Origin of the sequence: Streptomyces sp. NPDC086549 (genome assembly GCF_044746205.1) — a bacterium.
In the GTDB taxonomy this organism is placed as follows: Bacteria; Actinomycetota; Actinomycetes; order Streptomycetales; family Streptomycetaceae; genus Streptomyces.
On the sequence record NZ_JBIVBS010000002.1, the window covers coordinates 719,591 to 776,544 of the forward strand.

The window sequence follows — 56,954 nt, forward strand, 5'->3', positions numbered from 1 at the left end:
GCCGTAGCGGATCGCCTCCTCCGGCGTGCCGGCCGTGCCCTGCACCAGCAGCGTCGAGTCGCCGCTCACCGCGGCGGCCAGGTGCTCGGACACCCAGGTCTTGGCCGTACCGGGCACGCCGAGCAGGAGCAGCGCGCGGTCGGTGGCGAGCGTGGTGACCGCGACCTCGACGATGCGGCGCGGGCCCACGTACTTCGGCGTGATCACCGTGCCGTCCGGCAGCGTGCCGCCGAGCAGGTACGTCGCCACCGCCCACGGCGACAGTTTCCAGCGCTCCGGGCGCGGGCGGTCGTCCTGGGCGGCCAGCGCGGCGAGTTCGGCGGCGAAGGCGTCCTCGGCGTGCGGCCGCAAGGCCTCGGCCGGCTCCGGCTCCTTTCCGAGTGCTTCGGCTGCTTCGACTGCCTGTACGGACGTCGGTTCCACGGACACAGACATGGCTGAGGCCCCCTCCAGCTCGGCCGGTTCGGTCTGCCACCAACCGTGCACCACGCCACTGACAATGCGTCCTGACCTGCACAAACGTCGCCGGGAGGCCGATTGTCAGTGGTGGGATCTACCTTCGATGGCATGACTCAGCAGGGGGTGCGCTGGACCGCGGACCAGGTGCTGGCACTGGCGCCTGACGCAGCGTCACGCAAAGCGGGAAGCAAACTCGGAGCGGCCGGGCCGTGGTCCGAGGCGGGGAGTTCCGACGAGGGGACGGTGTGGGGGCTGTGCAAGGGCAGTGGCAGCAAGCCGTATCAGACGGTCGTCGACATCGCGGACGTGGCCGGTCCGGCGTACAAGTGCACGTGTCCGAGCCGTAAGTTCCCGTGCAAGCACGCGCTCGGACTGCTGCTGCTGTGGGCGGGCGGGGACGGAGCGGTGCCGACGGCCGAGGCGCCGGACTGGGCCGAGCAGTGGATCGAGGGCCGGAAGAAGCGTGCGGGGGAGAAACAGGCGGCGGGCGCCGGGGGCTCCGCGTCCGGGCCCGCCGATCCCGACGCGGCGCGGCGCCGGGCGGAGCGCCGTGCCGAGCGGGTCACCGCGGGGGCGACGGAGCTGGAACAGCGCCTGGCGGACCTGCTGCGCGGCGGCCTGGCCTCGGCGGAGCAGGCGGGGTACGGGCTGTGGGAGGAGACGGCGGCCCGTATGGTCGACGCGCAGGCGTCGGGACTGGCCGCGCGTGTACGGGAGTTGGGGGCGATCCCGGGGTCGGGGCCGGGCTGGCCGGTGCGGCTGCTGGAGGAGTGCGCGCTGCTGCACCTCCTCGACCAGGGCTGGCTGCGCCGCGACCGGCTCCCGGACGGTCTCGCGGCGACAGTGCGTTCCCGTATCGGCCTGCCCGCGTCGGCGGACGGCCCGTCGACGCGCGACCGCTGGCTGGTCCTCGCCCAGTACGACACGGCGGACGCGAAACTGACGACACGCCGGATCTGGCTGTACGGCGCCGAGTCGGACCGCACCTGCCTTCTCCTCTCTTACGGCGCGGCCGGCCGGGCTCCTGAGCTGGCGCTGCCGGTCGGGCTGGCCCTGGAGGCGGAGGTGTCCGCCCATCCCGGCGCCGGCCGGCTGCGGGTGTCCCTGGGCGAGCAGTTCGCCCCGCCCGCGCCGGCCGCGATACGGCCCCCCGGGATGACGACGGCCCGGGCGGCCGCCCGGTACGGCGAGGCGTTGCGGGACGACCCGTGGCTGGACGCGGTCCCGGTGACGCTGGACCGCGTCATACCGACCCCGGACGGCGACTCCTGGCAGCTGGCGGACGCCGACGAGGACTCGGCCCTGCCGCTCAGCCCGGCCGCCCGCTCCCGCCCCGGTCTGTGGCGGCTCGTCGCCCTCTCCGGCGGCGCCCCCGTCAAGGTCTTCGGCGAGTGCGGCCATCGCGGCTTCACCCCGCTGACGGCGTGGCCGGAGCGGCCGGGAGGGGCGGTGACGCTGTGCTGACCGGGCCCGACACCGCAGGACAACCGAGGAAAAGGGGCTTTGCATGAACGGGAACTCCGCTCCTGCGCGTACCGCGGACGCCCCGGAGGCCTCCGCCGGTGCCACAGGATCCGCAAGCGCCGCGCGTTCGGCGGACTCCTGGGAGGATCTCGTCACCACGGCGCTGCTCGGCACCGACCGGCGGCCGCCCGCGGACGGCGGGGCCGGGCGGGAGGCACCGGTCGCGGTGCTGGACGCGGCAGCCGTGGAGACCGTACGACGGCGGGCGGGGCTGCGTCCGGCGCGTGCGGCGGGGCGGCCGGAGCCGGCCGCCGAGGACCCGCGGCCCGCCCTGCCCGCCGCGGCGACGCGCAGGCTCACGATGCTGCTGGCCGACCGTCCGGGCACGGGCGGCGGCCGCCGGGGCACCTCGCCCGACCTGATGGAACTGCTCCCCCAGTGGCTCGCGGCGGCGAACGCGCGCGGGTTCGCCGCGCCCCCGGAGACACTGCCCGCGCTGCTGGACGCGGCCCGGGGACGCACGGACCTGCGGCCGGCGGTGCTGGCCTTCGCGGGGCCGCGGGCGCTGTGGCTGGCCCGGCTGAACCCGGACTGGCGGTTCGCCCTGCGCGCGGCCCCGGGCGGCGGCACGACGCTGCCGGATCCGGACGACGCCTCCGCCGCGGACGAGATGCAACGGCGCTGGCAGGAGGGGCTGTTCGCCGAGCGGGTCGCCCTCCTCGCCGCGATCCGGGCGCGCAGGCCCGCGGCCGCGCGCGAGCTGCTCACCTCGACATGGGCGACGGAGCGGGCGGAGGACCGGCTGATGTTCCTCGACTCGCTGCGCACGGGGCTGTCCGCCGACGACGAGCCCTTCCTGGAACAGTCGTTGGACGACCGCAGCCGCAACGTGCGGGCGACGGCCGCGGAGTTGCTGTCCGCGCTGCCGGACTCGGCGCTGGCCGCGCGGATGGCGGTGCGGGCCGGAGCCTGCGTGGCGATCGACCACACCCGGGACAGCCCGACGATCGCGGTGGAGGCGCCGCTTGAGTGCGACACGAGGATGGAGAGAGACGGTGTCGTGGCCAAACCTCCTTCGGGCAGAGGGGAACGATCGTGGTGGTTGGGCCAGTTGGTGGAGGCGGCGCCGCTCGGAACATGGTCGAAGCGGCTCGGCGGTCGTACACCCCAGGAGATCGTGGCGCTGCCGGTGGCGGACGACTGGCAGAGCGAACTGCATGCCGCGTGGTGCCGCGCCGCGGTGCGGCAGCGGAACCCCGAGTGGGCGCGGGCCCTGCTCGGTGCGCCTTCGGCACCCGAGGCCGGCGGGCCGGGAGCGGTGTCCCTGGCCGAGCGGGCGAAGCTGCTGGGCGAGCTGGACTCCCGGGAGCGGGCCCAGTGGGTTGCCGGTTTCATCGCGACGCACGGCTTGTCCGAGGCGTTCCAGCTGCTCGGGGTGTGTGCGGTCCCGTGGGCCGCGCCGCTTGGGCGAGCGGTGGTGGATGCCCTCGACATCGCCCGGGACGCGGGGAGTTACCCGTGGAGTTTCAGTGGAGTGATGGGGCTGGCCGAGCGGTGCCTGGATCCCGCGGAGGCCTCGCGGCTGGACGGACTGCTGGCGGTGCCGGACGAGAAGGAGGACGCGTCGCCGGGGGCCGGAGGGTACTGGGCGGAGGCGTTTCAGCGGCTCGTGACCACCTTGCGGCTGCGCGCCGCGATGGCCGACGAGCTGGGGGTGCCGCCGGAGGCGGGTTCACCGCGGGTGCGCTGATCCGCACCCGCGGGGTGAACCGTGACGACCGGGCTTCGGAGGCGCTACGCCCCGGCGGGCTGGCGTACGTTCTCCCGCACCCAGTCCACGATCGACGCCGTGGTCGCCCCGGGCGTGAAGATCGCCGCGACGCCCTTCTCCTTCAGCGGCGGGATGTCCGCCTCGGGGATGATGCCGCCGCCGAAGACCAGGATGTCCTCGGCGTCGCGCTCCTTGAGGAGGTCGATGACCGCCGCGAACAGGGTGTTGTGGGCGCCGGAGAGGATGGAGAGGCCGATCGCGTCGGCGTCCTCCTGGATCGCCGTGTCGACGATCTGCTCCGGAGTCTGGTGGAGTCCGGTGTAGATGACCTCCATACCGGCGTCGCGCAGCGCACGCGCGATGACCTTGGCCCCGCGATCGTGGCCGTCGAGCCCCGGCTTGGCGACGACCACGCGGATCGGACCGGCTGCCACACCCATCACTGCCTCCATGAAGCGACTACATCCATCCGTACCGAGAAGTACCGCACATTCCTCGCGTTCCGCCACCCGTCGCGAAGTGAACGAACGTTATCTCCAGCATCCCCCAACCGGCAGTTTCACGGTGCTGACCGAGGGGGAAATCACACGGTGGGACACGTTCGGGAGCCGCAGCGTGGACCGCGCGGGCACGAAGGGCACGTAGGGCAGGTCAGGCACGACAGCGGGGAGCCTCGTCGCCGCACCGGCAGGGAGCCTCGTCACGTCATGGGCGCCGCGCGCGCCGCACGCCTCACTCGTCCCGCGCGCGCCACTCTCGCACCGGCGGCCGTCCCCACCGCGGCTTTCCATGAGGGCACACGGGGGATCGAGCCGTCCTCCCGCGTGCTGACAGGAGGACGGCCGTGAAGGTCACCAGAGCACTCGACCCCCTCGTTCCGCTCTGCCGACGCCTCCTGCCGGGCAAGCTCACGGAACTCTCCATCGCTCTCCTCAAGGCGACCGCCTTGGAGATCGCGATCCTCGCCGGGCATCTCGTCCTCTATCCGACCGGCATCACGCAGGAGCGCCGCTCCCCCGCCCCCACACCGGCCCTGCCGGACGGTGCCGCGCAGTTGCCGACCACTCCCGGACCCCCGGTCGTCCTGCTGCACGGCTTCATCGACAACCGCTCCGTCTTCGTTCTGCTGCGGCGCAACCTCGCCCAGCACGGCAGGCAGTGCGTCGAGTCGCTCAACTACTCGCCGCTGACCCGTGACATCCGCGCGGCGGCCGAGCTGCTCGGCCGGCACATAGAGGAGATGTGCGAGCGCACCGGCAGCCGGCAGGTGGACATCGTGGGGCACAGCCTCGGCGGGCTGATCGCGCGCTACTACGTGCAGCGGCTCGGCGGCGACCTCCGGGTCCGCACGCTGGTGACGCTCGGCACCCCGCACTCCGGCACCCACGTGGTCCCGCTGGCGAACGCGCACCCGATCGTGCGCCAGCTGCGCCCCGGCTCGGAGGTGATCGAGGAGCTGGCCCTGCCCGCGCCCGGCTGTCGCACACGGTTCTTCTGCTTCTGGAGCGAGATGGATGCTCTGATGGACCCGCCGGAAACGGCACGTATCGAGCATCCCGACCTTTTGGTGCAGAACATAGAAGTAATGGGAATCGGGCATCTCGCACTGCCCGTTCATCCGGCCGTCGCTACCGGGATACGGCAGGCCCTCGACTCCGAGCACCCGGAGGTGGCGGCCACCAGGCCGGCCGGCGGTCTGACCGTGGCGTGAGAACAGGGCCGTAACTGGGTCATACCCGGGCGAGTCCGGGCGGCGCAACAGCCGCCCGGACTCGCCGACTTAGTGGGACCGGAAGGCAACCGGGCGTCGAACAATCTTCGAACACAAAGCCAAACCCGCGTCCATCGTCCCCCGAAACACGGCCGAATGCCCTTTTCCTTCGTGCACGAAACCTTCCGAAGATTGTCGCGCCCGCATACCGCCGGGTACAGTCGCCGCACTGCTCTGCCAGCCCCTGTTGTCGAGGCGAAAGAGAAGTTGGTGAACGACCGTCACCCGTCGGGGACCATGACCACCCCGACCCCGGCCTCCGATGCCGCCGCGGCGCCTTACGCGTCGTACGGCGGGCAGGAAGCCCAGTACGGCGATTTCACCACGTACGGCGGTTACGACAGCGGCGGTTTCCCGACCGGCACACACACCACCGCCCCGGCCTTCGACTCCGACCCGCTCTTCGGCAGCCTCCCGGGCGAGGGCCACACCACGGGCGCGTACGACGCCGCACAGTGGCAGACCGGCGACCACCACACGCTGAACTACGACCCGTACGCGGCCCAGCACCACGCCGCCTACGACAGCGGCGTCTACGACAACACCGCCTGGACGGTCCCCCGGCAGGCCACGGCTCCCGACATGAGCGGCCAGTGGGACGCGAGCGCCTGGCTCCAGCCCGAGCAGGCCGGCGCCGCCGATCCGACCCAGCAGTGGCAATGGGGTACGCAGACCTTCGAGACGGGTGCGTACGACGCCACGCAGTGGAACTCCGACGGCACCGCGGTGGCCGCCGAGCCCGAGCAGCAGGCCGAGCCCTTGGACCAGCCGGCGACCACCACCTTCGAGCAGCTCCCGTACGAGGAGCCCGCCTACGAGGAAGCCTCGTACGAGGAATCCACGTACACGGATTCCACGTACACGGAATCCGGCTACGAGGAATCCGCCTACGAGGATGCCTCTTTCGAGGGACCCGTCCCGGGCGAGGACGAGTTGACGGCCACCGGTGAGCTGCCAGCAGTAACGCCACTGCTGGAGGACCAGGAAGAGGTCACCCCGGCCCCTGCCACACGTGCGGGATCCCGCGGCGCGCGTTCCCGCCGTCGTACGCCCCCCAAGCGCTCCGCCCTGATGACCATCGCCGTGCCCTCGGCCTGTGTGATGGGGGTCGCCGGGATCGCCGCCGCCTCCGTGGGCCACCTGAACCTGACCGGCGGCGGCAAGGAGACCAGCGCCGCCGAGGCGGAGACGAAGTCGGTGAAACCGTCCGCCGCCAACAACAAGCTGGACGCCCAGCTGGAGAACCTCTCCGCCGGCGCGGACGACTTCGCCGACCGGGCCAGCCGCACTCAGGAGCGGATCGACCTCAAGGCTCAGCAGCTGGCCCAGCAGAAGCAGGCGGCGGCCGAGGCGGCCCGCAAGGAGCGGCTGCGTCCGAAGTACGTGCTTCCGGTCCTGCAGAAAGGGCTCAGCGCCTATTTCGGCCAGGCAGGCGTGAACTGGATGTCCGTGCACACGGGCATCGACTTCCCCGTCTCCTACGGCACGACGGTGATGGCCGCGACCGACGGCACTGTCACGACGAAGTGGAACAGCGCCTACGGCAACATGATGATCGTGACCGCGAAGGACGGCACGGAGACCTGGTACTGCCACCTCTCCAGCTACCGGGTCGCCTCCGGTACGACCGTCAAGGCCGGCGACCCGATCGCCTACTCGGGCAACTCCGGCAACTCGACCGGCCCGCACCTGCACTTCGAGGTCCGGCCCGCCGGTGGCGCGGCGATAGACCCGCTGCCGTGGCTCCGCAGCCACGGGCTGGATCCGACGTAGGACCCGAAAGCCGGGCACCGAACACCAAGCACCGAGCACCGAGCACCGACCGAGCCCCCGCCGAACCGGCGGGGGCTCCGCTCATGCCGCTACAGCTTCTCCACCGGCGCGTACCGCAGCACCAGCCGCTTCGGCTTCGCGTCACCGAAGTCGATCGTCGCCTGGGCGTTGTCCCCCTCGCCCGTCACCGCGAGGACCGTGCCGAGTCCGAACTGGTCGTGGGTGACCCGGTCCCCGACGGCCAGGGACACCACCGGCTTCGACGAGACCCGCCTCGTGGCGAACCCGGACGCACCCGCCGCCGACGAGCGCGAGCGGGACGAGGACAGCGAGGCCGCCACGCCGGACGCCGGTCCGGAGGACACCGGCGCCACCGCTCCCGTCCGCTTCCACTCCATATGGGCGGGCGGGATCTCCTCCAGGAAGCGGGACGGCGGGTTGTACGACGGCTGTCCCCAGGCACTGCGCATCGACGAGCGGGTCAGATAGAGCCGCTCACGCGCACGCGTGATGCCCACGTACGCCAGGCGCCGCTCCTCCTCCAGCTCCTTGGTCTGGCCGAGGGCGCGCATGTGCGGGAAGACGCCGTCCTCCATGCCGGTCAGGAAGACGACCGGGAACTCCAGACCCTTGGCGGTGTGGAGGGTCATCAGGGTGATGACGCCGGAGCCGTCCTCGTCGCCGTCGGGGATCTGGTCGGAGTCGGCGACCAGGGCCACCTTCTCCAGGAACTCGGCCAGCGTGCCCCCCGGGGCGGCAGCCCCCGGTGTCGCCGCGCCTTCCTCACGCTCCTGCTCGAACTCCAGGGCCACGGCGGCGAGTTCCTGGAGGTTCTCGATACGGGTCTCGTCCTGCGGGTCGGTGGAGGCCTGCAACTCGGCGAGGTAGCCGGTGCGTTCCAGTATCGCCTCCAGGACCGTGGCCGGTCCGGCGCCGGACTCCGCGATCGTACGGAGGTCCTCCATCAGCACGTTGAACCGCTTGACGGCGTTCGTCGACCGCGCCGCCATGCCGTACGCCTCGTCGACGCGGCGCAGCGCCTGCGGGAAGCTGATCTTCTCGCGCTGGGCGAGGGCGTCGATCATCGCCTCGGCGCGCTCGCCGATACCCCGCTTGGGGACGTTGAGGATCCGGCGCAGCGGGACCGAGTCCTCCGGGTTGGCCAGGACGCGCAGGTAGGCCAGGACGTCCCGGACCTCCTTGCGCTCGTAGAAGCGCACGCCGCCGACGACCTTGTAGGGGAGGCCGACGCGGATGAAGACCTCTTCGAAGACACGGGACTGGGCGTTGGTGCGGTAGAAGACGGCGACGTCGCCCGCCTTCGCCTCGCCCGCGTCCGTGAGGCGGTCTATCTCGTCGGAAACGAACTGTGCCTCGTCGTGCTCGGTGTCGGCGACATACCCGGTGATCTGCGCGCCCGCGCCCGCGTTGGTCCACAGGTTCTTGGGGCGGCGGGACTCGTTGCGCTCGATGACCGCGTTGGCAGCGGAGAGGATCGTCTGCGTGGAGCGGTAGTTCTGCTCCAGGAGGATCGTCGTCGCGTTCGGGTAGTCCTCCTCGAACTGGAGGATGTTGCGGATCGTCGCGCCCCGGAAGGCGTAGATCGACTGGTCGGCGTCACCCACGACGCACAGTTCGGCGGGCTGGAGGTCGTACTCGCCGGACGGTACGTCCACCGGGTGCTCGGCGGTGCCGACGAGCTCGCGCACGAGGGCGTACTGGGCGTGGTTGGTGTCCTGGTACTCGTCGACGAGGACGTGCCGGAAGCGGCGGCGGTAGTGCTCGGCGACGTCCGGGAAGGCGCGCAGCAGGTTGACCGTCGTCATGATCAGGTCGTCGAAGTCGAGGGCGTTCGCCTCGCGCAGCCGCGACTGGTACATGGCGTAGGCCTGGGCGAGGGTCTTCTCGAATCCGTCCGCGGCCCGGGCGGCGAAGTCCTCCTCGTCGATCAGCTCGTTCTTCAGGTTGCTGATCTTGGCGCTGAAGGACTTCGGCGGGAAGCGCTTGGGGTCGAGGTCCAGGTCGCGGCAGACCAGCGCCATCAGACGCTTGCTGTCGGCGGCGTCGTAGATCGAGAACGACGACGTGAAGCCGAGCCTCTTGCTCTCGCGGCGCAGGATGCGCACACACGCGCTGTGGAAGGTCATCACCCACATCGCGTTGGCGCGCGGACCGACGAGCTGCTCGACGCGCTCCTTCATCTCGCCCGCGGCCTTGTTGGTGAAGGTGATCGCGAGGATCTGGCCCGGGTGCACGTTCCGCTCGGCCAGCAGGTGGGCGATGCGGTGGGTGAGCACACGGGTCTTGCCGGAGCCGGCGCCGGCCACGATGAGCAGCGGGGAGCCGGCGTGGACGACGGCGGCGCGCTGGTTCTCGTTCAGCCCGTCCAGGAGCGCGGCGGCGTCGAGCACCGGGCGCGGGGCGCCGTCGCGGTAGTACTGGTCCCGGTCCGGCGGCGCGTCGAACTTCCCCCCGAACAGATCGTCCGGAACCGGTTCCGGAGCGTAATCGTCCTCGGGCGGCGGCGGAGGTTCCTCCTCGTGGCCGCGGGGGGCCTGGAGGCTCGCCAGGAAGCTGTCGTCAAAGAGGCTGCTCATCGCTCTCCGAGTCTAGGGCGCCCCACCGACAAACGACCGCCGCCCCGGGAACAAGGCCGGCCCCGCACGCAAGGGATCTTCCCGGCCTGTGAGCCGGACAACAGCCTCACGCTCCGGAAACGTGCCGTCACGCGGACGGAATCCCACCCTCAGGTCACAAAAATGTATCGGGCATATCGCCCATCAACCTTCACACGGGCCACACCAGTTGGCTACCGTCTCGGGCGGGCCGTACGACACCCACCGGCGAACGTCGCCGGGCCGCGCGGCCTCCGCCGAGTCCGGCGCGCCTCCTCGCGGCAGCCGGAGCCGGGGACCCACCGACCTTGGGGTGAATCGGTCCAACTCTCCTTCGGGAAAAGGACCGTAGGGCAACCCTTCCGAACCACCCGCCCGAACCCGACAGCTAACTCGGTAGGCGGAACACGGAAGGAGTCGCCTCTCTTGGCGTCGCACCGCAAGTCGCGCCCCGCAGGTACCCGCGTAGCAGGCATACGCACCCCCGCCCTCGCCACCGCCGCCCTCACCTCGGTCGCCCTGCTGTCCCAGACGGCCGAAGCCACCCCCTCCGCCGACGGCAACAAGCCGAGCGTCGAGGAGGTCGAGAAGAAGGTCGACGACCTCTACCGCCAGGCGGAGTCGGCCACCGAGAAGTACAACGCGGCCAAGGAGCAGGCCGGCAAGCAGCGCAAGCACGTCGATTCCCTGCTGGACGACGTGGCCCGGCGCACGGACAAGCTGAACAAGGCGCGTGAGGAGCTGGGCTCGTTCGCCGCGGCCCAGTACCGGACCGGCGCCGCCGCGCCCGACACCGCCACCTTCCTGCTCGCGGACGACCCGCAGGACTACTTCGACCAGACCCAGCTGATGGGCCGGCTGACCTCACGCCAGAAGGACGCGGTCGACGACTACGTCACCCAGCAGTCCGCGACCATGAAGAAGCGGCGGGAGGCCACTCAGAGCCTCGAAACGCTGACCGAGTCGCAGGACGAACTGAAGACCGCCAAGGCCACCGTCCAGACGAAGCTCGCCACGGCGCGCGAGCTGCTGTCCAAGCTGACGGTGGCGGAGAAGGCGCGGCTCGCGGCGATCGAGAAGCAGAAGCAGGAGGAGGCCGCGCGGAAGGCCGCGGAGCTCGCGAAGCAGCAGGCGGCGGCCGAGAAGGCGGCGGCGGAGAAGGCGGCACAGCAGACGGCCGGCTCCACGGGCTCGACGACCTCCACGGGTTCGACGGGTTCGTCCGGTTCGTCGACCTCCACCGGCTCGACCGGCTCGACCTCCGACTCCACCTACACCACCAAGGCGGAGAAGGCGATCGCCTTCGCCCGCGCGCAGATCGGCAAGCCGTACGTCTGGGGCGCCACCGGCCCCGGGTCCTACGACTGCTCGGGTCTCACCCAGGCCTCCTGGAAGGCCGCCGGAGTCAACCTCCCCCGCACCACCTGGGACCAGGTCGACGCGGGCACCACGGTCTCCCTCGCCGACGCAAAACCCGGCGACCTGATCTTCTTCTACGACGACATCAGCCACGTCGGCCTCTACATCGGCAACGGCATGATGATCCACGCCCCGAAGCCCGGCGCCTACGTCCGCGAGGAGTCGATCTACTACGGCGGCGAGTCGATCATCCACAGCGTGGTGCGACCGGCCTGAGTCTTTCGGGGCACGCGCCCGCGTGCCCCGCCCGAAAGACGCACACGGCTCCCTAGCATCGGGCCATGCCCGCCTCCTCCCTGCGCGTCTGGTGGAAGCGGCGGCCGCCGACGGCCGGGGCCGCCGTGATGGCGACCGGCATCGTGTCGACGGGGCTGCGTCTGGCGGGCTACGAGGCCGTGTCCCTGGTCGCCCTCGCGATGACCTGTGTCGCGTGGCTGGCGCTGGCGGTGGACTTCGGCGTGGGGCTGCTGTGGGAACGGGAGCGGTGGGCGGCCGAGGCCCGGACGCCGGGCGCGCTCACCGCCGTCGCCGCGACCTCGGTGCTGGGAACCTGCTTCTCGGCGCTGGGGTGGCAGGCTCTGGCCGCGGCGCTGCTCGCCCTTGCCGCGGTGCTCTGGCCGGTGCTGCTCAGCCTCGTCGTGCACCACTGGCACCGGCACATGCCCGGCTCCGTGTTCCTGTGCTGCGTGGCCACCCAGGGGCTCGCCGTACTGGGCGCCACGCTGGCCGGGGCCGAGGCGACGGCCTGGCTCGCGCACGCGACGCTCGTGCTGTTCTGGCTGGGGCTCGTGCTGTACGGGCTCGCCCTGGCCCGCTTCGACAGGCGACAGGTGGTCGAGGGCGCCGGGGACCACTGGATCGCGGGCGGCGCACTCGCCATCTCCGCCCTGGCCGGGGCGAAGCTGATCTCCGCCGACAGCCCGCGCCTGTACCTGTGGAACGAGGACGACCTCGGCGTCCTGCGCGAGATGACCGTCGGGCTTCTCGTCCTCGATCTGACCTGCTACGTCGTGCTCCTGGCCGCCGAGGTGGCACGCCCGCGACCGCGCTACGACGTGCGCCGGTGGGCGACGGTGTTCCCGCTGGGCATGTCGGCCGCGTCGACGCTCTCCGTCGCGGCCGCCGTCGGAGTCCCCTGGCTGAAGGGGCCCGGACAAGTGCTGCTGTGGGTCGCGGTGGCGGCCTGGCTCGTGGTCGCCGCCGGAGCGTTGCGGTCCGCCCGCGCCGGGCTCAGGGCCGCGCGCTGAGCCCGGTCACGTCCACAGCACGGCGATGAAGATGTTCGCCGTGGTCAGCAGGCCCACCAGTCCGAAGAGGCGCTTGTCCACCGTCTCCTCGTCCCGCTTCACATAGACGAGCCCGAGGATCACGATCAGCAGGGCCAGCTTCACGCCGATCTTGACGGGGTTGACGTGGTGGCCGTCGGCCTGGTTGAGGCCGACCAGGATCACACCGGTGACCAGCATGGTCAGCGCGCCGTGCAGCATCGCGGGGACGAAGCGGGCGGCGCCCCGGCCCATCGCCTTCATCTGGGTGAGGAAGCCGCCGAGGAGCGCGGCGATGCCGATGATGTGCAGGCCGACGAAGAGATGGATGAGTACGTGCATGAGGCCGGAGCCTAATCCCCGGCATATATGCACCCCATAGCACCCCGCCGCCCGCACGCACCCGGAAACCGCCGCTTCGGTCACCGCACTGCGTGAAGTCGGCGGCTCCGGATCCGGATCACGGTCATATGCGGTCGCCGCACAGTCCGATGCGGGCACTTCCATACATGACGTTACCGGGCCGACACAGTCAGGTTTAGCGTCCTCCACCAGGTGACCGACTCCCCACCGCCGCCCGGGCCAGGGGCGGCAGTCGGCCACCACCGCCGAGAAAGGTCCGGCGGCGGCCAGCTCCCCCTGTGCGGGCCGCCGCCGGACTCGCGAACCGCTCGGTCGCACGAACCGTACGAAAGGACGTGACGGTCCAGGTGGCAGTGCACCGCAAGCCCCGGCAGCGCTCGCTGGGCGGCAACACCGCCCGCGCGGCCGCGACCATCGCCCTGGCGGGCGCGGCCACCGCGACGGGCTTCGACGGCATCGGGCACGCCGAGCCGCAGCTGACGCCGGCCCAGGTCAAGGCGAAGGTGGACAAGCTGTACCAGGAGGCGGAGGCCGCCACCGAGAAGTACGACGGGGCGAAGGAGAAGGCGGACGCGGCGCAGCGGCGACTGAAGGAGCTGCGGGACGAGGCGGCCCGCAAGGAGGACAAGCTCAACTCGGCACGGGACGCGCTGGGTTCCGTCGCGGCGGCGCAGTACCGCAGCGGCGGGCTCGACCCCGCGGTGCAGCTGATGCTCTCCGACAACCCGGACCGGTATCTGGACGGCGCCGCGTTCGCCGAGCGGGCGGGCGACCGGCAGTCCGAGGCCGTGGCGCGGGTACGCAAGCAGCTCCGGGAGATCGAGCAGCTGCGCGGCGCCGCCCACGTCGAACTGACGTCGCTCAAGTCGCGGCAGGCGGAGCTGGAGCGGCAGAAGAAGACGGTCACCGGGAAGCTGGGCGAGGCCAGGCAGCTGCTGTCCCGGCTGACGCCCCAGGAGCGGGCGCGGGTCACGGCGGACGGCGGGACGGGCGCCGGAGCGGCCGGGGCGGGGCGCAGCTCACGGTCGGCCTCGGACGCGCGGGACCCCCTGACGGACGCCCCCGGTTCCGTCGCGGCCCCCAACTCCCGTGCCGCGGCCGCCGTCGCATACGCCTACCAGAAGCTCGGCAGCCCCTATGTGTGGGGCGCGACGGGCCCGGACGCCTTCGACTGCTCCGGCCTCGCCCAGGCCGCCTACCGCTCGGCCGGCATCTCCCTCCCCCGCACCACCTACGCACAGATCAACGCGGGCCGGCGCGTCTCCCGCTCCGAACTCCTCCCCGGCGACCTGGTGTTCTTCTACTCGGGCATCACCCACGTCGGCATCTACATCGGCAACGGCCAGATGATCCACGCCCCGAACCCCTCGGCACCGGTCCGGGTGGCCCCGATCGACGAGATGCCGTTCGCGGGGGCTACGCGGGTGGTGTGAGGGCGCTCAAGCGCCGGTACGGGCGTAGGCGACGAACGCGGTCCAGGCGGTACCGGCGACGGCGAAGCGGGGGCTCTGGGAGCCGAGCTTCGAGTCCCGGACGTGGATGGTGTGGGGGCAGGAGGCGACTTCGACGCAGTTGCCGGTGTAGTCGCTGCTGTGGCTTGACTTGCGCCAGTCGAGGGCGACTTCGAGGCAGTTGCCGCCTTGGTCATCGCTATAGCTGGACTTGAACCACACCAAGCTGTCGCTCATGGCTCCTCCGCCACCCTTCTGATGAACTCGGCTGACTCCTCAATACTGAGGGCATGCATGCGGATCATGGCATGCCTTTGGTTCAGTGCACTCACCTTGTCTGGACTGGCGTGCAGCACACTCACCTCCGGGCCCTCAACGTAGGCAAAGGCGTCATGCTCGGGTGATTCCAGCAGAACGATCGGTCCAGCGAGGGCAACGCCGTTGCACCGGCCGACAGGCAGCACTTGAACCGACACGTTGCGCATCTCACCCACTTTCACCAGATGCATGAGCTGTGCCCTCATGACATCTCGGCCACCAACGTCTGTCCGTAACGCGGCCTCATAGATCAGGAAGCTGTACAGCACGCTGATACGTCGAGCCAGAGCTTCCTGACGGCGCAGCCTCGCAGCTACGCGTTCGGCAACCGTCTCGTCATCCAAAGGTGGACAGCTTCCACCGATCAGAGCGCACGCATACTCCTCCGTCTGCAACAAGCCCGGAATGAGCAGCGGCTCGTAGCAGGTGAAGCTGATGGCCTCAGCCTCGATGGCCATGAACTCCTGCGACCGCGCCGGGAACGGCTCCGGCTTCAGGTACTCCTGAGCCGCGACGAGCTTCCCGCCCGCCCCGCACACCTGGTCCGCGATCTGCAACAACCTCAGCGTGGGCCGACGGCGGCCGTTCTCCATCGACTTGACGTACTCGTAGTCGTACCCGGCCTCCTTGGCCAGCGCCTCGCGGCCGATGCCGGCTTCCGTGCGCCACATCTTGATCTGGCTGCCGCAGTACCGCCAGGCGATCGGCGGCTGGGAGTTCACCTCGGTCGACACGCGCACCTCCGCCGGATCCACGACGGGTACAACCACCCGCTGTACCCGCGCCGTTACTCGTGAGGCTACGCGCGACCCGGGACCGTGATCTGGCCAAACGTCAGAACTTCGACGCAAGGGATGAACAGCGCATGCAAACCCCGTGGCCCCCGCTGCCCACGACCGCCGCCCCGATGGACATCGAGTGGCGCCTGCCGCGTCACGCGCGGAGCGTGGGCAGGGCACGCGCGCTGTTCCGCGAACAGGCGGCGTCCTGGGGGCTGTCACAGGAGGTGACTGACACGGCGGAACTGCTCCTGAGCGAGCTGATGACGAACGCGTACCGCCACGCGAAGGTCCCGGCCGGCCGCGAGATCTGGGCCCGCTGCGTGGTCACGGAGAACCGCGTCCGCGTGACGGTGACCGACGCGAACGACACACTCCCGACGCCGGGCACGGCATCCCTGGACGACGAGTCGGGCCGGGGCCTCACGCTGGTGGCGGCGCTGGCGGACGACTGGGGCGTCGAATCTCGCACCTGCGGCACCGGCAAGACCGTCTGGTTCGAACTGGTCCGAGAGCCGGTCGCCTACCAGACGGTCACACCAGCCGTCGAGCCGTGGCCCACCGGGTCAGTTCATGTCGGTTCGACAGCTGGAGCTTCCTCAGTACCGCCGAGACGTGGGACTCGACCGTCTTGACGGAGATGAAGAGCTGCTTGGCGATCTCCTTGTACGCGTAGCCCCGGGCGATCAGGCGCAGGACCTCGCGTTCGCGCTGGGTGAGGCGGTCGAGGTCCTCGTCGACCGGTGGGGCGTCGGTGGAGGCGAAGGCGTCCAGGACGAAGCCGGCCAGGCGCGGGGAGAAGACGGCGTCGCCCTCCTGGACGCGGAAGATGGAGTTGACGAGATCCGTGCCGGTGATCGTCTTGGTGACATAGCCCCGGGCTCCGCCGCGGATCACACCGATCACGTCCTCCGCCGCGTCCGAGACGGACAGCGCGAGGAAGCGGACCGGCTGCTCGGGGTCGGCCATCAACGGGGCGCAGCGGCGCAGCACTTCGACGCCGCCGCCGCCCGGGAGGTGGACGTCGAGGAGGACCACCTCGGGCCGGGTCGCGGTGATCACCGTGACGGCCTGGTCGACGTCCGCGGCCTCGCCGACGACCTCGACACCGGTCTCCTCGGTCTGGCCGATCTCGGCCTGGACGCCCGTACGGAACATGCGGTGGTCGTCGACGAGAACCACGCGGACTCGGCGCCCGGCCGCTCCGCCGCCCGCCTCCGCCGCCCCCGCCGTGCCGTTCGCCTCGGTCGCGTCGCTCATGACGTCTTCTCCGCCCTCTCCATCTCCAGCTCGACCTCCGTGCCGCCGTCCGGCACCGCCCGCAGCCGTGCCGTACCGCCGTTGCGTTCCATGCGGCCGATGATCGATTCTCTGACGCCCATGCGGTCGGCGGGTATCGAGTCGAGGTCGAAGCCGGGACCGCGGTCCCGGACGGACACGAAGACCGTCCTGCCCTCGACTTCGGCGTAGACCTGTACGGCGCCGCCGTCGCCACCGTACTTGGCCGCGTTCACCATCGCCTCGCGCGCGGCCTGCATCTGTGCGGCGATCCGTTCGTCGAGCGGACAGTCGCCGACCACGACGACCTCGATGGGGACGCCGTGCTTGTCCTCCACCTCGGCGGCGTTGCGCCGTACCGCGTCGGCGAGGTTGTCCGGTTCGTCGGCCTCGTCCTTGCCGGTGCCCTCGGGTTTGTAGAGCCAGGTGCGCAGGTCGCGTTCCTGGGCGCGGGCGAGGCGGCGCACCTCGTTCGCGTTCTCCGCGTTGCGCTGGATCAGGGTGAGGGTGTGCAGCACGGAGTCGTGGACATGGGCGGCGACCTCGGCGCGCTCCTGGGCGCGGATGCGCATCAGGCGCTCCTCGGAGAGGTCCTGGGTCATCCGGACGAGATAGGGACCGGCGAGGAGCGTGATGCCGACGAGGACCGCGAGGGCGGCCTGGAGGACGGACCCGAGGTGGGCGGAACCCTGCAGGACGAAGATGCCGGAGACGCCCGCGGCGACGAGCAGGACGCCCCCGACCGTGCGCAGGAGGTTGAGGGTGCGGCGGCGGCTGCCGACCTCGACCCAGCGCGCCCGGCGGGCGTTGTCCGCCTGCCGCCAGACCAGGGCGACGCCCGCGCCGACGAGGACGGCGGGCAGGAGGTAGGCCTTGGCTCCGCTGCCGAGATTGACCTCGCTCACGAAGACCATGGCCACCACGACCATGAGGAGCAGCGCGACGATCTGGCCCCTGTCCGGCTTGCGGGCGACGAGTCTGCGCCGTCCGTCCGCGGAGGTCTCGGTGCCGACCAGGGACGGCGGCCTCTGGTCGCCGACGCCGCCGACGCCGAGGGGGACGAAGAACCAGAACGCGGCGTACAGGAGCGCGCCGAGGCCGTGGTCCATCAACAGGCCGACGAACACGAGCCGTACCCAGACCACGGGCAGCCCGAGGTGCCCGGCGAGGCCCCGCGCGACGCCCCCGAGCCAGCGGCCGTCGCTGCTGCGGTAGAGCTTGCGCGGCGGCCGCGGGTCGTCGATGGGCGCTGCTGCGGCTTCCGGCATGCCATCGATGGTCACACGCCCGGGGTTGCGGAGCATCAGGGTCTACCCCCGAGACTCCCCTGATCTTCGAACCTGATCTTCGAATGATCTCTGAATGATCTTCGGGAATCCGGGCGTCGAACGCCTCCCGGGCGACGACTCAGGGGCGATTTCAGGGTTCGGCCAGGGTCGTCCCGGCTCCCGCCACGGCACCGCGGCCGTCACCATGGACGCATGACAGATCACGACCACGCCGCGACGGGTCCGGGACCCGGCCCCGGCCCGCGCCCTACGCCGGGCGCCGGGCCGACGGATGCCGCGCCCGCCGCGGCCGGGGAACGGGACGTGCGCGGAGAGGTCCCGCACAGGTTCCGCCGCGACCGCCGCCACAAGATGGTCGCGGGGGTGTGCGCCGGGCTCGGCCGACAGACCGACATGGATCCCGTGATCTTCCGGATCACCCTTGCCGTCCTCGCCGCGACCGGCGGGATCGGCCTCATCTTCTACGGGTTCGCCTGGCTCTTCGTGCCGTACGAGCACGAAGAGGAGAACGAGGTCCGCAAGCTGCTGACCGGGCGGGTCGACGGTCAGGCCCTGGCGGCCGTGCTGTTCGCGCTGGTCGGCTGCGGGGTGTTCCTGACGATGCTGAAGAACGGCGGGGTGCTCACGTTCGCCGTCGTCCTCTCCCTGCTGCTGGCCGGCGCCGGCTACTGGTCGCAGCGGCGCGGCGCCCCCGACCCCGACCCGCTGGCGGCCCAGGCCGTGGCCGACGCCCCGCCGGAGGCCCAGGCACCGCCGGTCCCCTCCTCCTATCCCTCCTGGTGGCGCGACCCCATCGTCAAGGACGGCACGCACGTCGGCGGCACCGGCTATCTGTGGGGCCCCGGGGACTCGCGCGACCGGGACGTCGTGGCGGCCGTCGGCGTCGGCCCCCGCAGCTCCTGGAGCGGCCGCGAGGACATACGTCCCCCGCGGACGGCGCCCCCGCGGACGCGCGGTCCGCGCTGGATCGGCGGCTGGGTCTTCCTGCTCGCCCTGCTGGCCGGCGGCCTGGGCACAGGGCTGACGTGGCACGAGCACCCGCTGGGCACCAGCCTGCAGGCCGGCCTGGCCGGCGCGCTCCTCGTCCTCGGCGTCGGAATCGCGGTCAGTGCCGTCCTGGGGCGTACGGGCGCGGGGTCGGTGTTCCTGGCGATCGTCACGGCGGCGCTGCTCGCCGGGGCGTCGGCCCTGCCCAAGGACATCACCACGCACTGGATGCGCACGACGTGGAAGCCGGCCTCCGCCGCGGACGTGCGGCCCACGTACGACCTCGGCACCGGCGAGGGCACCCTCGACCTGAGCCGGATCCATGTCGCCAAGGGCCGGACGCTGGAGACGAGGGCAGAGGTGGGTGCGGGCAGGATGCGGGTGATCGTGCCGCCGGACGTGACCGTGCGGATGAGCATCGACGTGGGGGTCGGCGACATCCAGTTGCCGGGTGAGGACAAGCAGGACGTGGACGTGGCCCCGGGCAAGCACAAGGACGTGACATTGTCACCGAGGACGGGCGGCGGGACCGCCGGCACGCTCGACATCGACCTCCAGGTCGGTGTGGGACAGGCGGAGGTGAGCCGTGCTGCGTCATGAGTTCCAGCCCGGGAGGCTGGTCGCCGGCTTCTTCCTCACCGTGACGGGCGTCGTCTACGCCGGTGACGCGGGCGGCCTGTGGGACACGCCCTGGTTCGCGGTCGTGCCCCTCGTCGTGGGCGGCCTGTTCCTGGCGGGCGCGACGGGCGCCCTGGCCCGGCGCATCCGCGGACGGCGCGGGCCGGGCCGCGGAAGCACGGCCGAGGCCGGGAGCGCCGTGGGGACCCACCTACACCAGTGACCCCTGCCGTCGCCTCGCGCGGAGCAGCGCGTCCAGGGAGAGGTACGGGGTGCCGGCGAGGACAAGGGGCAGCCAGGCCATCAGATAGGCGAGGTCGTTGCCGTAGTAGTACGGCGTGGAGGACCAGCTCACCGTCAGCCACAGGCTGAGCGAGATCAGCGCGCCGCCGAGCGCGGCGAGCCGGCCGAACAGGCCGAACAGGATGCCGATGCCCACGGCCAGCTCACCGAAGGCCATGGCGTAGCCGAAGCCGACGGGGTTCTTCAGGGCCAGGTCGACCAGGGCCGGAATGGCGGAGGAGTCGCGGACCGCGCGCATGGTGTCACCGACCGAGCCGGAGCCGCCCGACTTCATGAAGGCGCTGTCGGTCAGTTTGTCCAGGCCCGCGTAGATGAAGGTGACGCCCAGGAAAACGCGTAGCGGAAGGAGGGCGTAGCGCGTGGCGACGTCCCGCCAGTCGCGGTCGCCTTCGAGATAGGGGGTGTGCGTGCCCGAACGAATACCATGAGTCATCGCGCCTAGCCGCCTCTCGCCCGCGAACCGAGACCCCTTTACAGACCATACGTACGACAAGCGGGACCGGCTCAATCCTCTCGCGGACCTTTTACCGAATTCGTCCCGTCGGACGCGTGCGCGTAAGGCTGTCGTCAGGATGCCGTCAAGATGTCGTCGCTCGTCGGCTCACCCGGCTCACCCGGCACGCCCGGCACACCCGGCACACCCGGCACGCCCGGCTCGTCAGTCCGCGATCTCGACCCTGCACCGGTTCGTGGCCACCCCCGCCGCCGTGACCACCTGCACCTCCACCGACCCGGGCTCCACGTCCACCGGCACCGGCACCTTCAGGACCGTGTCCGAGGGGTTGCTGAAGCCGCCGGTGACGGGAATCAGGGGGACGTGCACGTCGACCGCGCCGATGCGGACCACCATCCGGGAGAGGTGGTCGGCGCTCTGAGCTCCCGGCGGGACGAAAAAGGCACCGCGGATCTCGATGTCGTCGCCCGTGCGGATCGGCCCGTCCAGGTCGCCGGCCTCGCGGGCCCGGACGACGGAGAGGATCATCGGGCGGCCGCCCTCGGCGTACTTTCCGGCCAGGTAGGTCGCGGCCGAGACCAGGACCACCACCGCCAGGCCCCACGGCAGGTCGGGCAGCTGGTCCGGCCGGCGGGCCAGCCGCACGGCGGCGAAGACCAGGGCGACGGCGCCGATCACGACGTACTGGATGTCGGCGAAGGTGCCCCGGCCGGAGTCGTCGGTGAGCAGGTCGGCCGAGCGCGGGCGGGACGCGCGTACCTTCTGGAGCCGCTGGCCGAGGATCCGCAGGCCGACCACGCGCCGTACCAGGACCGCGATGCCGCAGACCACGGCGAGGACGGTCACCACGCCAGCCCCGCGGGCGAGTGCGAGCCCGGAGATGAGCGCGTCGCGTTCCGCGTGGTCGGAGGCCGCGGCGAGGCGGCCCGCCAGGACCAGGACCGCGTACGCCACGAACAGCACCCAGGCCGCCGCGACGGTACGGGAGGTGGACATCCGGTTGTCCTCGCCGATCACGGGCGCCAGCGCCCCGCCCCGCGCCCGGTGGAACCACGAGGCCGCGGTCAGCGCGCCGGCCACCGCCAGCGCGGCGAGCAGTCCGGCGGTGCGCGCGCTCGTCCAGCCCGCGCCGATCGCGGTCAGCGACTCCACCAACAGCAGCAGGAACACGGCCGCCCACAGGGCGTACAGCGTGCGGAGCCACAGCCGCGCCAGCCAGGCGTCGCCCTCCGCCCGGCCGCGCTGGGCGACGGCCTCGGCGGACTGGGTCAACTCCTCGGAGACCCACTGCCGGGAGGCGGACGCGGAGTGGGCCACCGCCGCGGGCAGTCCCTGCCCGGCCGCGAACTCGTCGCGCTTGAGAAGGAACTCGGCGACGGCCCGCCGGTGCCCCTCCCGAGCCCCGTGCGGGCAGTCCCCGCAGGTGCAGCCACCCCCGTGGGCAGTCCCGCGCGCACCCGTCTCCGCGCCCTGCCTCGCCTCCTGCACCGCCACGCCCGACGCCCGCCCTTCCCCATGACACACGACATGACCCACGACCATGACCCACGCCCCGAGGCACGCCCCGAGGCACGGCCGGCGGCATCCTCCGCGGAGGCCTACCGCCGCCGTGCAACTCCCATGCGACGACAGCGAATTGTGCCCTATGCCACGCCGACCGCGTCCAGCAGGTGGTCACCGCGGGTGAAGTTCGGGCCGCTGTGTTGACCCAGCTGCGGGAACTTCGATATTGCCGAGATCATCCAGCGGCAGGGTTCGCCGGGCAGGTCCTACCGGACACGTCCTAGCTGAGCAGATCCGGCTCGCTGCGGCTGATGTCCTGCCACAGCGGCTGGTAGTTGATCCACGCCACCAGGTCACCGCCGAGCTGCTCCCGGGTCGCCACCGCCAGTTTGTGGTCGATGAGGAGCGGGCGGCCCGCCGCCTTCGCCATCAGCTGCACCTGGCAGGACTTCTCCATCGACAGGAACCACCAGGCCGCCGCGTCCACCGAGTCGCCGACCGTCAGCAGCCCGTGGTTGCGCAGGACGAGAGCCTTGCGGGAGCCGAGCGCGGCCGCGATCCGGCGGCCCTCCTCGGCGTCCACGGCGACGCCCGTGTACGCGTCGTACAGTGCGTGGTCCTCGTAGAACGCGCAGCTCTCCTGGCTGATGGGGTCGAGCAGGTCACCGAGCGCGGACAGGGCACGGCCGTGCACCGAGTGGCAGTGGGCGACCGCGACGACGTCCGGGCGGGCGGCGTGCACCTGGGCGTGCGCGGTGAACGCCGCCTGGTTGACGTGATAGCGGCCCTCGATCACCTGCCCGTCCTGGTTGGCCAGTACGAGGTCGCTGATGGTGACGTGCTTGAACGGCATCCCGAACGGGTTGACCCAGAAGCAGTCGGAGAACTCCGGGTCGCGCGCGGTGATGTGCCCCGACACCCCGTCCTCGAATCCGGACCTGCCGAACAGCCGGAGCGCGCCCGCGAGCCGTTCCTTGCGGTGCCGGCGTTCGTCGTCGAGCGAGTCGTGCATCGGCGGCATCGCGAACTGCAACTGGTCGGTGGGCAGCGGCAGGGGCGGGGTGGGCCCGTGCATAGGTCCTCCTGCACTGGGTTTGCTTTACGTGGCGGAAGTTACCGTCGGTCAGCGCAAAAGGGCAGAGGTGTTTTGTAAAGATGAAGCCGCAACCGTTCCGGGGGCTCATGGGTCTGTGATGCGGAACCCGAAATTCAGCAACAGTTCTCAGCCATCCGGAGCCCTCCATGAGCCAAGCCGAACGCCATCTCAACAGCCTCATGCGGCAGCTCGCGACCCAGCAGCACGTCGAACTGGTCCGTCCCTTCACCGAGCTCAAGACCTTGGGCGCGCTCGTGTACGTCGCCGAGTGCTTCGGCTTCCGCTACGCCGGCCTCCGCCTCGTCGGCCGCCACAAGGTGCTGCACATCGACCTCGTACGGGACCCCGAGCCGTGGGCCCAGCAGCGCGCGGCGACGAACGCGGCCACGTTCACACAGGTGGGAGCGGGCGGCCCGGTGCCGGGGATGTATCTGAACTCGCTCACCCCGGTGCCCGAGGCCGAGGCGGACGTCGACCTGATCTGCGCACTCATCAAGTACGACGGCCTGGTCGAGGCCGGCAACCGGAAGCAGCTGCTGACGCTGGGCTGGGGCTCGGCGGCCCTGTTCCTGCTGCTGGCGGTGGTCAGCGGCGTCTACGCCGTCCTGCTGCCACTCGCCGTGCTGGCGCCGGCGTTCATGCTCGGCGCGCTGCGCGTCAACACGGTCCGCCGCGCGAAGCTGGCCCAGCGGCTGAGGGCCGCCGGGTGCACGCCGGTGCGGGACGACGCGGGGCGGGAGCGGTACGTGCGGCCGGTGCCCCACGCGGTGTGACGTCCGCGGTGGCTGCGGATACCCGACAGAGGATGTCGGGTATCGGCGTGAGACTGGCCCGTATGAACTGGGCATACTTCAGCACCGCCGAACCCGGACTCGCGAAGATCGCCGAGGAGCGCTTCGGCGCGTTCCGGCACCACGTCCTCGCCACCCTGCGCAAGGACGGCTCTCCCCGCACCACCGGCCTGGAGGTCCGTTTCCACGACGGCGAGCTGTGGCTCGGCATGATGCCGGGCTCGTTGAAGGCGCTCGACCTGAACCGCGACCCGCGCTTCGCGCTCCAGGCGAACCCCGGGGAGGGGACCGGCATGGGTGGCGGGGACGTGCGGATCTGCGGGCGGGCTGTCGGGGTCGATGACCCGGAGGTGAAGGCGGCGGACGTGAAAGAGGTGGAACCGCCGCAGCCGTTCCACCTCTTCCGCACCGAGCTGACGGAGGTCGTACGGACCTACGTCGAGGACGACAAGTACCTCGTCACCCAGGTCTGGAAGCCCGGAGAGCCGGTGCGCACTCTCAAGCGGACATGACCTTCACAGCCGGGAGGACTACTCCCACTCGATGGTGCCCGGGGGCTTCGAGGTCACGTCGAGGACGACACGGTTGACGTCACGGACCTCGTTGGTGACACGGGTCGAGATGCGCGCGAGCACCTCGTACGGCAGGCGCGACCAGTCAGCGGTCATCGCGTCCTCGGAGGAGACCGGGCGCAGCACGATCGGGTGGCCGTAGGTGCGGCCGTCGCCCTGGACGCCGACGCTGCGGACGTCCGCGAGCAGGACTACCGGGCACTGCCAGATCTCACGGTCGAGGCCGGCCGCGGTCAGCTCCTCGCGGGCGATGGCGTCGGCCTCGCGCAGCAGGTCCAGGCGCTCCTTGGTGACCTCGCCGACGATGCGGATGCCGAGGCCGGGGCCCGGGAAGGGCTGGCGCTGGACGATCTCCTCGGGCAGGCCGAGCTCCTGGCCGACCATCCGGACCTCGTCCTTGAACAGCTTGCGGAGCGGCTCGACGAGCTTGAACTCCAGGTCCTCGGGGAGGCCGCCCACGTTGTGGTGGGACTTGATGTTGGCGGTGCCGGTGCCACCGCCGGACTCGACCACGTCGGGGTAGAGCGTGCCCTGGACGAGGAACTCGACGGCCGGGCCCTCGTCGGCGATGATCTCGGCCTGCGCCTGCTCGAAGACGCGGATGAACTCGCGGCCGATGATCTTCCGCTTCTCCTCGGGGTCCGAGACCCCCTTGAGGGCGGTGAGGAACCGCTCCTCGGCGTCCACGACCTTCAGCTGCACGCCGGTCGCGGCCACGAAGTCCTTCTCGACCTGCTCGGTCTCGCCCTTGCGCATCAGGCCGTGGTCGACGTACACGCAGGTCAGCTGGGACCCGATGGCCTTCTGGACCAGGGCCGCGGCGACGGCGGAGTCCACACCGCCGGACAGGCCGCAGATGGCCCGCTTGTCGCCGACCTGCTCACGGATGAGGGCGACCTGCTCGTCGATCACGTTGCCCGTGGTCCAGGTCGGGGACAGGCCCGCGCCGCGGTAGAGGAAGTGCTCCAGGACCTGCTGGCCGTGCGTGGAGTGCATGACCTCCGGGTGGTGCTGGACGCCGTACAGCTTCTTCTCGTCGTTCTCGAAGGCGGCGACCGGGACGACGTCCGTGGACGCCGTGACGGTGAAGCCCTCGGGAGCGGCGGAGCAGGCGTCGCCGTGCGACATCCACACGTGCTGCTCGGCCGGGGTGCCCTCGAAGAGGGTGGAGGAGGTCCTGGAGACGTGCAGGTCCGTACGGCCGTACTCGCGGGCGCCGGTGTTGTCGACCGTGCCGCCGAGGGACTGCGCCATCAGCTGGAAGCCGTAGCACATGCCGAAGACGGGAACACCGGCCTCGAAGATCGCGCGGTCGAGGCGGGGGGCGCCCTCCTCGTACACGGACGAGGGGCCGCCGGAGAGGATGATCGCCGCAGGGTTCTTGGCGAGCATCTCCTCGACCGGCATGGTGCTCGGCACGATCTCGCTGTAGACCCGCGCCTCGCGGACGCGACGGGCGATGAGCTGGGCGTACTGCGCGCCGAAGTCGACGACCAGGACGGTGTCGGGGGCGGCGGCAGCGGGAGTCGCTGATGACACGGGGTGCCTTCCGGCGGTCTGGGCGGGGGTCTGTGGTACCGATTCTAACGGGGTGGACGTAGGACACCTCGCCGTGTGCTGGGGGCTGCCGCCCCCAGACCCCCGCTGTCGGCCTGGACGGCCTCGTCCTCAAACGCCGGACGGGCTGGATGGCGCCGACCCGCGCCCATGGGCCGCGTGGCATAATGGACCCATGCTCACGCAGACGACCTTCCTCTTTACCTATGGCAACCGGCCCGCCGGCTGCCATGGTCGTGCTGCTTGAGCGAACCGCCAAGCGACTTCCCAGGCGCCCCGGGCCGACAAGGCCCGGGGCGCCTGTCGTTTTCCGGGTCCTGCCGTTCCGGGGCACCCTGTCCGATCCGACGAGGAGCCCCAGACATGTCCGTCACCCCCGCAGAGAAGACCGGCGCCCGCACGGCCGAGGCCGCCGATGTGATCACCGGTGCGCGCGAGCGCATCGACGCGCTCGACGACCGGATCATCGGCCTGATCCAGGAACGGATGGCCGTCTCCGCCGTGGTCCAGGAGGCCCGGATCACCTCCGGCGGACGGCGCGTGAACCTCTCCCGGGAGATGGAGATCCTCGACCACTACCGGGAGGCGCTGGGCAAGCCGGGGACGGCCCTCGCCATGACCCTGCTCGAACTGTGCCGCGGTCGCATCTGAGTTCGGGCGCATCAGAGTTCGGGCGCATCAGAGTTCGGACGCATCTGAGTTCGGTCCCGCACTCACCCGTACGGCGCGTGACCGCCCCGCGCACCGCTTCGTTGGTCCCGGTGTCCGTGCCAGCCAGGGGCGGGCCCGAAAGAACCACGCGTGGCTCGCTGGGGCGATGAGACGTGCGGAACGTGCCGTGCGTCGTGGGACCTCGCTCCAGACAAGTGACCGGACGGCAGGGGACAGCAGCCCGGTCATTCAAGAGATCGGTCGGCTCCGGGGACGCCCGGGGCCGACCGGCGGAAAATTGCAAAAATGCACAAGGGTCGGGTCAAACGGTTGCGGAGGCCGCGTCCATCCAGCACGATGCGTAGAAAGCCCCCCCAAGTCCCCAAGCACACAACCGCATTGCGATGCGCTGCCCGACCGCCAGAGGTCGAGACCATCCGTGCGCCTCGAAGTCACAGGAAAAGCAAGCGGCGCAACCCCCCGGCGCCGCTCCCCGGGCACCGACGCTGCCCTGACGTCGGTGCTGACGGAGAAGGGCCCCGCGGCTCCGTCCCGCGGGGCCCTTCGCTGTGCCCGGCCCTGTGCCCAGCCCTGCGCCCGGCTCGCATAAAAATTCTGTGAACGCGGGGCAACCATTCACAGGTTCCACAGGTCACACCTGCCGAACCCAGGGCCACACCCGCGCCCCACACGCGGAGGCCTCACCCGACGGGCGTACTGCGTTGCCGCAGTACGCAGGACTTCTCGAGGTCTTCATGAACCTTCGCCGTGCCATGGCCGCAGCGGCCGCGACGGCTGCCATAGCCCCGATCGCGCTGCTGTCCGCGCCCGCCGCGTTCGCGGAGGAGTCGACGACGCCGACCCCCACCGAGACCGTGACGACGACCGGGACGCCGACCGATACGGCTACCGCCACGCCCACCGACACCACCACCCCGACCGCCACGGCCACCGACACCACCACCGCGACGGCGACGGCAACCCCGACCGACACCACCACTCCGACCGGCACGGCCACCCCGACCGACACGGCCACGCCCACCGGCACGCCTGGCGAGTCGGAGACTCCCGAGCCCGAGCCGTCCGCGTGCGAGGACACCAAGGTCGACGTGAGCATCACCGGCCTGCCGGGCAAGATCGCGGCGGGCAGCGGCTGGCACAAGTTCTCGCTGGACGTGCTCAACAACTCCGACTCCACCCTCGACGGCCTCGCCTTCTTCGCCGGAGCCTCCTCCGACAAGGACGGCGAGGACCTGTTCAAGAGCAAGCAGGTCCACCTCCAGGCCTGGAACCCGGACGACAAGGTCTGGGAGGACCTCGACGAGGAGGGCTACGCGGTCGGCTACGTCGGTTACGCCGACGAGCTCAAGCCCGGCTACGAGGTCGACATCCCGCTCCGTATCGACGTGAAGTCGTCCGCCCCGGTCGGCGCCGGCTTCTCGCTCGGCGCCACCATCTACGGCGACGACGACGCCCAGTGCACCGGCTTCGGCGACGTCGCGTACAAGTTCCAGATCGTCGCCGCCGGAACGGACACGGGCGGCACCAAGCCGCAGGAGGGCGGCGAGGCCCCGGTCACCGACAAGAAGCCGGACAGCAACACGCCGGAGGTCAACGGCAGCCTCGCCTCGACCGGTTCCAGCTCCGCGCTCCCCATGATCGGCCTCGTCGGCGGTGTCGCCGTCGTCGCCGGTGCGGGCACGGTCTTCGTGGTCCGGCGGCGCAAGACGGGCGCCGCGGCGTAAGGCGTAAGGCGTAAGGCGTAACGCAAGAAGCAGAGAGGGACCTGCGCTCGGAGGGGGGCGCGGGTCCCTCTTTCTCTGCCCGTGTCGCTTGCCGTCGCGGACTACTTCTTCGGCGGCACCGCCGGCATCCCCAGGAACGGCAGCCGCAGCGCACCGAAGGCGTCCGACGGGACCGCCGGGCTCTTCGGCTCCACCGGCTTCAGGCGCTCGTACGCCGCTCCCTGCGCCGGGCGCGGGTCCGCCTCACCCTTGTTGGGCCAGTACGACATCGCGCGCTCGGCCTGCGCGGTGATGGTGAGGGACGGATTGACGCCCAGATTCGCGGACACGGCCGCGCCGTCCACCACCGAGATGCCGGGGTGGCCGTACAGCCGGTGGTACGGGTCGATCACACCGGTCTCGCGCGAATCGCCGATCGGACAACCGCCGAGGAAGTGCGCGGTCAGGGGGGTGCCCATCAGCTCGCCCACATTGCTGCCCGCGAAGCCGTTGATCTCCGCGGCCAGCGCGGAGGCCGCCTCCGAGGCCGCCCTGATCTGCTTCGGGTTGGGCGCGCCGTGCCCCTGGCGGGCGGTGAGCAGACCCTTGCCGACGCCGTTCGGCTTCAGATACGTCGTCAGGGAGTTGTCCAGCGACTGCATCACCAGGCCGATGATGGTCCGCTCCGACCAGCGGCGGTTGGACAGGGAGCGGGCGACCAGCACCGGATGGCGTGCCGCGTTCGCCAGCCAGCCCAGCACACGCGAGGAGCCCTCGGCGTACGGGACCTGGAGGATCGACATGCCGCCCATGGCGTTGGAGCCCTTGCCGTAGCGGACCGGCTCGATGTGCGTGTTCTCGTCCGGATGGATCGAGGAGGTGATCGCCACACCCCGCGTGAAGTCGGCCTTCGCCGTGCCGTGCGCCTTGCGGTAGCGGCGGTCGTCGGTCTGCGCACCCACCAGCGCCTCGGAGTTGGTGCGGGTCAGGTCGCCCAGCCGGTCGGAGAGGTACGGCAGCTGCCCGTTCGCCTTCAGCCGGTGCAGCAGTGTCTGCGTGCCGTACGTGCCGGCGGCGAGGACGACCCGTCGGGCGGTGAAGGTGCGCCCCCGGCCCTTCTTCTTCGCGTCCGTCGGCAGGGTCGCGACCGCGTACCCGCCCCGGGAGTCGTCCGTGACGGACACGACCGTCGTCATGGGGTGGACCGCCGCGCCCGCCTTCTCGGCGAGGTGGAGATAGTTCTCGTTGAGGGTGTTCTTGGCGCCGTGCCGGCAGCCCGTCATGCACTCGCCGCACTCGGTGCAGGCCTTGCGCGCGGGGCCCGCCCCGCCGAAGTATGGGTCGGCGGCCTCGCCGCCCGGCCGCGTCTTCGCCTCCCCGTCCGCGTCCTTGCCGTCCCCGAAGAACACCCCGACCGGTGCCATGTGGAAGGTGTCGCCCACGCCCATCCGCTGTGCCGCCGCCTTCAGGTGCACGTCGGACGGGGTCATGGTCGGGTTGAGCCGTACGCCGAGCATGCGCTGCGCCTGGTCGTAGTACGGCTTCAGCTCCTCCTGCCAGTCGGTGATGTCCCGCCACTGCGGATCGTCGAAGAAGGCCTTCGGCGGTACATAGAGGGTGTTGGCGTAGTTGAGCGAGCCGCCGCCCACCCCGGCCCCCGCCAGCACCATCACGTTGCCCAGCAGGTGGATGCGCTGGATGCCGTACATGCCGAGCCGGGGGGCCCACAGGTAGTTCTTCAGGTCCCAGGAGTTCTTCGGGAGGGTGTCGCGGGTGAAGCGGCGGCCTGCTTCCAGGACGCCTACGCGGTAGCCCTTCTCGGTCAGGCGCAGGGCGGTGACGGAACCGCCGAATCCCGACCCGACCACGACGACGTCGTAGTCGTACCCGTCCTCGTCCTCGTCCCGGGTCTGGACAGACTTCTCCTGCGACACGTGCTCTCCTCGTCGAGAACGGGTGTTTGTCCTGCCGGCAACCGGCTGACCAGCGGATGACTACCGGCTGACTAGTGGAACCGGAATGCCTTCATCAGCTTCAGGCTCCGGCTCATGAACTCGGCGTACTTCTCGTCGTCCATGCCCAGCGACGGGGCCATCGGCAGCAGCCGCTGCTGGGCGACGGTCTGGGCCTCGGTGTACTTGAGGATGCCCTCGGAGCCGTGCCGGCGGCCGAGGCCGGAGTCCTTCATGCCGCCCATCGGCGACTGGACGCTGCCGTAGGCAGGCGCATAGCCCTCGTTGACGTTCACAGTGCCGGTGCGCAGCCGGGACGCGACGGCCTGCCCGCGCCGGCCGTCCTTCGTCCAGACCGAGGAATTCAGGCCGTACGGCGTTGAGTTGGCGGCCTCGATCGCCTCGTCGTCGGTCTTGAAGCGGTAGATGGAGACGACCGGGCCGAAGGTCTCCTCCGCGCACACGGACATCGGGGCCTCGACGCCGTCGAGAATGGTCGGCTCGAAGAAGTACGGTCCGATGTCGGGGCGGGCGACACCGCCGGCGACCAGCCTGGCGCCCTTGGCGACGGCCTCCTCCACATGCGCCTTGACGGTCTCCAGCTGGCGCTCGCCGACCAGCGAGCCCATGTCGGCGCCGTACGCCAGGGACCTGCCGAGCCGCATGGCCTTCGTGCGGGCGGCGAAGCGCTCCAGGAAGGCGTCGGCGATCGACTCGTGGACGTACAGCCGCTCGATGGAGATGCACAGCTGCCCCGCGGAGGAGAAGCAGGCGCGGACCGCGCCGGCCGCCGCCTTCTCTATGTCGGCGTCCTCCAGGACCAGCATGGCGTTCTTGCCGCCGAGTTCCAGGGAGACGCCGACCAGACGGGCGGCCGCTCCTTGCGCGACCTCGCGCCCTGTGCGGGTGGAGCCGGTGAAGGAGACGTAGTCGGCGTGCTTGACGACCTCCGGACCGACGACGGGTCCCTCACCGATCACGACCTGGAAGACGTCGGCGGGCAGACCTGCCTCGACGAGCAGGTCACGCGCCCAGAGGGCGGTCAGGCAGGTCTCGGTGTCGGGCTTCATGACGACGGCGTTGCCCGCGACGAAGGCGGGGAGGGCGTCGCCGACGGAGAGTTCGAGGGGATAGTTCCAGGGGGCGATCTGGCCGACGACACCGCGCGGGTGGCGCAGCTCGGTCACCTTGGTCAGGGTCGGCATGGCGCCGGCGTGCCGCTTCGGCTTCAGGTAGGCGGGCGCCTTACGGCCGTAGTGCCGGGCGGCGACGGCGACGGCCTGCACCTCCTCGTGGGCGTGGAGGCGGGCCTTGCCGGTCTCCAGCTGGATGAGGTCGAGCACCTCGGCCTGGCGTTCGAGGATCAGGTCGTGGAAACGCAGGAGCACGGCGGCCCGCTCCCGTACCGGTCGCTGTGCCCATACGGCCTGGGCGGCGCGGGCGGCCTCGTAGGCCTTGAGCACGTCCTCGGGGGTGGACTCGGGCAGATCGGCCAGCTTCTCGCCGGTGAAGGGCGTGTGGTTGGCGGTCCGGCCCGAGCCGACCACACCCTTGGTGAGCTGGGCGACCAGCTCCGGCGTGACCACGTCGGCGGCGGTACGGGCGCCCGTGGGGGCGGGGGCGAGAGGGTTCGTGCCGGTCATTTCCGGGGCCTGTTCCGGGGCCTGCGAGTCCGTCATGAGGCGCAGGGTATGCCGGAGTGGCCACTTTGGGTACCCGCCGGTAACGGGGATTCACCGACCGCTCACATGCCGCCAGTGACCACTGGCAGCAAATGCGCTGATCAGCGGGTTGTGTGGCGGCGATCGGCCGGCGGTCAGTCTGCTCCGGGTTTTTTCGGGAGGAGCAGGCCGAGGGCGGTGAGGAGGGGGCGGCGGGGCGGGGGCGTCTCTTCGGGCGCGGGCAGGGGGGCCGGTACGCGCAGGAGCTCGGGTACGGGCTCTCGCTCGGGCTCCGGCTCCGGCTCCGGCTCCGGCTCCGGCTCCGGCTCAGGTATGAGTACCGGCTTGGGCTTGGGCTCGGGCTCAGGTATGAGTACCGGCTTGGGCTTGGGCTCGGGCTCAGGTATGAGTACCGGCTTGGGCTCGGGTACGAGCTTGAGTGCCTCCGGCGACGACGGCACCCCGGCGATGTCCTCCAGTACCGCCGCGACCTCCCCGGCCTCCGGCCGCTCCTCCGGCGCCTCCGCCAGGAGCCGCGCGAGCAGTGCCGAGAGGGATCGGGCGTGCTCGTGTTCCTGGTCCACGGCGGCGCGGAGCAAGGCGCCCAGGGACCAGAGGTCGGAGGCGGGCCCGGCACCGCGCCCCGACAGCTGCTCCGGGGCGACGAAGCCGAGGGAGTCGCCGGAGACGGGGCCGTGGCCGATGCCGAAGTCGGTGAGGACGACGCGGTCGGTGCCGGACTCGATGAGGACGTTGTCGGGCTTGACGTCACGGTGCACGATGCCGACGGAGTGCGCGGCGCGCAGGGCCCCGAGGACGCCGAGCCCGATGCGCGCGGCCTCGGCGGGCGCGAGGTGCCCGCGGTCGAGGACCGTACGGAGCGACTCCCCGTGGACGAACTCCATGACGATCCAGGGGAGTCCGTCCTCGACGACGACTTCGTGGATGCGGACGGCTGCGGGGTGGTCGACACGGGAGGCCGCGCGGGCCTCGTGCTGGAGCCGGTGGGCGCCCCGCCGGCGCTCCTCGCCCGCCGGATCAGCGGCGAGCCGGAGTTCCTTGACGGCGACGTCCCGCTCCCCCGACTCGTCGTACGCCCGCCACACGGTGCCCGTCGAACCGGAGCCGATGCGCTCGGTCAGCCGGTAGCGCCCGCCGAGCAGACGTCCATCGGGCGCATGTTCACCGTCTTCGCTCATGCCTCATGAGTACCGCGCGTACCGCGCCCTTGTCGAAGCAGGCCGGTCAGGAAGCCCACTTGTGAAGGGAGAAGCGGCCATGTTCCTTCCGCACCTCCACCGCACCGCTCCCGCCGAAGTGCGCGGGCACGACCAACTCGCCTTGCTCAGCAGCACGTTCGAGCACTCGGGTCCGACTCGCCACCGCCTTTTCCGGATCGAGGCAGAAGCAGCTGCTGCACTCGGGCCGCAGGATCTGCACCGGGCTGTGGAGCAAGTCGCCGACGAAGACGGCGCGTTCGCCGCGCGAGGCGAGCCGGAGGACGGAGGAGCCGGGAGTGTGACCGGGGGCGGACTCCAGGGTGAGGAGGTCGTCGATGCGGTACTCCCCGTCCCATGTCTCGGCCTGCCCGGCCCGGTGGACGGGGGCGATGCTGTCCTCGTAGGTGAGCCGGTCGTCGATGCGTACGCCTCCGCCGTACCCGTTCTCCGGCCCGAAGTGGAAGTCGTCGGCGGCCGGGATGAGATACCGGGCGTTGGGGAAGGTGGGCTCCCACTCACCGTCGACGTCGTGCGTGTTCCAGCCCACGTGATCCCCGTGCACATGGGTGTTCACGACGAGGTCGACGTCGGCCGGCCGTACTCCGGCCCGCTCCAGCCGCCCCGGGAAGTCACCCTCCCTCCGGTGGAACAACGGGTTGCCCGGCCGCTCGCGCCCGTTCCCGACCCCGGTGTCGACCAGCACGGTCCGCCCGCCGCTGCGCAGCACCCAGGTCTGGAGCGCGACGACCGCGCGATCGCTGCCGGGCTCCCAGTGGTCGGGGGCCAGCAGATCCCGGTTCTCCTTCCACACCTCGGGACCGGCGTCCGGAACGAGGTCCGGGGCCGGGGCGTAGGGCGCCTGCCACTCGACGATCCGGAGGACCTCGACGTCGCCGACCACGAAGCGTTGCACGTTGTCATCAGCCATGGCATGAACACTAGGAGCGCTGCCATGAGCTTCCCAATGTTTGTGATGCTCATTTGAATACGCTTACGTCTCATGGATGTGGTGAGCGATGCGATCTCGGCCGTCCGGACGGGGCGGCCGTCCTCCAACCGCCTGAGGGTGTCCGGGAGCTGGTGCGTGCGCCTGTCCCCCTACGAAGGGGCGGGCTTCCACGTCGTACTGAGCGGCAGTTGTCGGCTGCTGCCGGACGGGGGCGGGGAGCCGGTGGCACTCGGCACGGGCGATGTGGTGCTGCTGCCTCACGGGGCCGGGCATGTGCTGGCGGACGGCCCGGTGGGGGCGTCGGATGTGGCGCGGGCGGTCCGGTTCGAGGAGGTGCGGGACACAGACGTACGGAACCGTGGGGGCGGCCGTGAGGTGGAGCTGCTGTGCGGCAAGTACCGCCTGGACCGCAGCCGGGTGCACCCGCTGATGGCGGAACTGCCGGAGGTGGTCCACCTCCCGAACCGGGTCGGCGGTCACCCCGAACTCCGGGCCGCGGTGGACCTGTTGGCCCGCGAACTGGACGACCGCCGCCCGGGATCGTGCCTGGCCCTCCCCAGCCTGCTGGACCTCCTGCTGATCTACATGGTCCGGGCGTGGATGACGGAGGCGCGGACGGGCGTGTGGCCGAAGGCCCTGACCGACCCGGTGACGACGACGGCCCTCCGCGCCCTTCACACCACCCCCGCGGCACCCTGGACGAACGCCAGCCTTGCCACCGAGGCGGGCGTCTCCCGCGCGACCCTCGCCCGTCGCTTCACCGCGCTGGTGGGCCGCCCGCCGATGGCGTATCTGACCTGGTGGCGCCTGACGCTGGCGGCGACCCGCCTCCGGGACACGGACGTCCCCCTGGCCACCGTGGCCCGCGAGACCGGCTACGGCAGCCCGTACGCCCTCTCACACGCGTTCAGCCGGGAGTTCGGGGTCACTCCGGGGAGGTATCGCACCGGCGCGACTCCGTGAGGTCAGAACTCCTTGAGTCAGAGCTCCTTGAGTCAGAGCTCCTTGGGCCGGAGTCCCTCGGGTCAGAACTCCTTCGTGACCGAGAAGGTGTCGACCGCCACGTCGAAGTACTCCCGGGCCTCCCGCACCTTCCCCACCGGCGCCGACACCCACACGTCGTACAGCTGCCCGGACTCCTCCCAGCACAGGTCGTACGTGTGCCGGGGGCCCTCCGCCGTGCTGAAGCCGTGCCAGGTGAACTCCCAGAGCGCGGCTGGGTGTCCGTTGTGCGTGGTCCCGGTGACCCTGCCGTCGTGGTAACCGGGGTTCGTGCTCGGGCCCTTGGCCGCCGACCGGCGCATCACGCCCAGCGGGCCGCCCGTTTCGGGGTCGGCCACCTTGATGCCGAGCCGGAAGATGTTCCCCGGCGACATGTAGAAGACCCGCTCGCCCTGCGGCCTGCGCGTGAACCCCTCCGGTACGGCGAGGGAGAATCCGGCCGAGTCCTGTGCGAGGCGGTAACCCGACGGTGCCGTACGAGTGTTGACGCCGGACGGCGAGGCACTGGTCCGGGTGGCCGTCGGAGTCGGCGACGGGCTCGCGGACGTACCCGGTGCCGAACTCGTCGGCACCTGCTTCCCTTCCCCGCCGCCCCCCTTCATCAGCAGCGCCGCCGCCGAGACCCCCGCCCCGGCCATCGCGGCGACGAGCAGCGCCGCCACCAGCACACCCCGCGTGGAGTGCCTGGCCTGCGGCTCCCCCGCGGGAGGCACCGGCGCCGGGCGGGGCACATCGCGCTGGGTCGGCGTGTACGGCACCGGCGGCTTCGGCGCACGGCCCGAGCCGAGCCGCAGCGTACGCCCTCCACCGGACGTGCGGCCGCTCCCCGCCTCCGGGGTGCGCCCCGTCTCCAGGAACGCCCGCAGCATCCGCTCGGCCTCCGCCGCGTCCAGCCGCCGGTCCGGATCGCGCTCCAGCAGCCCCCGTACGACGGGCAGCAGCGGCGCGGCCTGGGCGGGCGGACGGATCTCGGCGGCGACGACCGCGTGCAGGATGCCGCCGAGCGAGTCGCGCCGGAACGGCGACTCACCGCTCAGCACCGTGCACAGCAGCGCGCCCAGCGACCACAGGTCGGACTCGGGCCCGGTCCTGGCCCCGGACATCCGTTCCGGCGCGGTGTACTCGGGCGAGCCCACGAAGGAACCGGTCTCGGTGAGCGTGGTGGAGCCCACGACCTGCGCGATGCCGAAGTCGGTGAGGACGACCCGGTCGGTGCCGGACTCGATCAGCACGTTCGCGGGCTTGATGTCACGGTGCAGGACCCCGGCCGCGTGCGCGGTGCGCAGCGCGCTCAGCAGGTCGATGCCGATACGGGCCCCCTCGACGGCGTCGACCGGGCCGCGTGCCGAGATGCGGTCGGCGAGCGATCCGCCGTCGATCAGCTCCATGACGATGTACGGCCGTTCGCCGTCCTCCACCACGTCGTGCACGACGATGATGTGCGCGTGCCGCAACTGCGCGGCCGCGCGGGCCTCGCGGAGGGTGCGGTCACGCTGCCGTCGGGCGTCGTCGTCCGAGAGGGAGTCGTCCTGCGTGAGCTCCTTGACCGCCACGCGCCGGCCCAGCAACTGGTCGGTCGCCCGCCACACGACGCCCATTCCGCCGCGCCCGAGCCGAGCCTCCAGACGGTAACGGCCCGCGATCACACGGAAGTCGTCCCCCTCGGTCCCCATGTGCCCCATCATGCCGCACCGGACGGTCCCGCTCCGGGGCGGCGTCCGGCCAAGCCCGTCAGGACGCGCCCGGCTGCCAGCCCTGCAGCACCCACTTGAACTGCTTGCTCGTGGTGCCCCAGTCCCGCGCCGGGGACTCCGTGTAGATGGCGTATTCGACGCCCTCCCGGGAGACGTACGTCTCCTCGATCGCGCGGCGCGGCTCGACGCCGTTCGGCGAGCCCTTCTTCAGCACGGTGAAGGTGAAGTCCCACAACGAGCCCTTGCGGTCGCGGTAGAGGTTCTCCTTCAGGGTCACTTGCTTGTAGCTGGTCAGCTTCCGCTGGAGCACCTGTTCCAGGTCCTTCTGGTGCAGGTACGGGTCAGCGAAGTCCGGTGACTTGTCGACAGCGATGCGGACGAAGTGGTCGCCGCCGTCGGGCGTGTAGTCGATCTGCGTGAGGTCGCCCTCGGCGCTGGCCACATTCCGCTTCCAGCCCTTGGGCAGGGAGAGGCTGAAGCCCAGCGGGTCGGGGTACTGAACCCAGTTCGCGGGAATGGTGCCTTCCTGGCCCTGGGTGCCGGTGGCCGAATCCGCGGGCGCCGGGCTGGACTCCGCCCCGGCGCCGTTCCCCTGCCCCGGGTTCCAGTTCTGCAGCACGACCGCGACCCCGCCGCCGAGCACGGCGGCGAAGGCGACCACGAAGGCGAGCGTACGGAGGCGGCGGCGCGGACGGCGGGCGGGTACCGCGGCGGTGGCACCAGACGCGACCGCTGTCGGGCCGTTCGGGGGAAAGTGGGGGGTGGTCGTCCCCGGCCCGTACTGGGGTCCCGTCCCGGAGCCGTACTGCGGCCCCGTTCCCGAGCCGGACCGGGAGCCTGTCCCGGACCCGTACGGGGAGCCTGCCCCCGAGCCGTACTGGGAGCCCGTCCCGGACCCGTACGGGGAACCGGTTCCCGACCCGTACTCGGCCCACGACTCCGAAGGGGAGCCGTCGTACCGCGTCGGCACGAACGCCTGCGCCGAGCTCGGCCGTCGTCCCTCCGCCGCCTCGGCGAGCATCTGCTCCGTCTCCTCCACGCCCGGCCGCTCGGCCGGCTCCTTGCGGAGCAGGGCGGTGATGACAGGCCCGAGCGGGCCGCCGTACTGGAGTTCGCCGGCCTCGTCCTCGACGACCGCCTGCATCGTGCTCAGCGGCGAGGTACGGCGGAACGGCGAGCGGCCCTCCACCGCCGTGTACAGCGTGGCGCCCAGCGCCCACAGGTCGGAGGACGGGCCCGGATCGAGGCCGCGCACCCGCTCGGGGGCGAGGTAGTCGACCGAGCCGACGACCTCTCCGGTACGGGTGATGGTGGTGTCGCCCTCGATCTGGGCGATGCCGAAGTCGGTGAGCAGCACGCGGCCGTCGTGGCCGATCAGCACGTTGCCGGGCTTGACGTCGCGGTGCAGGACACCGGCGGAGTGCGCGGCGCGCAGCGCCCGCAGCACCCACAGTCCGATGCGCGCGGCCTCCCGCGGCTCGATGCGCCCCTGCTCCTTCACCGCGTCGGCCAGCGAGTGGCCCTCGACGAGCTCCATCACGATCCACGGGCGGCCGTCGTGTTCGAGCACGTCGTGCACGGTGACCACGGCGGAGTGGTTGATCCGCGCGGCCGCGCGGGCCTCGGCCCGGGTACGGGCGAGGAGGACCGCCTGGTCGCTCTCGGACACGTAGAGCGCTGCGGTCAACTCCTTGATGGCGACCGCCCTGTGGAGCACCTCGTCGTGGGCGCGCCACACCCGGCCCATGCCGCCGCTGCCGATGGAGTCGGCGATCCGGTAGCGGCCCGCGATGAGCAGGCCCTGCATCTGATTCACGTTGCCCCGCAATGCTCTTGACAGGGTCAGACTAAGGACCGTCCTGCCTCCATGGAACAACGGGGGTCCCAAGGAAACCGCACTGTGACGGTTTTCGCTTCTCGGGGAGAGGGGGAACCACGAGGCGGGGCGGCTCAGCCGGTGTACTTGTACGTCGCCGAAGCCTGCTCGTACAGCCGCGTCACCTCGTCCCGCTCCGCCTCCGGGCCACGGACCTGCACCACGTGGTAGCGGCCGTCGATGAGGATCGCGATGTTGCGGACGAACAGGTCACGCCCCTGGTCGTCGGTCCAGGTGAACTGGCCTTCCGCCATGGTCCGGTCGCCCACCTCGATGGTCCGCAGACCGGTGGCCGTGGCCCAGCTGGAGTCGCGGTAGGGCTGGAGCTCGCTCTCCTTGTCCCGCTGGTAGGCCATGGGATCGCTGCCGTACTTCGACGCCCTGTCCCGCCCCGGTACGACGATGAGCTCGAAGTCGCCGTGCGAGTACACCACCTGCCCTCGCCCGTTCAGGGCCGCGCGGTCCCAGCCCTTGGCGACGGCGACCTGGAAGCTCTCGGGATCCTTGCGCAGGACGAAGCCGTCGGCGACGGACGGGTCGGTGGTGGTCTGCGTCTCGGTGGAGGGGGCCGAGGTGGAGGCGGAATGGCTGCTGGACGGCCGCGAGCTCTGCCCGGACGTCGGCTTGTCGCCGGTCTCGGGCGCCTGGCTCACCTGACCAGCGGCTCCCGTCCGGTCGCCGCTCGCCGCGCCCCTGCTGTCCGCCTTCGGCATGAAGAGCATGGCGTACGCGACCGCGCCGGCCAGCAGGAGCAGGATCAGCAGGAGCAGGGTGCGGCCGAGGCTGCGCGGGGCCCGGGCCTCCTCCTTGGCCCGCTTGTGCCGCCCGTGCGCGCTGGTCGCGGGCAGCCCGGCGCGCCGCCTGCGCACCAGCTCGCCGCGGCGTCGCACGATCGGCAGCCGGCTCGGGTCGGCGGGCGGCGCGGCGACGACGTGCGCGCCGGCCTCCGGCTCGGGCGCGGAGCGCACCAGCGACCGCAGCCAGCCCCGCAGTTCCTCGAACTCCGGCCGCTCGGTGGGGTCCGCCCGCAGCAGGGACTCGACCACCGGCCGCAGCGGCCCGCACTCCTCCGCGAAGGCGGGCGGCTCCGCGCACACCAGCTGCACCAGTTCGGCCGTCGACTCCTCCGGGTACGGGGCGTGCCCCTGGACGGACCTGAAGAGCAGCGCCCCGAGCGCCCACAGGTCGGTCGCCGGCCCGATCGGCGCCGCCAGCTGCCAGTTCTCGTGCACCGGCCCCGCCTGCTCCGGCGCCCAGCGCTCGGTCACCGGCCCCACCACGGTCATCCGCACCTGCCGGGCCCGCTCGGCGGCGATCGCGGTGGCCGGGCCGCGCCGGGCGGGGGTTGCGGCGGCCAGGTCGTCCCAGCGGGCAGGGGGGCGAGGAGCGCCCGTACCGGTACCGGTGGCGGTGTGCGGGGGGAGGGCGGGGGCGCGGCCGGCCTGCGCAGGAAGCGCGGGGGACGGGGCGCCGCCCGCGCCGTTGTGCGAGGCGGGAGTACGGCCCGGATGCGACGGAAGGGCAGGCGCGGGGAGCAGCCCGTCCGCGTCCAGAGCGGGGGCGGGGGCGGGGCCCGCGCCGGGTCCTGTGCCGGAGGCGGGCGGGGGTACGGCGGTGTGACCGGCCTCCCCGGGCACGGGGAAGGTTCCCGGGGCGGCTCCTGCCGGGGGAAGGGCGGACCGTTCACCGCCGGGGGTGGTGCGGGGGGATGCGCCGCGCCAGGGGGAGGCGTGCACGCCGTAGGGGTCGGCGATCTGGCCGGGGGGCGTGGTGCCGGCCCTGCGGCCCTGGTCGCCGCCCTGCACGGGGACGTACGGCGGCTGGGCCGTGCCGTCGGCCCGGGCGGCGGCGCCGGTGTCGCCCTCGGCGGGCGGACGGGCGCCCGGCAGCGCGGCCCGCCCGTTCTGCTGCGCCTCCTGCACCCGGGCGGCGGCCCGCGCGCCCGCGCGGTACGCGGCGATCGCCCCGGCCCGCGCCGCCCTGATGTCCGCGCCGCTCTCCGGCGCCGAGGGGGCGGGTGCCCCGGCGGAAGTTCCGGCCCCACCGGATCCGTCCGCCCCGGGTCCGGGCAACCCTCCGGCCGCCCGCGCCTGAATCGCGGCACGCCGAGCAGTCTCGGGATCCACCTCACCGGGGGCTGTGCCGCCCGGACCGGCCTGGCCGCCCGCGCCAACGGCCCCCGCACGGCCGGCGGAGCCACCGCCCTCGGCGGCGCTACCGCCCGTCGGCCCTTCCCGGAAGCCCTCCTGGTCCGGCACCGGGTCGTACCCGCACAACGCCTCCTCGGCCGCGCCGACCGCGAGGCCGGTGAGCATCACCCGGCCGTCGTCGCAGACGAGGACCGTGCGGGCGGTGATGTTGCGGTGCACCCAGCCATGGGCGTGCAGCACCCGCAGCGCCATCAGGACGTCGGAGGCGACCTCGGCCGCCCGATACGGCGTCAGCGGCTTCTCGGTCAGCAGTGCGGCAAGCGGGCGAGCGGACACCAACTCGCTGACGATCCACAGCGAACCGCCCTCGGCGAACACGTCGAAGACCTGGTCGAGCCGGGGGTGGTCGGGGACGCGGGCCGCGGCCTGCGCGGCCTCCACCGCCCTGCGCACCGCCGGGTCGGCGGGCCGCCGTGTGGCCGTCCGTGCCGTGGGCGGCCGCCGCGACCCGCGGTCACGCGCCGTGAAACCTTCGGGCAGCCCGTCGGCGTCGAGCACCTCGGCCTCGACGACCTCCGGCAACGGCACCTGCCGTACGAGGACTTCCTGCCCGCTGTAGGTGTCGAAGGCCCGGGTCTCGGTGAGTTCGTACTCGTCGGAGGGCGGCAGCGGCAGGCGGTATCGGTCGGCGAGCACCCGGCCCGCGTAGTCGTCCACACTGCCTCCCCCGGCCGCCCGGTTGGTCAAATCCGTTCGTCATACGGCCTGTTCCGCGCACATAGTCAAAATGCGTACGGTCCGCAACCACTCACGATACGTGCCGGAGGCAATTCTCAATGAGGGATGGGAGATTCTCACGCCCCAACCCCGGGACCGCTCGACTCACGACGCGGGCTTGAAGGACTCCGTCAGCGTCTTCCAGGTGTCCTTGCGCAACCCGCTGTCCCATTTCGAGGCCTTCGCGGTGTACATCAGCGCGTAGCCGGTGTGGTCGTTGACGACGAACCCGCGGTCGATGGTGTGGTACTTCGTGCCGCCCTCGACGTAGGTGAACTCCCAGTCGGCCGTGTTCCAGCCGCGGTAGTTCACCGCCTGTATCCGGATCTTCTGGTACTGCGAACGCACCATGTAGTGCTCCTGGTTCTTCCAGTCCGCCACCGGGTCGTCCTTGGGCGTGCTGGTCCAGGCGACGAGCAGCTTCTGCCCGTCGGGCCCGGTGAACCGGTCGCCCGCCGCGCTGCTGCCCTGGTACTTCCATCCCTTGGGCAGCCCTATCGAGTACCCCTGGCTCCCCTTGTGGGTCGACACGGCCGGCGCGCTCCCGCCGCTGCCGTCGGAACCCGAGGATCCCGTGTCGCCGCCGGCCGCGCTCGCGCTCACCGTGGTCCCGGTCCCGCTCGTCGAGCCTGCCGTGGCGGAGGCGGAGCTGTCACCGTCCGTGCCGGTGCCGCTGTCATTGCCCCCCTTGCCTCCCTTACCCCCCTTGTCCTCCTTGGTGGAGGCGCTCGCACCGGCGCTCGCGGTGGTCTTGGAACCGCTGCCGCTCTTCGAGCCCTTGGAGTCGCCGCCGTCACCGCCGGGGATCGTGAGGGCCAGCACGGTGCCGATGAGCGCGAGGACGACCACCACCACGATGATCACCAGCGTGCGCTTCGGCACCACATCGGTGAGCGGCGCCCTGGGCACCGGCCGCGGCGGCAGGTCCGGCGGCGGAACCACGGGCCAGCCCGAACTCGCCCGCCCACCGGAAGCGTTCGCGCCCTGCGCACCCCGGTCCCGGCCACCGGGCCCCGGCACCGAGGCCGTCCCCGCAGCCGATCCCGTCGGGGAAGCGGTCCCGGCCGCCCCCGCGGAGTTCGCCCCCTGGGCAGCCGCACCACCGGCGCCGGCGCTCTTGGTGCCCGCGCCGCCGGAACCGGTAACACCGGAAGCCGAAGTCCCGACGGCTCCCGACGCGTTCGCGCCCTCGCCCCCGCCGCCGTTCTTCGCCCGCGCCGCGGCCGCCGACGTGGCCGCCCCGGCCGACTTCCGCACGGAACGCAGCGCGCCGCGCAGCTTCTCCCCGGCCTCGCCGGCCCGCTTGCCCCCGGCACCGGCCGAACCGCCCTCGTCCGTACCGCTCTTGCCCTTGGTCTTCTCGGGCTGGGCCGGCAGCGGAACGACCCGTGTCGCGTCCATCGACTCCGGCTCGGGCGCGTGAACCACCGTGTTGAGCAGCGCACGGGCACCCGCGTCGTCGAGACGCTTGGCGGGATCCTTGTTGAGGAGCCCGTAGATGACGCCCCTGAGCGGGCCCGCGTTCTTGGGCTCCTCCAGCGGCTCGGTCATCACCGCGGTCAGCGTGGCGATCGCCGACCCCTTGTCGTAGGGCGGCACGCCCTCGACCGACGCGTACAGCAGGCCGCCGAGCGACCACAGGTCGGCCGCCGGTCCCGGCTTGTGTCCTCGGGCCCGCTCCGGGGAGATGTAGGAGGGGGCGCCGACGAGCATGCCGGTGGAGGTGATGGACGGGTCGCCCTCGACCTGGGCGATGCCGAAGTCGGTGAGCACGACCCGGCCGTCCTCGGCGATCAGCACGTTGGACGGCTTCACATCGCGGTGCAGGATGCCTTCGCGGTGCGCGGAACGCAGCACGTCGAGGACCGCGAGCCCGACCTCCGCCGCGCGCTTCGGCTCCAGCAGGCCGTCCTCCCGGATGACCTCGGCGAGGGACTTGCCCTCGACGAGCTCCATCACGATCCACGGCCGGTCGTCCTCGTCGACCACGTCGAAGACCGTCACCGCGCTGTTGTTGCGGATCCGTGCGATCGCCTTGGCCTCACGCAGGGTGCGCGTGATCAGGCGCCGCTTCTCCTCCTCGTCGATGTTCGACGGGAACCGCAGCTCCTTGACGGCCACCGTCCGGCCGAGGGTCTCGTCCTCGGCGCGCCACACCGTGCCCATGCCGCCGCGGCCGAGCACATCTCCCAGCCGGTACCGCCCGGCGAGAAGACGCTCGCTCTTGTCCTGACGAGTGTCCTGACGAGATGTCCCCGCCCGCTCCGCCTCCGACATGCGTCCCCTCATGCAACCCGCCCTGACAGAGCCTCCATTGTCCCTCACCCGACAAGCGGCCGACGCCCAGGGTGCCCGTCACCCTGTGGTGGTGTCCGTGCACCTGGGGACACCATGAAGCGCACGTTCCGCTTCCGTGCATGATGACCTCGACAAGAGAGGAGTCAGGATGCCGCCACTTCGGACACTGCCGGCCATTTCGACGGCTCTGGCCCTCCTCGTCGGCCCGGTCGCGCTCTGCACCGCGCCCCGGGCCGCGGCCACCGACGCGGTCCTTCCGCTGTTCGTCACCCGGGGCGGGGTGCCTGCCGCCGCTCTGCTGACCGATGACGGGGACGACTCCGGCAACCCGCCCGTCGACCACTACACGGGGGCGGGAAGGGGCATCGGCCGCGCCGACCGCTTCCGCGCCGGCAGCATCACCAAGACCTTCATAGCCACGGTCGTCCTGCAACTCGCGGCCGAGCACCGGCTGTCCCTGTCCGACACGGTGGAGCAGCACCTGCCGGGCGTGGTGCGCGGGGCACACGTGGACGGACGGCACATCACCCTGCGCGCCCTGCTCACCCACACCAGCGGCCTCGCCGACTTCACCACGGTCACCAGGGGCACCGTGCCCCTGACCCCGCTTCAGGCCGTGACCATCGCACTCGCCCTCCCCCAGGCCCGCCCGGGCCGCTTCTCCTACTCCAGCACCAACTACGTCCTGCTCGGCATGGTCATCCGTCAGGTCACCGGCCACTCGTACGCCACCGAGGCCGAGCGGCGCATCATCGCTCCCCTGGGTCTGACGGGCACCTCCTTTCCCGGAACCCGCACCACGCTTCCCTCCCCGCACGGCCGCGCCTACACGGCCGGCGGATCCGAGGTCACCGATCTCGACCCGCGCGTGGCCGGCGCGGCGGGCGAGCTGGTGACCACGCTCGACGACCTGGACCGCTTCTACGCGGCCCTGCTGGGCGGCGAGCTGCTGCCCCCGCACTGGATGCACGAGATGCTCAACACCCGTACCGCACATGGCTCGTACGGTATGGGGATATTTCCCACGAAGCTTCCGTGCGGCATCACGGTGTGGGGACACAACGGCCGCATATCCGGCAGCTATGTGCGCACCGCCGCCACCGCCGGCGGCCGCCGTGTCCTCACCTTCCGTGTGAACACGGACGCGATCGCAGATCCGGACCTCGAACCCACGCTGCTCGCGGCCGAGTTCTGCCCTCGCACCACGTAGAACGAGCCGGTTCCGAACGAAGATCCCGGTTCACGACACTCGTTCGGGTGATAACCGCACCAAGCCGACAGGGCCGCTCACAACGGCACGATGTCCGGCGCCCCCAGGCGCGCCGCGTCCGCCGTCTGGTCGTCCGGCTGCAACTGCGACTCCCGCTCGGCCTCCACCCGCTTCTCGTAGTGCTCGACCTCGCGCTCGATCTGGCCCTTGTCCCAGCCGAGGACGGGCGCCATGAGTTCGGCGGCCTCGCGGGCGCTTCGGGTGCCCCGGTCGAAGGTCTCGATGGAGATGCGGGTGCGGCGGGTCAGCACGTCGTCCAGGTGCCGCGCGCCCTCGTGCGAGGCGGCGTACACGACCTCGGCGCGCAGATAGTCGTCGGCGGCCTGCAGCGGCTCGCCCAGGGAAGGGTCGGAGGCGATGAGGTCCAGGACCTCCTCCGCCATCGAGCCGAACCGGTTCAGCAGGTGTTCCACACGCACCGTGTGCAGCCCGGTCCGAGCGGCGATCCGCGCCCGCGCGTTCCACAGCGCCCGGTAGCCCTCCGCGCCCAGCAGCGGAATGTCCTCGGTCACGCACTCGGCGACCCGCATGTCGAGGCCGTGCACCGCCTCGTCGACCGCGTCCTTGGCCATCACCCGGTACGTCGTGTACTTGCCCCCCGCGACGACCACCAGCCCCGGCGCCGGATGCGCCACGGTGTGCTCGCGCGACAGCTTGCTGGTGGCGTCGGACTCGCCCGCCAGCAGCGGGCGCAGTCCCGCGTACACCCCCTGGACGTCGTCGCGGGAAAGGGGCACCGCGAGCACCGAGTTCACGTGTTCCAGCACGTAGTCGATGTCCGCGCTGGACGCGGCCGGATGGGCCTTGTCCAGGTCCCAGTCGGTGTCGGTCGTACCGACGATCCAGTGGCGGCCCCACGGGATGACGAACAGGACGGACTTCTCGGTGCGCAGGATCAGGCCGGTCGTGGAGTGGATGCGGTCCTTGGGGACGACCAGGTGGACGCCCTTGGAGGCGCGGACGTGGAACTGCCCCCGCTCCCCCACCATCGCCTGGGTGTCGTCGGTCCACACGCCGGTGGCGTTGACGACCTGCTTGGCGCGGATCTCGTACTCGCCGCCGCCCTCCACGTCCTGGACCCGGGCGCCGACGACCCGTTCGCCCTCGCGCAGGAAGCCGGTCACACGGGCGCGGTTGGCGGCCTTCGCGCCGTACGACACCGCCGTGCGCACCAGCGTCGCCACATAGCGGGCGTCGTCCATCTGGGCGTCGTAGTACTGCAACGCGCCGACCAGGGCGTCCTTGCGCAGCGCGGGCGCGACACGCAGGGCGTGACGGCGGCTCAGGTGGCGGTGAAGCGGCAGGCCCCGGCCATGGCCGCGGGCCATCGACATGGCGTCGTAGAGCGCGACTCCCGAGCCCGCGTACAGGCGCTCCCAGCCCTTGTGCTGGAGCGGGTACAGGAACGGCACCGGCTTGACGAGGTGGGGGGCCAGCCGCTCCAGCAGCAGGCCGCGCTCCTTCAGTGCCTCGCGGACGAGGGCGAAGTCCAGCATCTCCAGATAACGCAGTCCGCCGTGAATGAGCTTGCTCGACCTGCTGGACGTGCCCGACGCCCAGTCGCGGGCCTCGACCAGTCCCGTGGACAGGCCGCGTGTCACCGCGTCCAGCGCGGTGCCCGCGCCCACCACTCCACCGCCCACGACCAGTACGTCCAGCTCGCGCTCGGCCATGGCCGCCAGTGACTCGGCGCGCTGCGCCGGCCCCAGTGTCGCTGTCCTCACCGCTGCCTCCCGCTGTCGATCGATCACGTCGGTCGCGTCGGCCGCACCCGCTGGGCGAAGCCCGGTCACCTCTTCCCCTTGCCCAAATTCTGACCGGGATGCCCGACTTCAGCCACCACTCGCCCACAGCCTGTGGACAACAGCCACGGAACCCCCGGAAGACACAAGGAAACAATCCACCAGAACGGTCATATTTACTCCTAGTGTGACATTGCGCTCGCTCGTCAGGTCCACCGGGCTTGCGCACCTGCCCCGCGTCGGTTACTGGGAAGGATGGCCCACGCCATGCCCGCAGACCTCGCCGTCATCGGACTCGGTCCCTACGGCCTGCCCCTCGCCCAGGCCGCCGTAGCCGCCGGCATCCCCACGCTCGGGTACGCCACCGGGCCCGAGGCCGGCTCCCTCAGCCCCGCCGAACTGCGCCGGATGCTCTCGGGGGGCTTCCGGACGGTCACCGACCCGGCCGGACTCGGCCGGGTGCGCACCGCGGTGATCTGCGCGCCGACCCCACGGGGCGCGGACGGCGGGCTCGACCTGGGCCAGGTGGAGGCGGCAGCCCGCACCCTGGCCGAGCGGCTGCGCCCGCACACCACGGTGATCCTGGAGTCGCCCGTACACCCGGGCACGACCGAGGAGTTCCTCCGCCCCCTGCTGGAGATGGGTTCCGGGCTGCGCGCAGGCCGTGACTTCTCCCTCGCCTACTCACCGAGCCGCGTCGACCCCGGCAACCGCGACTTCACCCCGGCCAACACCCCCAAGGTCATCGGCGGCCTCACATCGGCCTGCACCGAGTCGGCGGCCGCCTTCTACGCGCGGCTCACCGACAAGGTGGTACGCGCGCGTGGACCTCGTGAGGCGGAGACGGTGCAGCTCCTGGAGACCAACTTCCGGCACGTCAACATCGCGCTCGTCAACGAGATGGCCGTCCTCTGCCACGACCTGGGCGTCGACCTGTGGGACGTCATCCGCTGCGCGGAGACCAAGCCGTTCGGATTCCAGGCCTTCCGGCCGGGCCCCGGCGTCGGCGGCCACGGTGTCCCGCAGGACCTGACGGGCCACACGGGGCGCACCCTGCGCATGGTGGAACTGGCCCAGCAGGTCAACAGCCGCATGCCCCGCTACCTCGTGCAGCGCGCCGCCGCCCTCCTCAACGAGCACGGGAAGTCGGCCCGCGGCGCGCGCGTACTGCTGCTGGGCGTCACCTACAAGGCCGACCTCGCCGACCAGCAGGCCACCCCCGCCAAGGAGATCGCGGCCCGGCTGATGGAACTGGGCGCCTCCGTCAGCTACCACGACCCGCACGTGGCCTCCTGGAGCGTCCTCGACCACCCGGTCCCGCGCGCGGACTCCCTCTACGAGGCCGCGGCCGACGCCGACCTCACGATCCTGCTCCAGCAGCACCGGACGTACGACATGCAGGGGTTGTCGGTGAAGGCGCAGTTGCTGCTGGACACGCGCGGGGCGACGCCGACGGGGGCCGCACACCGGCTCTGAGCGGGAAAACCCCGGTGGCGTTGTCGGAGGCACCTGTTAATCTCCCCCACAGTCGTCGCACAGGTGTGCGTACGCCTCTTCGATCCACCATCCAGCTTTCCAACCGGCCCCTCAGGCCGGTCTGCCCTGTCCCGTGGGGGGATTCCTGTCATGAGCCAGTCAGCTCCGCCGCCGCAGCCCGAGCCGGTCGACGCCGTCCCGCCCGCCCAGCCGGCGCCCACCGAGGCGGCGCCTTTCGCCGCGCAGCCCGGCACCGTACCGCCGCCACTGGTGGCTCCCGCGCCGCCCAAGGACAACGTCGCCGTCGGCCTGGTCGCGGCCTTCGGTGCCGCCGTGGTCGCCGCCGCCGTCTACGGCGTCGTCATCGGTCTCACCAAGCACGAGATCGGCTGGGCGGCGGTCGGCGTCGGCTTCGTCATCGGACTCGCGGCCGGCCGGATCGGCGGCCGCAACCCCGCCCTCTCCGTCGTCAGCGCCGTTCTCGCGCTGGGCTCCGTCTACCTCGGCCAGCTGGTCGGCGAGGCCATGATCGGCGCCGACACCGTCGGAGTGAGCTTCAACGAGGTGTTCTTCCAGCACTTCGGCGTCGTGCAGGAGGCCTGGAAGGCCGACGCCGACCCGCTGACCTTCGTGTTCTTCGCGATCGCCGCATGGGCCGCGTTCTCGGCCGCCAAGAAGGCGGCGGCCTGAACAAGCCCGGCGCGCACGCGGAAGGGCCCGTCCACCTCGGGTGGACGGGCCCTTCGCGTCGAACGGGATGCCGTGCGGACTAGCGCTTGTGCTGGCTGTCCGCCACCGTCACCTCGACCCGCTGGAACTCCTTGAGCTCGCTGTAGCCGGTGGTGGCCATGGCGCGGCGCAGGGCGCCGAAGAAGTTCATCGAGCCGTCGGGGGTGTGCGAAGGACCGGTGAGGATCTCCTCGATCGTGCCGACCGTGCCCAGGTCGACCTTCTTGCCGCGCGGCAGCTCCTCGTTCACCGCCTCCATGCCCCAGTGGTGGCCCTTGCCGGGCGCGTCCGTGGCACGGGCCAGCGGGGAGCCCATCATCACCGAGTCGGCGCCGCAGGCGATCGCCTTGGGGAGGTCGCCGGACCAGCCGACACCGCCGTCCGCGATCACGTGCACATAGCGGCCGCCGGACTCGTCCATGTAGTCACGGCGGGCGGCGGCGACATCGGCCACGGCGGTGGCCATCGGCACCTGGATGCCCAGCACGTTGCGCGTGGTGTGCGCCGCGCCGCCGCCGAAGCCCACCAGGACACCGGCCGCGCCGGTGCGCATCAGGTGCAGGGCCGCCGTGTAGGTCGCGCAGCCGCCGACGATCACCGGGACGTCGAGCTCGTAGATGAACTGCTTCAGGTTCAGCGGCTCGTGCGAGGACGAGACGTGCTCCGCGGAGACCGTCGTACCGCGGATGACGAAGATGTCCACGCCCGCGTCCACGACCGCCTTGGAGAACTGCGCCGTGCGCTGCGGGGAGAGCGCGGCCGCCGTGACCACGCCGGAGTCGCGCACCTCCTTGATGCGCGCGCCGATCAGCTCCTCCTTGATGGGAGCCGCGTAGATCTCCTGGAGCCGGCGCGTCGCGGCCTCGGCCGGCAGCTCGGCGATCTCGTCGAGCAGCGGCTGCGGGTCCTCGTGCCGCGTCCACAGGCCTTCGAGGTTCAGCACGCCGAGGCCGCCGAGCTCACCGATGCGGATCGCGGTGGCCGGGGAGACGACCGAGTCCATGGGGGCGGCCAGGAAGGGCAGCTCGAAGCGGTAGGCGTCGATCTGCCAGGCGATCGAGACCTCCTTCGGGTCCCGCGTACGGCGGCTGGGGACGACAGCGATGTCGTCGAAGGCGTACGCCCGGCGGCCGCGCTTGCCGCGCCCGATCTCGATCTCAGTCACGATTGTGGCCTTTCCCTGATGCGTTTCAGCGTCTACCAGTATCGCCGACGGGCACGGCGGGGGCCCCGCGCAGGTACGCGAAGGGCGGCCCCGGAAGCTCCGGGACCGCCCTCACCGACGTCTCAGCCGTGAAAAACGCGCTCCACGCGTGCGTGCGTCACTTCCGCGTGTAGTTCGGCGCCTCGACCGTCATCTGGATGTCGTGCGGGTGGCTCTCCTTCAGACCCGCGGACGTGATCCGGACGAACCGGCCGTTGTCCTGCAGCTCCGGAACGGTCCTGCCGCCGACGTAGAACATCGACTGGCGCAGACCGCCGACCAGCTGGTGGACGACGGAGGACAGCGGGCCGCGGTACGGCACCTGGCCCTCGATGCCCTCGGGGATCAGCTGCTCGTCGGAGGCGACGCCCTCCTGGAAGTAGCGGTCCTTGGAGAACGACTTGCGGTCGCCGCGGGACTGCATCGCGCCCAGCGAGCCCATGCCGCGGTACGACTTGAACTGCTTGCCGTTGATGAACAGCAGCTCGCCCGGCGACTCCTCGCAGCCCGCGAGCAGCGAGCCCAGCATCACCGTGTCGGCACCCGCGACCAGGGCCTTGGCGATGTCGCCGGAGTACTGCAGACCGCCGTCGCCGATGACCGGGACACCGGCCTCCTTGGCGGCGAGGGACGCCTCGTAGATGGCGGTGACCTGCGGGACGCCGATGCCGGCGACGACACGGGTCGTACAGATGGAGCCGGGGCCGACGCCGACCTTGATGCCGTCGGCACCCGCGTCGACCAGGGACTGGGCGCCGTCGCGCGTGGCGACGTTGCCGCCGATGACGTCGACGCCGGAGGAGTTGGACTTGATCTTGGCGATCATGTCGCCGACCAGTCGGGAGTGGCCGTGCGCGGTGTCGACGACGATGAAATCGACACCGACCTCGATCAGGGCCTGGGCCCGCTCGAAGGAGTCACCGGCGACACCGACCGCGGCACCGACCAGCAGACGACCCTCGACGTCCTTGGCGGCGTTCGGGTACTTCTCGGCCTTGACGAAGTCCTTGACCGTGATCAGGCCCTTGAGGACGCCCTCGTCGTCGACCAGCGGCAGCTTCTCGATCTTGTGCTTGCGCAGCAGCTCGATGGCCTCGGAGCCGGAGATGCCGACCTTGCCGGTGACCAGCGGCATCGGCGTCATGACCTCGCGGACCCGACGCGAGCGGTCGTTCTCGAAGGCCATGTCACGGTTGGTGACGATGCCGAGCAGCTTCTTGTTGCCGTCCGTCACCGGGACACCGCTGATGCGGAACTTGGCGCACAGGGCGTCGGCCTCGGCGAGGGTGGCGTCGGGGTGCACCGTGATCGGGTCGGCGACCATGCCGGACTCCGAACGCTTCACCAGGTCGACCTGGTTGGCCTGGTCCTCGATGGACAGGTTGCGGTGCAGTACGCCGACGCCGCCCTGGCGGGCCATCGCGATCGCCATGCGCGACTCGGTGACCTTGTCCATGGCGGCGGACAGCAGCGGGATGTTGACCCGCACGTTCTTGGAGACGTACGAGGCGGTGTCGATCTCGTCGGGTGCCATGTCCGACGAGCCCGGCAGCAGCAGCACGTCGTCGTAGGTCAGCCCGAGTGTCGCGAATTTTCCGGGCACTCCGTCGACGTTGGCAGTCATGACACCTTCCCCAAATGGCCTTGATCGGTGCGGATGTCCATGCTAACGGGAAGCGCGGCTCACTCATTCCACGGTTCTGAGTGACATGAGGCTTCGTATGTTCGTACGGAACGGGCGGCACGCCTGTTCAAAGAAGGGGCTTACTACGCGGGGGTTACTGCTCGGCCAGCGCCCGCAGCCTGCTCAGCGCCCTGTGCTGAGCCACCCGCACAGCCCCGGGTGACATTCCCAACATCTGACCCGTTTCCTCGGCGGTCAACCCCACCGCGATCCGCAGCAGCAGCAGCTCGCGCTGGTTCTCGGGCAGGTTGGCCAGCAGTTTCTTCGCCCACTCGGCGTCGCTGCTGAGCAGCGCGCGCTCCTCGGGACCCAGGGAGTCGTCCGGACGCTCCGGCATCTCGTCCGAGGGGACGGCCGTCGACCCCGGATGGCGCATCGCGGCCCGCTGGAGGTCGGCGACCTTGTGCGAGGCGATGGCGAAGACGAACGCCTCGAAGGGGCGGCCCGTGTCCCGGTAGCGCGGCAGGGCGAGCAGGACCGCGACGCAGACCTCCTGAGCGAGGTCCTCGACGAAGTGGCGCGCGTCGCCCGGGAGCCGGGACAGCCTGGTTCGGCAGTAGCGCAGCGCCAAGGGGTGGACATGGGCGAGCAGGTCGTGCGTGGCCTGCTCGTCCCCGTCGACGGCGCGATGCACCAGGGCACCGATCCCGTGGGCCGTGCCCGCCTCGTCGTCGCGCATCGGTCCATGGTGCCTTGCGGCCATCCGGTCCGCGGCATCGTGCTCGTGGTTGTGCACCGAAGCGTTATGAGCAGGTGCGCCGGCACTCATCCCCTGCGCCCTCCCCTTCCGCTCGACCGACTCGTCCCCGAGAGACTCCACACCTCAAGGATGCGGCATCCGCGGCGAAACGAGCAGCGGCCGTCCGGTGGGGCCTCTCGGCCCCGCCCACCCTGTGGTAGGCGGGGAGCACCGGACTGTCCGCACCCCCGCTACGGCTCACCGTCCTACCGGACCAGTCCCCACCGGAACCCGAGCGCCACCGCGTGCGCACGGTCCGAGGCGCCGAGCTTCTTGAACAGACGTCGGGCGTGGGTCTTCACCGTGTCCTCGGAGAGGAACAGTTCGCGGCCGATCTCGGCGTTGGAGCGGCCGTGGCTCATGCCCTCCAGGACCTGGATCTCGCGCGCGGTGAGGGTGGGCGCGGCGCCCATCTCGGCCGAGCGCAGCCGGCGCGGGGCGAGCCGCCAGGTCGGGTCGGCGAGGGCCTGGGTCACCGTGGCGCGCAGCTCGGCGCGCGAGGCGTCCTTGTGCAGGTAGCCACGGGCACCGGCGGCGACCGCGAGGGCCACGCCGTCGAGGTCCTCGGCGACGGTGAGCATGATGATGCGCGCGCCGGGGTCCGCGGACAGCAGCCGGCGCACGGTCTCGACGCCGCCCAGTCCGGGCATGCGTACGTCCATCAGGATCAGGTCCGAGCGGTCGGCACCCCAGCGGCGGAGGACTTCCTCGCCGTTGGCCGCCGTCGTCACACGCTCGACGCCGGGCACGGTCGCGACCGCGCGGCGGAGCGCCTCTCGGGCAAGCGGGGAGTCGTCGCAGACGAGGACGGATGTCATGGCCGCCCTCCGCAGCTGATGCGCGTCACCTTGAGCCTCCAGGCTGGTACGGAATCGTCACCTGTGCGGTCGACCGTCTCGGACGCCTGCCCGAGCGCTTGTGTTTTCAACCGCCTCCGCCCTCTCAACGACGGTCACTCGAAAGAGTTACGGGGCCGCCCGTCATCTTCGGCACTCTATGTGAGGGGGCGGACACGGTGCAGACATGCCCGTCAGACTCTCAACTTTTCATCACAACCTATGCCCCATTTAGACCATTTTCTTCCTGTTTCACGGTGTCTGGGGCTAGATTCGCAATGAGTCATATTTTCATCTCCTTAGACCGGAGATGTACGGTCGTTGGCACCGTATCCGCCCAGAACGGCTACAAGGGGTCACGTAATGGCAGATTTCTCCCGCCTTCCCGGACCGAACGCGGACCTGTGGGACTGGCAGCTCCTGGCCGCCTGCCGCGGGGTCGACAGCTCACTCTTCTTCCACCCGGAGGGCGAGCGCGGGGCGGCTCGGAGCGCTCGCGAGAACTCGGCCAAGGAGGTCTGCATGAGGTGCCCGGTCCGTGCGGAGTGCGCGGCGCACGCGCTGGCGGTGCGCGAGCCGTACGGAGTGTGGGGCGGCCTGACCGAGGACGAGCGCGAAGAGCTCATGGGGCGGGCACGGAACCGGCTCGTGTCGGCTTCCACGTCCAGCGGGGACACCGCCTCGAACACCTGAAGGAACGTTTCTTCACATCCCTGTGCAGCGTCGTGCCCGGGGCACGCACCCGTGCGCCGCGTTCCTCACTGCCTGCGGGCCGCCCGCGCCAGCTGCTCCAGAGTCGCCGCGACCGCCGGCACCTGGGCCAGGTCCGGCAGCGTGAGGGCGACGATCTCCCGCCGTACCGCCGGTTCCAGCGCCACCGTGCGCACGCCTCTGGGCCGTACGGACTCGATCGCGAGCTGGGGCAGGACGGCGACGCCGAGCCCCGCGCCCACCAGACCGACCACCGCCGGGTAGTCGTCGGTGGCGAAGTCGATGCGGGGCGCGAAGCCAGCGCCCTCGCACACCTCCACCAGCTGACCGCGACAGCGCGGACAGCCCGCGATCCAGGGCTCCCCCGCCAGCTCCCCGATGGCGACGGACTCCGCTCGCGCGAGCCGGTGCCGTTCGGGCACCAGGGCGACGAGACGGTCCGTCAGCAGCGCCCGTACGACCAGGTCGTCCCACTCCTCGGCGCCCGCCGCGCCCTCGTACCGGAAGGCGAGCGCCACATCGCAGTCGCCCTCGCGGAGCATCTCCACGGACTTCGGGGGCTCGGCCTCCTCCAGGGAGACACGGGTGCCGGGGTGCGCGGCGCGCAGGGCGGCGAGCGCGGTGGGGACGAGAGTGGAGCTGCCGCTGGGAAAGGAGACCAGCCGGACCCGGCCCGCGCGCAGCCCGGCGATCGCGGCGACCTCCTCCTCGGCGGCCGTGAGCCCGGCGAGGATCCCGGAGGCGTGCCGGACGAGGGCCTCGCCGGCCTGGGTCAGGCGCATCTCGCGGCCGCTGCGGACCACCAGCGGGGTGCCGACCGAGGCCTCCAGGGCCTTCATCTGCTGGCTGACGGCTGGCTGGGTGCAGCCCAGTTCCCGCCCTGCCGCCGAGAAGGAGCCGGTGGCGGCGACGGCGCGCAGGACGCGGAGATGACGGGCCTCGATCACCCTCCGATCATAAGTCGGCCTTGGGTGTGCCACCCGATAGCGCGTCGATGCTTTGAGGTCCGCGCACGTACCGTGCGGACATGAAGTTCACGTACCGTGCGGACATGAAGGACATGAAGCTTCTCTCGGTGAACGTGGGCCGCCCCCGGGCCGTGCCGTACACGGACCAGCCGGAGGGCCTGACCGGCATCGACAAGCGGCCCGTGGACGGGCCGGTCCGGGTGACGGCACCCGGCCCCAAGGGGACCGGCGGGAGCGGGCTGGCCGGGGACGCGGTGTGCGACCTGCGCCACCACGGCGGCGACGACCAGGCGGTGTACGCGGTCGCGCGCGAGGACCTCGACGACTGGGAGCGGGAGCTGGGGCGGCCCCTCCCCGACGGCGCCTTCGGCGAGAACCTGACGACCGAGGGCCTGGACGTGTCCGGCGCCCTGATCGGCGAGCGCTGGCGCATCGGCTCCGAGGTCGTGCTGGAGGTGACCTGCGGACGCATCCCGTGCCGTACCTTCCAGGCTCATCTGGGCGAGGGGGGATGGGTGAAGAGGTTCACGCGGAAGGGTGCGCCGGGCGCCTACCTGCGGGTGATCGAGCCGGGCGAGATACGGCGGGGCGACCGGGTGGAGATCGTGCACCGGCCGGAGCACGACGTGACGGTGGCGCTGCAGTTCCGTGCGGAGACGACCGAGCGGGAGCTGCTGCCGCGCGTGCTCGCCGCGGGCACGGCCCTGCATCCGGAGGCGCTGGAGGAGGCGCGGAAGTACGTGGCGAAGTACCCCGAGAAGTACCCCGGAAATTACCCCGAGTAGCACCTCGGTAATTACCCCGGGTAGCACCCCGTGCCTTACCCCGTGAAGTACGGGCGCAAGCACGGGTGGCGGCGGGGCGCCTGACGCATCGTCACGGAGCGGACGCGATCCGTCCGGGTAACTAGTCTTGGTTCATGACAACGGCTCTGATTACGGGATCTTCCGCGGGGATCGGCGCCGCGTTCGCGCGGCGGCTGGCGGCTGACGGGCACAACCTCGTCCTGGTGGCGCGGGACTCCAAGCGGCTGCGCGAGCAGGCGACCGAACTGCACGACCGGCACGGCATCGAGGCCGAGGTGCTGGCGGCCGACCTGGCCGAGGACGCCGGCATCGAGTCGGTCGCCGCCCGGCTCGCGGACCGCAGGAACCCTGTGGACCTGCTGGTCAACAACGCGGGCTTCGGCAACAAGGGCCGCTATCTCGACGTGTCGATGGCCGACGAGCTGAGGATGCTGAAGGTGCACTGCGAGGCGGTGCTGCGGCTGACGTCGGCGGCGTCGGAGGCGATGCGGGAGCGCGGGCGCGGCGGGGTCGTGAACGTCGCGTCGGTGGCCGCGTTCGTCCCGCGGGGTACGTACGGGGCGTCCAAGGCGTGGGTCGTGCAGTTCACGCAGGGTGCTGCCAAGGATCTGGCGGGTACGGGCGTCCGCCTGATGGCGCTGTGCCCCGGCTTCGTGCGCACCGAGTTCCACGAGCGGGCCGGGATGGGCACGGACAACATCCCGGGCTGGATGTGGCTGGACGCGGACAAGCTGGTCGCGGCGGCGCTGGCCGATCTGGCGCGCGGGAAGTCGTTGTCCATTCCGGACCCGCGCTACAAGGCGCTGATGGGGCTGGTGAAGGTGACACCGCGGGCGCTGCTCGGCGGGGTCACGTCAAAAACGGGGCGTAAGTACGGGCCCCAGTAGGCCGCCCGGGAGGCCGTCGGCAGCGGACGTCATCGCGTGCGGGGCCGGACGG

General features: G+C 71.4%; 47 protein-coding genes and 1 riboswitch (1 of these 48 cut by a window edge). Of the genes, 21 read left to right on the forward strand and 26 right to left on the reverse strand.

The features are described 5' to 3' along the window. Positions 1 to 435 carry the 5' end (the start) of an AAA family ATPase gene (locus ACIPSA_RS09940; protein ID WP_402631188.1) on the reverse strand. Its footprint begins 720 nt before the window's first position, so the window shows 435 of its 1,155 coding nt (coding positions 1-435); it begins with the start codon at positions 433 to 435; its stop codon lies off the left edge, out of view. A gap of 132 nt (positions 436 to 567) precedes the next feature. Here ACIPSA_RS09940 and ACIPSA_RS09945 point away from each other — a divergent pair, with 132 nt between their 5' ends. Together ACIPSA_RS09945 and ACIPSA_RS09950 are read left to right on the forward strand one after the other, a co-directional pair. After that, the gene (locus ACIPSA_RS09945; protein WP_402631191.1) at positions 568 to 1,923 is read left to right on the forward strand and encodes an SWIM zinc finger family protein; all 1,356 of its coding nucleotides are present in this window, start codon (positions 568 to 570) and stop codon (positions 1,921 to 1,923) included. 43 nt (positions 1,924 to 1,966) lie between these two features. After that, positions 1,967 to 3,673: a DUF5691 domain-containing protein gene (locus ACIPSA_RS09950; protein WP_402631194.1), complete on the forward strand. Its 1,707-nt coding sequence runs from the start codon at positions 1,967 to 1,969 to the stop codon at positions 3,671 to 3,673. Between the two features lie 44 nt (positions 3,674 to 3,717). Here the strand turns inward: ACIPSA_RS09950 and ACIPSA_RS09955 are convergent, their stop codons facing one another. Next, positions 3,718 to 4,134, reverse strand: a complete 417-nt coding sequence (locus ACIPSA_RS09955; protein ID WP_402631742.1) for a cobalamin B12-binding domain-containing protein — start codon at positions 4,132 to 4,134, stop codon at positions 3,718 to 3,720. Positions 4,135 to 4,538: 404 nt separating this feature from the next. Between ACIPSA_RS09955 and ACIPSA_RS09960 the strand changes: the two genes are divergently transcribed. After that, positions 4,539 to 5,405 (forward strand): esterase/lipase family protein, encoded by an 867-nt coding sequence (locus ACIPSA_RS09960; protein WP_402631197.1) that lies wholly within the window; start codon positions 4,539 to 4,541, stop codon positions 5,403 to 5,405. A gap of 270 nt (positions 5,406 to 5,675) precedes the next feature. Continuing rightward, complete coding sequence (locus ACIPSA_RS09965) at positions 5,676 to 7,238, forward strand: M23 family metallopeptidase (protein ID WP_402631200.1); 1,563 nt, start codon at positions 5,676 to 5,678, stop codon at positions 7,236 to 7,238. A gap of 89 nt (positions 7,239 to 7,327) precedes the next feature. Here ACIPSA_RS09965 and pcrA read toward each other — a convergent pair whose 3' ends face one another. Beyond that, positions 7,328 to 9,835 carry a DNA helicase PcrA gene (pcrA, locus tag ACIPSA_RS09970; protein ID WP_402631203.1) on the reverse strand — a complete coding sequence of 836 codons (2,508 nt, stop codon included), beginning with the start codon at positions 9,833 to 9,835 and terminating at the stop codon, positions 7,328 to 7,330. A 263-nt stretch (positions 9,836 to 10,098) separates the two neighbouring features. Then, positions 10,099 to 10,271: riboswitch (cyclic di-AMP (ydaO/yuaA leader) on the forward strand. Between the two features lie 8 nt (positions 10,272 to 10,279). Between pcrA and ACIPSA_RS09975 the strand changes: the two genes are divergently transcribed. After that, positions 10,280 to 11,488: an NlpC/P60 family protein gene (locus ACIPSA_RS09975; RefSeq protein WP_402631206.1), complete on the forward strand. Its 1,209-nt coding sequence runs from the start codon at positions 10,280 to 10,282 to the stop codon at positions 11,486 to 11,488. 65 nt (positions 11,489 to 11,553) lie between these two features. Further along, positions 11,554 to 12,519, forward strand: coding sequence for a tellurite resistance/C4-dicarboxylate transporter family protein (locus tag ACIPSA_RS09980; RefSeq protein ID WP_402631209.1), 966 nt, complete (start codon positions 11,554 to 11,556; stop codon positions 12,517 to 12,519). A gap of 6 nt (positions 12,520 to 12,525) precedes the next feature. On the opposite strand, the gene ACIPSA_RS09985 is transcribed toward ACIPSA_RS09980, so the two are convergent. Beyond that, entirely contained in the window at positions 12,526 to 12,879 is a 354-nt protein-coding gene (locus ACIPSA_RS09985; protein ID WP_402631212.1) for a hypothetical protein, read from the reverse strand. A 368-nt stretch (positions 12,880 to 13,247) separates the two neighbouring features. Here ACIPSA_RS09985 and ACIPSA_RS09990 point away from each other — a divergent pair, with 368 nt between their 5' ends. Next, the gene (locus ACIPSA_RS09990) at positions 13,248 to 14,333 is read left to right on the forward strand and encodes an NlpC/P60 family protein (RefSeq protein ID WP_402631745.1); all 1,086 of its coding nucleotides are present in this window, start codon (positions 13,248 to 13,250) and stop codon (positions 14,331 to 14,333) included. A 6-nt stretch (positions 14,334 to 14,339) separates the two neighbouring features. Here ACIPSA_RS09990 and ACIPSA_RS09995 read toward each other — a convergent pair whose 3' ends face one another. Together ACIPSA_RS09995 and ACIPSA_RS10000 are read right to left on the reverse strand one after the other, a co-directional pair. Further along, entirely contained in the window at positions 14,340 to 14,588 is a 249-nt protein-coding gene (locus ACIPSA_RS09995; RefSeq protein ID WP_402631215.1) for a DUF397 domain-containing protein, read from the reverse strand. Further along, positions 14,585 to 15,403 (reverse strand): helix-turn-helix domain-containing protein, encoded by an 819-nt coding sequence (locus ACIPSA_RS10000; protein WP_402631216.1) that lies wholly within the window; start codon positions 15,401 to 15,403, stop codon positions 14,585 to 14,587. Before ACIPSA_RS10000 ends, ACIPSA_RS09995 begins: the two co-directional genes overlap by 4 nt. A 131-nt stretch (positions 15,404 to 15,534) precedes the next feature. Between ACIPSA_RS10000 and ACIPSA_RS10005 the strand changes: the two genes are divergently transcribed. Next, positions 15,535 to 16,083 carry an ATP-binding protein gene (locus tag ACIPSA_RS10005; RefSeq protein WP_402631219.1) on the forward strand — a complete coding sequence of 183 codons (549 nt, stop codon included), beginning with the start codon at positions 15,535 to 15,537 and terminating at the stop codon, positions 16,081 to 16,083. Here the strand turns inward: ACIPSA_RS10005 and ACIPSA_RS10010 are convergent. Both ACIPSA_RS10010 and ACIPSA_RS10015 read right to left on the reverse strand, forming a co-directional pair. Beyond that, on the reverse strand, positions 15,983 to 16,708 hold the full coding sequence (locus ACIPSA_RS10010) for a LuxR C-terminal-related transcriptional regulator (protein ID WP_402631222.1): 726 nt from the start codon (positions 16,706 to 16,708) through the stop codon (positions 15,983 to 15,985). The two genes, ACIPSA_RS10005 and ACIPSA_RS10010, sit on opposite strands and share 101 nt — an antisense overlap. Further along, entirely contained in the window at positions 16,705 to 18,030 is a 1,326-nt protein-coding gene (locus ACIPSA_RS10015) for a PspC domain-containing protein (protein WP_402631225.1), read from the reverse strand. The genes ACIPSA_RS10010 and ACIPSA_RS10015 overlap by 4 nt, the downstream gene beginning before the upstream one ends. A 177-nt stretch (positions 18,031 to 18,207) precedes the next feature. Between ACIPSA_RS10015 and ACIPSA_RS10020 the strand changes: the two genes are divergently transcribed. Both ACIPSA_RS10020 and ACIPSA_RS10025 read left to right on the forward strand, forming a co-directional pair. After that, positions 18,208 to 19,602 (forward strand): PspC domain-containing protein, encoded by a 1,395-nt coding sequence (locus tag ACIPSA_RS10020; protein ID WP_402631228.1) that lies wholly within the window; start codon positions 18,208 to 18,210, stop codon positions 19,600 to 19,602. After that, the gene (locus ACIPSA_RS10025) at positions 19,589 to 19,843 is read left to right on the forward strand and encodes a hypothetical protein (protein WP_402631230.1); all 255 of its coding nucleotides are present in this window, start codon (positions 19,589 to 19,591) and stop codon (positions 19,841 to 19,843) included. The genes ACIPSA_RS10020 and ACIPSA_RS10025 overlap by 14 nt, the downstream gene beginning before the upstream one ends. On the opposite strand, the gene ACIPSA_RS10030 is transcribed toward ACIPSA_RS10025, so the two are convergent. The 3 genes from ACIPSA_RS10030 to ACIPSA_RS10040 all read right to left on the reverse strand — a co-directional run bounded on the left by ACIPSA_RS10030 (position 19,832) and on the right by ACIPSA_RS10040 (position 22,955). Next, positions 19,832 to 20,356 carry a DoxX family protein gene (locus tag ACIPSA_RS10030; protein ID WP_402631232.1) on the reverse strand — a complete coding sequence of 175 codons (525 nt, stop codon included), beginning with the start codon at positions 20,354 to 20,356 and terminating at the stop codon, positions 19,832 to 19,834. The two genes, ACIPSA_RS10025 and ACIPSA_RS10030, sit on opposite strands and share 12 nt — an antisense overlap. Positions 20,357 to 20,581: 225 nt before the next feature. Beyond that, positions 20,582 to 21,871: a hypothetical protein gene (locus ACIPSA_RS10035; RefSeq protein WP_402631235.1), complete on the reverse strand. Its 1,290-nt coding sequence runs from the start codon at positions 21,869 to 21,871 to the stop codon at positions 20,582 to 20,584. A 289-nt stretch (positions 21,872 to 22,160) separates the two neighbouring features. Continuing rightward, entirely contained in the window at positions 22,161 to 22,955 is a 795-nt protein-coding gene (locus ACIPSA_RS10040) for a class II aldolase/adducin family protein (protein ID WP_402631238.1), read from the reverse strand. Positions 22,956 to 23,122: 167 nt separating this feature from the next. Here ACIPSA_RS10040 and ACIPSA_RS10045 point away from each other — a divergent pair, with 167 nt between their 5' ends. Next, positions 23,123 to 23,749 (forward strand): hypothetical protein, encoded by a 627-nt coding sequence (locus ACIPSA_RS10045; RefSeq protein ID WP_402631241.1) that lies wholly within the window; start codon positions 23,123 to 23,125, stop codon positions 23,747 to 23,749. A gap of 62 nt (positions 23,750 to 23,811) precedes the next feature. Next, entirely contained in the window at positions 23,812 to 24,279 is a 468-nt protein-coding gene (locus ACIPSA_RS10050; protein WP_402631244.1) for a pyridoxamine 5'-phosphate oxidase family protein, read from the forward strand. 18 nt (positions 24,280 to 24,297) lie between these two features. Here the strand turns inward: ACIPSA_RS10050 and guaA are convergent, their stop codons facing one another. After that, a complete protein-coding gene (gene guaA, locus ACIPSA_RS10055) occupies positions 24,298 to 25,878 on the reverse strand; it encodes a glutamine-hydrolyzing GMP synthase (protein WP_402631247.1) in 1,581 nt (526 codons plus the stop codon). Positions 25,879 to 26,259: 381 nt separating this feature from the next. Here guaA and ACIPSA_RS10060 point away from each other — a divergent pair, with 381 nt between their 5' ends. Together ACIPSA_RS10060 and ACIPSA_RS10065 are read left to right on the forward strand one after the other, a co-directional pair. Then, a complete protein-coding gene (locus ACIPSA_RS10060) occupies positions 26,260 to 26,547 on the forward strand; it encodes a chorismate mutase (protein WP_402631250.1) in 288 nt (95 codons plus the stop codon). 755 nt (positions 26,548 to 27,302) lie between these two features. Next, a complete protein-coding gene (locus ACIPSA_RS10065; protein WP_402631252.1) occupies positions 27,303 to 28,292 on the forward strand; it encodes an LPXTG cell wall anchor domain-containing protein in 990 nt (329 codons plus the stop codon). 101 nt (positions 28,293 to 28,393) lie between these two features. Here the strand turns inward: ACIPSA_RS10065 and ACIPSA_RS10070 are convergent, their stop codons facing one another. The 4 genes from ACIPSA_RS10070 to ACIPSA_RS10085 all read right to left on the reverse strand — a co-directional run bounded on the left by ACIPSA_RS10070 (position 28,394) and on the right by ACIPSA_RS10085 (position 34,032). Then, a complete protein-coding gene (locus tag ACIPSA_RS10070) occupies positions 28,394 to 30,205 on the reverse strand; it encodes a GMC family oxidoreductase N-terminal domain-containing protein (protein WP_402631255.1) in 1,812 nt (603 codons plus the stop codon). Positions 30,206 to 30,276: 71 nt separating this feature from the next. Continuing rightward, positions 30,277 to 31,902, reverse strand: a complete 1,626-nt coding sequence (locus ACIPSA_RS10075; protein WP_402631258.1) for a succinic semialdehyde dehydrogenase — start codon at positions 31,900 to 31,902, stop codon at positions 30,277 to 30,279. A 137-nt stretch (positions 31,903 to 32,039) separates the two neighbouring features. Continuing rightward, positions 32,040 to 33,083: a serine/threonine-protein kinase gene (locus ACIPSA_RS10080; protein ID WP_402631261.1), complete on the reverse strand. Its 1,044-nt coding sequence runs from the start codon at positions 33,081 to 33,083 to the stop codon at positions 32,040 to 32,042. A gap of 46 nt (positions 33,084 to 33,129) precedes the next feature. Then, positions 33,130 to 34,032, reverse strand: coding sequence for an MBL fold metallo-hydrolase (locus tag ACIPSA_RS10085; protein ID WP_402631264.1), 903 nt, complete (start codon positions 34,030 to 34,032; stop codon positions 33,130 to 33,132). 72 nt (positions 34,033 to 34,104) lie between these two features. On the opposite strand from ACIPSA_RS10085, the gene ACIPSA_RS10090 reads away from it, so the two are divergent. Next, entirely contained in the window at positions 34,105 to 35,016 is a 912-nt protein-coding gene (locus ACIPSA_RS10090) for an AraC family transcriptional regulator (RefSeq protein ID WP_402631266.1), read from the forward strand. A 62-nt stretch (positions 35,017 to 35,078) separates the two neighbouring features. On the opposite strand, the gene ACIPSA_RS10095 is transcribed toward ACIPSA_RS10090, so the two are convergent. The 4 genes from ACIPSA_RS10095 to ACIPSA_RS10110 all read right to left on the reverse strand — a co-directional run bounded on the left by ACIPSA_RS10095 (position 35,079) and on the right by ACIPSA_RS10110 (position 43,829). After that, positions 35,079 to 36,728 carry a serine/threonine-protein kinase gene (locus ACIPSA_RS10095; RefSeq protein ID WP_402631269.1) on the reverse strand — a complete coding sequence of 550 codons (1,650 nt, stop codon included), beginning with the start codon at positions 36,726 to 36,728 and terminating at the stop codon, positions 35,079 to 35,081. A 58-nt stretch (positions 36,729 to 36,786) separates the two neighbouring features. Beyond that, positions 36,787 to 38,556, reverse strand: coding sequence for a serine/threonine-protein kinase (locus tag ACIPSA_RS10100; protein ID WP_402631271.1), 1,770 nt, complete (start codon positions 38,554 to 38,556; stop codon positions 36,787 to 36,789). Between the two features lie 143 nt (positions 38,557 to 38,699). Continuing rightward, positions 38,700 to 41,492 (reverse strand): protein kinase, encoded by a 2,793-nt coding sequence (locus ACIPSA_RS10105; RefSeq protein WP_402631273.1) that lies wholly within the window; start codon positions 41,490 to 41,492, stop codon positions 38,700 to 38,702. A gap of 165 nt (positions 41,493 to 41,657) precedes the next feature. Continuing rightward, positions 41,658 to 43,829 (reverse strand): serine/threonine-protein kinase, encoded by a 2,172-nt coding sequence (locus tag ACIPSA_RS10110; protein WP_402631275.1) that lies wholly within the window; start codon positions 43,827 to 43,829, stop codon positions 41,658 to 41,660. Positions 43,830 to 43,998: 169 nt separating this feature from the next. On the opposite strand from ACIPSA_RS10110, the gene ACIPSA_RS10115 reads away from it, so the two are divergent. Continuing rightward, positions 43,999 to 45,060 carry a serine hydrolase domain-containing protein gene (locus tag ACIPSA_RS10115; RefSeq protein ID WP_402631277.1) on the forward strand — a complete coding sequence of 354 codons (1,062 nt, stop codon included), beginning with the start codon at positions 43,999 to 44,001 and terminating at the stop codon, positions 45,058 to 45,060. 77 nt (positions 45,061 to 45,137) lie between these two features. Here ACIPSA_RS10115 and ACIPSA_RS10120 read toward each other — a convergent pair whose 3' ends face one another. After that, complete coding sequence (locus ACIPSA_RS10120) at positions 45,138 to 46,844, reverse strand: glycerol-3-phosphate dehydrogenase/oxidase (RefSeq protein WP_402631279.1); 1,707 nt, start codon at positions 46,842 to 46,844, stop codon at positions 45,138 to 45,140. Positions 46,845 to 47,129: 285 nt separating this feature from the next. On the opposite strand from ACIPSA_RS10120, the gene ACIPSA_RS10125 reads away from it, so the two are divergent. Together ACIPSA_RS10125 and ACIPSA_RS10130 are read left to right on the forward strand one after the other, a co-directional pair. After that, complete coding sequence (locus ACIPSA_RS10125; protein ID WP_402631282.1) at positions 47,130 to 48,338, forward strand: nucleotide sugar dehydrogenase; 1,209 nt, start codon at positions 47,130 to 47,132, stop codon at positions 48,336 to 48,338. 150 nt (positions 48,339 to 48,488) lie between these two features. Beyond that, positions 48,489 to 49,028, forward strand: a complete 540-nt coding sequence (locus ACIPSA_RS10130; RefSeq protein WP_402631285.1) for a hypothetical protein — start codon at positions 48,489 to 48,491, stop codon at positions 49,026 to 49,028. 79 nt (positions 49,029 to 49,107) lie between these two features. On the opposite strand, the gene ACIPSA_RS10135 is transcribed toward ACIPSA_RS10130, so the two are convergent. The 4 genes from ACIPSA_RS10135 to ACIPSA_RS10150 all read right to left on the reverse strand — a co-directional run bounded on the left by ACIPSA_RS10135 (position 49,108) and on the right by ACIPSA_RS10150 (position 53,512). After that, positions 49,108 to 50,232 (reverse strand): GuaB3 family IMP dehydrogenase-related protein, encoded by a 1,125-nt coding sequence (locus ACIPSA_RS10135; protein ID WP_402631288.1) that lies wholly within the window; start codon positions 50,230 to 50,232, stop codon positions 49,108 to 49,110. Positions 50,233 to 50,389: 157 nt separating this feature from the next. Beyond that, positions 50,390 to 51,895, reverse strand: a complete 1,506-nt coding sequence (gene guaB, locus ACIPSA_RS10140) for an IMP dehydrogenase (protein WP_402631290.1) — start codon at positions 51,893 to 51,895, stop codon at positions 50,390 to 50,392. Between the two features lie 154 nt (positions 51,896 to 52,049). Beyond that, positions 52,050 to 52,634, reverse strand: a complete 585-nt coding sequence (locus tag ACIPSA_RS10145; RefSeq protein WP_402631293.1) for a sigma-70 family RNA polymerase sigma factor — start codon at positions 52,632 to 52,634, stop codon at positions 52,050 to 52,052. A gap of 266 nt (positions 52,635 to 52,900) precedes the next feature. Continuing rightward, a complete protein-coding gene (locus ACIPSA_RS10150; protein WP_003948568.1) occupies positions 52,901 to 53,512 on the reverse strand; it encodes a response regulator transcription factor in 612 nt (203 codons plus the stop codon). A 381-nt stretch (positions 53,513 to 53,893) separates the two neighbouring features. On the opposite strand from ACIPSA_RS10150, the gene ACIPSA_RS10155 reads away from it, so the two are divergent. Beyond that, entirely contained in the window at positions 53,894 to 54,223 is a 330-nt protein-coding gene (locus tag ACIPSA_RS10155; RefSeq protein WP_384471377.1) for a WhiB family transcriptional regulator, read from the forward strand. A 65-nt stretch (positions 54,224 to 54,288) separates the two neighbouring features. On the opposite strand, the gene ACIPSA_RS10160 is transcribed toward ACIPSA_RS10155, so the two are convergent. Then, positions 54,289 to 55,188, reverse strand: coding sequence for a LysR family transcriptional regulator (locus ACIPSA_RS10160; RefSeq protein WP_402631296.1), 900 nt, complete (start codon positions 55,186 to 55,188; stop codon positions 54,289 to 54,291). 113 nt (positions 55,189 to 55,301) lie between these two features. Between ACIPSA_RS10160 and ACIPSA_RS10165 the strand changes: the two genes are divergently transcribed. Beyond that, a complete protein-coding gene (locus tag ACIPSA_RS10165; RefSeq protein ID WP_402631748.1) occupies positions 55,302 to 55,994 on the forward strand; it encodes an MOSC domain-containing protein in 693 nt (230 codons plus the stop codon). Positions 55,995 to 56,128: 134 nt separating this feature from the next. Then, positions 56,129 to 56,902, forward strand: a complete 774-nt coding sequence (locus ACIPSA_RS10170; RefSeq protein ID WP_402631299.1) for an SDR family NAD(P)-dependent oxidoreductase — start codon at positions 56,129 to 56,131, stop codon at positions 56,900 to 56,902. The last annotated feature ends 52 nt before the right edge of the window (positions 56,903 to 56,954 follow it).

Bases quoted from the DNA above. Each gene is read 5' to 3' on its own strand.
- ACIPSA_RS10095 (WP_402631269.1), bottom strand. From the start codon at position 36,728: ATGGGGACCGAGGGGGACGACTTCCGTGTGATCGCGGGCCGTTACCGT.
- ACIPSA_RS10005 (WP_402631219.1), top strand. From the start codon at position 15,535: ATGCAAACCCCGTGGCCCCCGCTGCCCACGACCGCCGCCCCGATGGAC.
- ACIPSA_RS09980 (WP_402631209.1), top strand. From the start codon at position 11,554: ATGCCCGCCTCCTCCCTGCGCGTCTGGTGGAAGCGGCGGCCGCCGACG.
- ACIPSA_RS10020 (WP_402631228.1), top strand. From the start codon at position 18,208: ATGACAGATCACGACCACGCCGCGACGGGTCCGGGACCCGGCCCCGGC.
- ACIPSA_RS10045 (WP_402631241.1), top strand. From the start codon at position 23,123: ATGAGCCAAGCCGAACGCCATCTCAACAGCCTCATGCGGCAGCTCGCG.
- ACIPSA_RS10115 (WP_402631277.1), top strand. From the start codon at position 43,999: ATGCCGCCACTTCGGACACTGCCGGCCATTTCGACGGCTCTGGCCCTC.
- ACIPSA_RS10040 (WP_402631238.1), bottom strand. From the start codon at position 22,955: ATGCACGGGCCCACCCCGCCCCTGCCGCTGCCCACCGACCAGTTGCAG.
- ACIPSA_RS10170 (WP_402631299.1), top strand. From the start codon at position 56,129: ATGACAACGGCTCTGATTACGGGATCTTCCGCGGGGATCGGCGCCGCG.
- ACIPSA_RS10065 (WP_402631252.1), top strand. From the start codon at position 27,303: ATGAACCTTCGCCGTGCCATGGCCGCAGCGGCCGCGACGGCTGCCATA.
- guaB (WP_402631290.1), bottom strand. From the start codon at position 51,895: ATGACTGCCAACGTCGACGGAGTGCCCGGAAAATTCGCGACACTCGGG.
- ACIPSA_RS10050 (WP_402631244.1), top strand. From the start codon at position 23,812: ATGAACTGGGCATACTTCAGCACCGCCGAACCCGGACTCGCGAAGATC.
- ACIPSA_RS09950 (WP_402631194.1), top strand. From the start codon at position 1,967: ATGAACGGGAACTCCGCTCCTGCGCGTACCGCGGACGCCCCGGAGGCC.
- ACIPSA_RS10010 (WP_402631222.1), bottom strand. From the start codon at position 16,708: ATGAGCGACGCGACCGAGGCGAACGGCACGGCGGGGGCGGCGGAGGCG.
- ACIPSA_RS10130 (WP_402631285.1), top strand. From the start codon at position 48,489: ATGAGCCAGTCAGCTCCGCCGCCGCAGCCCGAGCCGGTCGACGCCGTC.
- ACIPSA_RS10110 (WP_402631275.1), bottom strand. From the start codon at position 43,829: ATGTCGGAGGCGGAGCGGGCGGGGACATCTCGTCAGGACACTCGTCAG.
- ACIPSA_RS10145 (WP_402631293.1), bottom strand. From the start codon at position 52,634: ATGCGCGACGACGAGGCGGGCACGGCCCACGGGATCGGTGCCCTGGTG.
- ACIPSA_RS10015 (WP_402631225.1), bottom strand. From the start codon at position 18,030: ATGCTCCGCAACCCCGGGCGTGTGACCATCGATGGCATGCCGGAAGCC.
- ACIPSA_RS10075 (WP_402631258.1), bottom strand. From the start codon at position 31,902: ATGACGGACTCGCAGGCCCCGGAACAGGCCCCGGAAATGACCGGCACG.
- ACIPSA_RS09995 (WP_402631215.1), bottom strand. From the start codon at position 14,588: ATGAGCGACAGCTTGGTGTGGTTCAAGTCCAGCTATAGCGATGACCAA.
- ACIPSA_RS10030 (WP_402631232.1), bottom strand. From the start codon at position 20,356: ATGACTCATGGTATTCGTTCGGGCACGCACACCCCCTATCTCGAAGGC.
- ACIPSA_RS10085 (WP_402631264.1), bottom strand. From the start codon at position 34,032: ATGGCTGATGACAACGTGCAACGCTTCGTGGTCGGCGACGTCGAGGTC.
- ACIPSA_RS10125 (WP_402631282.1), top strand. From the start codon at position 47,130: ATGCCCGCAGACCTCGCCGTCATCGGACTCGGTCCCTACGGCCTGCCC.
- ACIPSA_RS09955 (WP_402631742.1), bottom strand. From the start codon at position 4,134: ATGGGTGTGGCAGCCGGTCCGATCCGCGTGGTCGTCGCCAAGCCGGGG.
- ACIPSA_RS10080 (WP_402631261.1), bottom strand. From the start codon at position 33,083: ATGAGCGAAGACGGTGAACATGCGCCCGATGGACGTCTGCTCGGCGGG.
- ACIPSA_RS10100 (WP_402631271.1), bottom strand. From the start codon at position 38,556: ATGCAGGGCCTGCTCATCGCGGGCCGCTACCGGATCGCCGACTCCATC.
- ACIPSA_RS10150 (WP_003948568.1), bottom strand. From the start codon at position 53,512: ATGACATCCGTCCTCGTCTGCGACGACTCCCCGCTTGCCCGAGAGGCG.
- ACIPSA_RS09945 (WP_402631191.1), top strand. From the start codon at position 568: ATGACTCAGCAGGGGGTGCGCTGGACCGCGGACCAGGTGCTGGCACTG.
- ACIPSA_RS10155 (WP_384471377.1), top strand. From the start codon at position 53,894: ATGGCAGATTTCTCCCGCCTTCCCGGACCGAACGCGGACCTGTGGGAC.
- pcrA (WP_402631203.1), bottom strand. From the start codon at position 9,835: ATGAGCAGCCTCTTTGACGACAGCTTCCTGGCGAGCCTCCAGGCCCCC.
- ACIPSA_RS10090 (WP_402631266.1), top strand. From the start codon at position 34,105: ATGGATGTGGTGAGCGATGCGATCTCGGCCGTCCGGACGGGGCGGCCG.
- ACIPSA_RS10060 (WP_402631250.1), top strand. From the start codon at position 26,260: ATGTCCGTCACCCCCGCAGAGAAGACCGGCGCCCGCACGGCCGAGGCC.
- ACIPSA_RS10165 (WP_402631748.1), top strand. From the start codon at position 55,302: ATGAAGCTTCTCTCGGTGAACGTGGGCCGCCCCCGGGCCGTGCCGTAC.
- ACIPSA_RS09985 (WP_402631212.1), bottom strand. From the start codon at position 12,879: ATGCACGTACTCATCCATCTCTTCGTCGGCCTGCACATCATCGGCATC.